This window comes from Fictibacillus sp. B-59209, assembly GCF_036216745.1.
GTDB classification, from domain to species: Bacteria; Bacillota; Bacilli; order Bacillales; family Fictibacillaceae; genus Fictibacillus_C; species Fictibacillus_C marinisediminis.
The window spans coordinates 1-49,280 of sequence record NZ_JARMMC010000033.1; the positions used below are offsets into that span (position 1 = coordinate 1).

Consider the following 49,280-nt stretch of genomic DNA (forward strand, 5'->3'; position numbering starts at 1 on the left):
AAACAAAGGGGCTGTCCAAGAAGTCTGGTAGCTGTTGATCTCCGCTCCAGGCTGCTCGCTTTCCGCGGGGCGTGCGGTGAGCCTCTTGGCGCAAGCGCCTGCGGGAGTCTCACCTGTCACGCTAGTCCCGCAGGAGTCTCGCACCTTGCACTCCAATCAACTTTTCATTGAAGATTTTTCACGTCAAAGGAGCTGCCTGAAGGTCAATTTTCGACTTTCAGGACAGCCCCTTTTTATTTCAATACTCTTATTACTATTTTTTCGCCAATAAATACATGAAATATGGGGCACCGATAATGGTTACGATAATTCCAGCTGGAATACCACTTGGATCCAGTATTACTCGGCCAATTGTGTCTGCCGTAAGAAGCAAGATTGATCCGATCAATGCCGCAACCGGAAGAAAGGCTTGATGGCGAGGCCCGACGAGTGATCTTGCAATATGAGGAGCCAAAAGCCCAACAAAGGCAATTCCCCCGCTGACAGCCACGGATGCCGAAGCAAGCGAAACAGCAATCAAGATTAGGACAATTCGTTCTCTGCCAGTATTCACTCCAACGCCAATTGAAACATTCTCATGAAAGTTCAGCATGTTCAGCACATTGGATTTATACATCGTGAGAGGAATGAGAATCAGAATCCACGGCAGTAATGACAGTACAAACGTCCAATCATCACCCCATATTCTGCCGGCCATCCAATTGGCCATGAACGAGTAGTCTTCCATATCCAATCGCGTCGACAGTGTCAACGTCGCACCATAAAGGGCCGCAGCCAAACCAACCCCCACTAATACTAGCCTTGTTGGTTCAACGCCCTCACCTTTTATGTAAGACATACTATAGATGACAGCTGCTGTTGCCATTCCACCCGCCAATGCAAAAAGAGGCAGTATGTACAGGGAACTCGATGTTTCCACCGTAAAGAACATGATATAGACAACGACCATCAGACCGGCACCAGCATTAATACCCAAGATACCAGGATCTGAAAGCGGGTTCTTTGTAATACTTTGCAGAATAGCACCAGACACCGCGAGTCCCATCCCCGCAAGGATAGCAACAAATATCCGCGGCAGCCTGAACTCAAACAAAATAAGGTTCTCCCTCGGTGTACCTTGTCCGATGATCGTCCGAAAGAGCTCTGCAGGAGTTAATGACGCAAATCCTGCAGCGACACTAATGATAAACATGGCTATTAATAAAACAATCGCTGCAATCGTCGTCATTCTTATCTTCTTGATCTGTCTCGCGTTCATCATGAAAGTTTTCTTCCTCCCCTTCTCGCAAGGTAAAGGAAGAACGGTACGCCGACCATAGCAACGATCGCCCCAACTGGCGTTTCATATGGAGCATTTACCGTTCGGCCCAATGTATCTGCCAAAACCATCAGCACACTTCCAAATATTGCTGAGCATGGTATGATCCAGCGATAATCCGTTCCAACCAAGAAGCGTACAATGTGTGGAACCATCAAACCGACAAATGCTATTGCTCCTACAAGCGATACTGCTGCACCAGCAAGGATCAGCACAACAGTCATCAGTACAGCCTTCGTTACCAGCGTACGCTGTCCAAGACCCCTCGCCACTTCTTCACCAAAGCTCAGAATGGTTAACTGCCTTGAAAACATAACAGCAACCACAATACCAATTATGACGACCGGTACGATGATTTTCAGCTGAGTCCAATTTGTTCCTGAAACCCCGCCTGCTGTCCAAAAAGCAAGATCTTGAGAAAGCTTAAAGTATAGAGCTATGCCTTCTCCTAACGAAGAAAGCAGTGCAGAAACAGCGGCACCTGCCAGCGTAATTCGGATTGGGGATAGCCCCCCTCTGCTCATGGAGCCTAATCCGAACACAAGTCCTGCACCAATTCCCGCACCGATAAAGGAAATAATCATCACTGTTACATAGTTTGCACCTGTGCCGAAAGCAAACACACAAGCAAGAGCTAAGCTTGCACCAGCGTTCAAACCCAATAAACCAGGATCTGCAAGGGGATTTCGTGTCATCCCCTGCATGATTGCCCCGCTGACAGCAAATGCCGCACCAACAACAGCTGCACCCAGCTCTCTTGGTAACCGGAGACTGACAATAATGCGATCAACTTCCCTGCCAGGATCATAGTTTAATATAGAATTCCATACGGTAAGAAAATTAATTTTAGCGGCACCAACTGAAATCGCAAGACCAATACTCACCATCAGAAGAGCGAATCCCATCAGTAAAATGGCTGTACCCACTGCCGGCCTCGAATACACTTTATTATCTTTTATCTGCTTGATTTTTGTTTTGAACATGGCGGATTTCCTTTTTTATAGAAGCTTTCTTATTTCTTTTTCGTTAACTCGTTAACAATAAAGTCCAGTTCTTTTTCAAGAGAAATCGGGTCATTGAAGTAGAATGATTCAGAATCGAACTTAATCGCATGACCGTTTTTAACCGCTGGAAGCTCTTTCCATACATTTGACTTCATGAATGAGTTGTCCGGGTTGCCTGCACCTGTTCCGACAAAAATATAGTCTCCAGCGTATGTTGGGATCACTTCAGTAGAGATCGCTTTCCAGCCAGGTCCGAAAACATCCTTTTCTAATTTCGCAGGCGCTTTTAGTTGAAGAGCCTGGTAGATGACTTCTGTTCCACGACCCCAGTTTTTGCCATAGACATACATATCTTTACCGTAAGCTTCCATAACCATAAACGTTTTGTCTTCTCCGATAGCGGATTTAACTTTTTCACGTGCATCTGCAGCTTTTTTCTTCCACTCTTCTACCCAAGCTTTTGCTTCTTTTTCTTTCCCAACCATTTTTCCGATTTCAACATGCTGTTCCAAGTAGTCGTACTTGTCGTACGTCATGGTAACAGTTGGAGCAATTTCTTTATATTTCTTAATGTTCTTATCATCCGAATACGTAATGATCAGGTCAGGATTTAGTTCTAGAAGCTTTTCATAAGAATCAGCCGTAACAACTTCTGCTTTGTCCAGTTTGTTGCCGTAAAATTTATTTTGTTTCGGATATTCATTTACTGCTATTGGTGTAATCCCTAAGTCCAGCAAGTTACCTGCATATGTAGCAGCCATCATTGCGACGCGTTTTGGCTCAGCCGGAACTTCAACGTCACCTTTTTCACCTTTATAAATCCTTGTTTCTTTTTTTGAATCTTTTTCACCAGAGCTCGCGGCTTCTTCTGATTTATTACCACATGCGGCAAGTGCAATTACTAAAAGCATTGTCATAAAGCTAACTAAAAGTTTCTTTGTATGTTGATTCAATTTTGTATCCCCCTATATTTGAAAATAAAAATCATTCTCATTTAACTGTAAAAAAGAAAGGCGATTGATTACGCCAAGCTCTCTACTAATTGAACACTTTTGATGAGATCATATGTTAGACATACGGGCTTCCTTGTTCTCGGATCCACACCAATCTCAGCATCGATATTGAAAACATTTCGAAGGACCTGACGTGTCATTACATCTTCAGCAGTTCCCTCTTTTAGGATAGCACCGTCTTTCATAGCAACCATATGGTGAGCAAACCGTGCAGCATGATTCAAATCATGAATGACCATCACAATGGTTCTCTTTTCATCACGATTCAGCTGCTCTAACAGCTCGAGTACCTCTAACTGATGTGACAGATCCAAATATGTAGTCGGCTCATCCAGCAAAATAATATCTGTTTCTTGGGCTAATGCCATTGCAATCCATACACGCTGGCGCTGGCCGCCTGAGAGTGCATCTACCGGGCGATCCTTAAACTTATAAATTCCTGTAACCTCAAGAGCCCAGTCGATCACCTCGAAATCTCTTTTCGTAAGTTTTCCAAGACCTTTTTGGTAAGGAAATCTTCCGTAAGAAACGAGCTCACCAACCGTAAGTCCTTCTGGTGAATCTGGAGACTGCGGCAAAATTGCCATCTTTTGAGCGATTTTCTTCGTTGATTCTTTACTGATGCCTTTACCATCAAGATAAACAACGCCGGATTTCGGATTCAATATACGCGACAACGTTTTCAAGACCGTTGATTTTCCGCAGCCGTTTGGACCGATAATCGTCGTAATTTTCCCATCCGGAATGGAGATGTTCAGATTTTTGACGATGTCTCGCTCACCATAAGCAATCTTCAAATTCTCAGCATACAGCCTGGACATCATTCACCCTCCTTTTAAACATTTAATCAATTTATATAAAGCTGTTATGCGACTTAATTGAAAATGATTATCAATATCGTTTTCATTTTATTGAATTATTGAGGGAGTGTCAATAGGTTTTTTCGAAAACATCGAGATCAGATCCACACTTCTGACAATAAAAAAAACATATTTTTGAAATATTTTATGTCTTTTTTCATAGAAAAAACAGGCTGCAAGGTGCAGCCTGTCTTTAGTGGTCTATTAATTATTAATATACTTCTCAAAAACATTGCCATAATCTTTTACATGATACTCTTTTCTGCTTTCCATGAGCCATGTGAAGGCAGCATCGTTCAACTGGTTGAAGTTATCCACGAGCTGGTCTTCCTTGCTTGTGATGCGGCTGAGTGTGGTCGAAGCAAGGTTGATGCTCTGCTGGGCATACTGCAGGGCGAATTCGTTCTCGTGAGCAATCTCAGCGATTTTGCTAAGAGACTTGTAGAGATCCTTCAGCTCCTCGATATGCTTTTTGTGAACATCGATGGAAAAAGGTACAGAGCCGATGACAAACTTGATTTCAACATCGAGATCCACGGTTCCTGCGGTTTCCAATGAAACGTTGGAAATGGTGTTCTCGCTGTAGCTGTATCGGTGGAGCAAGCGTTTTTTGCTGATCGCGCTCGTTCCATCCAAATGGATCAGCGCACGGTTCGTAAAGCAGTACTCATCGGTTTTAGATTTAATAAGAAAGTAGATTTTCTCGTTATCTTCATGGAACACGTAATCGTCGGCATCCACCTTGTCATAGTCTGCAGGCTTGATGACGCTCCCTACATCACTTAATCCGAGTGCATCTGAAGCTAAGCGTTTTAACATATCCTCTTACTCTCCTTATGTTTTCATTTACACTATATACGATAACACTTCGTAAAAAGTTTCGTTTTTAGTGGACGCCGTTCTCCACATTCCAGCTGCCTTGCTTTTTCCGTGCGTAAAGAATCTGGCCCGTATGATAGGCGGTATGGATCGTAAGGTTGGCGATGACGCTTCCCCACTCTTCATGCCTGTCTTCATAAGCACCTTCATCAAAGCGTTCTTCTTCACTTTCTTCAATCGCTGTACGCCACTGGGCCATGACCTCTTTTAAACGGTCGACCGTCTTCTTCCAGTCCCATTCTCCGTTCATGTCTTCAAACGTTTGATCGTTTTCTACTTTGGCCGTAGATGGACTTTCTCCGGTGAAACGGTCCAGGTAGCGCTGATTCCAATAGATCAGATGGTTGACGATCTCACGGATGGAGTTGCTTTCATGCGTTTCTTTCCAGGCAGCCTGTTCATCGGTCAATCCGACGAGTGAGTTTTCCAGTGAAACAAACCAGTGATTGTTTTGAAAAGCTTCAAACTGATTCAGCAAAAGTTCTTTTGCATTCATTGTGTTGCCTCCTTCATAAGCGATTGATTTGAGACTGAACTAAACGTTTGAAAACGCACATTGTCTTTATCTGAAAACTGATCGGTAAAATTGCCGTTGGTGTAATCATGGATGATGCTCGTCCAAAAGGCCTGCGCCGGTTTGTTCTGTGGAATCTGGGCAATGTCCCAGTCCCCCGGGAACTGATTAAATGCGGTAAATGCGGCCTCTTTACCGATTCCTTGTTTGCGGTACTTCTTCAGGATGAAGAATTCGGATATGTGGTAGATGCCCTGGTTTTTGCGGACCAGGATAAAACCTGCATAATGTTCACCCGCTTTAATAAAGAACGGATAACGGCCCTCTTCCTCCCAGTATGCATCCAGATAAGTGTATCCGTATCGGCCTTCCTTACTGAGGTCTGATCCATCAAATTCACTGAAGTCATAGCGATACAGCTCAAGCATCTGCCTGAGCACAGGCTTCTTCTCTAACGGAATTCTTTCGAGTGTAATGTTCATTGAACATCCCCCCTTTTTCTTGGTGGTGTCAGGCACCGTTGTTATTGCGGTGCCTGACACCACGTTATTCCCCCTTCTTACATTCTCCTCTTCTATGGAGATTCCTTTAACTTCAGGCAGAAAAAGACAAATTATGCTAAGCGAGGAGGGGAATTGATGTTCTTTTTTGGTGCCTGGCACCGACTTTTGACATCTGTGTAATGCTGGTGCCTGGCACCAAATAACCAAATAAAAAAAGCATGCAAGCTCTCCAGGCCCGCACGCCCTCAATAATCAAAGCACACTGTTCTTAACGGATGCTGCATCGATGACATCCTGATCAGCTACCCAGATGATCGGCAGGTTGACGACGGTAAGATCACCGTTGTCCTCCCCGAATCCCTGGTTAATTTTATTGGAGCTGAACAGGTCGAGCTGCTGGATCGGCCCAAAGCTCAGCGTAGCTGACCGGTCCATCGAGTTCACTTTAAATCCAAGCATGTTTACGACCATAGGTGAAAAGAGCATCGTGAACCTCCTGCTGCCGTTTTATATCTTCTCAATTAGCGAAGGAATCTCCCGGCCATAGGAAGACTGTGTGACCGGCGAATCGACCGCATCTCTGTCATCAACCGAATTTTCATTTCCACAGAACCGCGCATCATCCCCAAAACTTTGGCCAAATCCCTGATTTTTTTTGTCGGAGTTATGCCAGTCAGACAAGTAATTCTCCCCGATATTCACCGCCGACGCATTTTCAAAGGAATTAATTTTAAAAAGAAAAATATTTATAACTATAGAAGGTGAACCCACTAATTTCTCCCTCCTTTTCCCCTAAATATATGTTTGTTCCCTGTAATTATGTTTGCTTGAATCCCGGAGGTGGCAATGCATGGACGTCGATAAATTGAAACAGTGGCTGGAGCTTGCGCAAAAGGTACAGGGAAATGATTTTTGGAACAGTATTTTCGATGGTTCACCGGGACAGCAGATGGCAGGCCAGGTGAATGGACAGCCAGAATCACGTACGCGTTACAATCATTTTCAGCCTAACCAGAACGCACCATCCCCTCAAGAGGATTTCCCCAAGGTTGATATCTACACAAACAACCGGGAATGGATGGTGGTCATTGATCTTCCAGGTATCCGTAAAGAAGATGTCAGCCTTTCGATGGCAGCCAATAAACTGACAATCAAGGGTGTGCTTCACTCTCCGTATAAGGATGCCACCGTCATACGGGCAGAACGGGCGAACGGCCATTTTGAGCGGACCATCCAGCTTCCTGAACTAATTAATGAAACTCGCACTGCCGCCCGTTTTTTTAACGGTGTGCTGGAGGTTCGGATCATGCGAAATCTCACACCTGAACGAAACATCCGGATCGATTAGCACCTCTTGTTTTCCGTTGGCCCATCCACGAAATCATTATCATTCACCCTGCATCTTTCGCAGTTATGCTGGCCAAAATCACCGTTGCTTTCGCCAAAGGACTGCGTTTTTTTCGTCGTATTGTACACCCTGCTTCGCACCGTCTGGCCGAACGAAAGCTTGCATTGGTTGCCCATCTTGTTAACGTCAAGAAATCCAAGATTCAGTTCAGATGATGAAAAATTCATCAAGGTTCATTCCTTTCTGTGCATGGAGTAGGAGAAAACAGACATGTTCTCCTTTTTTATTCATAAAATAAAGTACAAGCCGGTACGTATAATGCTGAATGGAAGCGTGGGGTAGCTTATGCCTTTTTTTAAAACCATACTCAACGCCCTTACAAATCATGATAAGAATATGGAAGAAATCCACCTGCATTTAAAACAACTCCAGAATGAGCTCGCCGAAATGAAAAAAGACAACAATGGACCCCCTGTTGTCATTGAACATATCAACATCGAAACTCTAAGAATTGATAAATACGAACTGAGCAACAACTTCGCCAACCTGGGCATCAAGGATCTCAAAGGCAAGCTGAACATCGGCGCCAACTATGGCCGCGGCATGACCTTGCAGGAGGAAGCCGACCAGGCCAAAATGACGGAGAACGCCATGATGAAGATGGGGCAGAAAAAAGAAAAAGTCCACCAAAAGAAACAGAACGTGCCGAGCTATTCCATCAAGGGCAGAAAGCCGTAAAAAGGACTGGATAGATGATCTATTCCGTCCTTTGCCTGCTGTACGCTGCCTTTTACTCTCCTCTATTTATCTTGCTTTTTATCCGTTCAAAAACGTTTACATAGTATGAATCCAATCCAACAAAGCTTGCTTTATTTACTATTTTGCTATTTTGTTTGCTTATTTCCGTTGCAGTTATTTCAGTTACTGTGCCTTCAAACAGATTCATTACATCATCTAATCTAATTTTATAAAGGCTATCTACTTCATCTTCTTGAAGTTTAAATTCAGGTAATAGCCTGCATTCATACAAAAACACATGACATATTTCCCGATCCCATATTTGTTCTAGTTTTATCTCACCTTTGATAATTCCAAGCGGAATCAGGTCCTTAAATTTAATAGATACCCCTAATTCTTCCTCTACTTCCCTTGTTCCTTCCCTTACATCCTCTTCTGCCAATAAATGTCCAGCCGAAGTGATATCCAGAAGACCAGGGTAATCTTTCTTTACTTCAGCTCTTTTTTGGAAGAGTACATAACACTCATTCTTTTCTACTATCGTAAACCAGCAATGAAAGGTTTCATGCCAATCTCCAGATATATGTACTTCTCCTCTTGTTTTCTTTCCGATACATTTCATATTCTCATCAAATATCCTTACTATTTCACTGTCCATTTTTATTACTCCTTCAAAAATATTAGTCGTTCCATCTTTCAATGTTTCAAGATTGTTTTCCTGCAAATAAGGAGAAAAAAAGAGAGTCACCATCACTCGAAAAGGATAGTGTCTCTCTTTTTTTAAACAAATTAGTTCTCATTAAGATTGTTTGTTTCATAAACCAGCAAGGAGCCGTTGTCATCATCAGGAACAGCATATAGGCGAAGCTCTTGACCGGCATTTTCCATGAATACAGGATTCCGAGTAATCACATGTCCTTGTGGAGAAAATTCAGTGATTGGTGCTTCGTGGATGGTATCTAGAGTTTTCATGTCCACCAAAGCGACTCCGCCTAATTCATAAGGCTTGGTATTACTATTTGCTGGATCAGGCAGCTCAGCTATTCCGCTTAAGATCATTTTTCCGTTTCCTGCATAATGACCGTCCTGGTAATCAATAAAATGACTGGTATTTTCCTTCTTAGCCAGCTGCTTTCCTTGTTCATTCCACTCATAGAACTTGCGGGAACCCCAGCTATTTCCTATAATTTTTCCACTTTGACCGTCTCGTACCATTCCTCCGATATGATCCTGAACACGGAAGGCTTCTTTGGCATCCTTTGTTTTAGGATCCACTTTGTAGACGATGGAATGGCTGTTGGGGCGGTATTCAGCAACAGATACCCAGATATTTTTCCCATCAAAATCGATACCGCCAGGATGATACATGTTCCCTTCACCCAGTTTGATGTCTTTTACAAGCTTTCCTTCTTTCGTAAACACAAAAAGGTGGCCTATCCCTTTACCTGGAGAACGGTCATAACCGTCCACGATCTTGCCATATTTAACAGGCTTTTCGATAATCTGAACGGCAGACATATAAAAAAGGTCCCCAACCTTAACCATACCTTGTGAATGATAGTTATTAAATTGCAGATCAATCTTTTCTTTTTGTTGCCATTTTGTGTCTCTGCTGATTTTCTCAAACTGGTCAGATATATTTTGCTTTCCATTATCATTTGCAGAAGAAGTGGTGGCTGCTTTGGCACTGCTAGAGACCGCAAAAGCCTCAGTATCTTTAGAATTGAAAGGATGAAAAGCCATTAAACCTGACGAAATAAGCAATACGGATGCAGCCGTAATTATTTTTTTGTTCATAATAAGCCTCCTATTAAGCTTGATGATGCCATTGATTATGAAAATTAATGTAACTAGCTTTCTTGACCAACAATAACGTAAATAAAAAAGGAATTATAGGTGTTTCCTTTAAGTTTTACCTAAACTTCATAGAGGATTTACATAGTTAAAAATACCTTTATAAAAACATAAGACTGACTCAATTTGAGTCAGTCTCATTATAATTGTGATTTCACTCTTCTCGATTAAATTTACCTTTTAATGATTTGAAAGAATAGAAGACGACAGCTGCCCCAGCCACTAGTACCACAAAATTGATCCACTGATTTGCTGCTATTTGTTCCATAACATTTGCTGCTTTGTCTGTATTGTACTTATGGTCTCTAACAGCTTTTCTGTATTTTCCATCCGGTTCTTGAACGGCTATCGCCTTATCGGTGCTGATGCCGTGGATGGCGAAATATTTTGTGCCCTTTTTATACTCATTGGAAAAGTTGCCGGAATAGGTTCCTTCCTGATCTGAGTACTTTGTTACCTGTCCGATCTCTTTGTCCACCTGATCCACGTATTCGTCACTGATGACATAAGCGTAGTGATCCCAGACGACGAAAGAGGTTGCCCAGCTGGCAGAAGCAGGACTCGTCAAGAAAAACTGGAAGGCCATCAGACAGGCGATGAATAATGGAACGCTTTTAAACACCTTCATAGGCTGTACTCCTTTTAATTCATCGAATTTGCGATCCTCAACAGCTCTTTTTTGACCTGTTTCTCACTGTATTCATTGGCAAACATGTGCCGGAGATCGTATTCTTCCTCATCTGCCAGCCAAAATAGTTCGGCGTAATTTCCAAAGTAAGCGAAATAGGCTTCTGTCCCGTCTTCAAGCTCGAGGGTATCTTCGTATTTTTTATTTTTAATGAGTTCACTCACCAGATTTTTATGGTTAAAAATTTTAAGGGCGATGAATCCCTTCTCGGTTTTCTGATCTTTTCGTGCGTACTCCGTTTCAAGCTGCAGCTTCTTTTTCTTTCCCCAATCCGTAATGACGATTTTCGGTTTCTCGTACTTATACGGAATGAACTCTGGCAGATGTGCTTTAAAAGGAATAACATCTTCCGTTTTTTCAATAGAAACCGGCTTGTACGACCGTGGGTAATGCCCTTTCGAATGCATGTCCAGCTTCAGCTCACCATCAACCAGCATGGACCCCTGGCAAGACGTCAAAACAGTCAAAAGCAATCCAGCCGCAAGAACACCGGCTCTTCTCATGAACTCCACCCCCGATTCTGTTACTCAAATCATACCATTATTTCACAGTCAGCCGGACAAGCTTCGGACGCAAGTTTCGACGTTTTTTGTATACAACAAAAGTTAATTATCGAGGTAGAAAAGTCTGAATAACGAGAATGGATCAATTAATTAAGAGTTTGGCTCAATTATATTTAATTAGGCTCAATTAATCTCCGTTCCGCTCAATTATCTTCATTTACGCTCAATTCCACACCCCAGTACACAAAAAAACTGCCGGACACAACGTCCGACAGCCTTTCAATTAACGATTCTTCAATTCTTCTGCGATCAATTTGTTAACCAATGGCGGATTTGCTTTTCCTTTGGTCTCTTTCATGACCTGGCCGACTAAGAAGCCGATGGCCTTGTCTTTTCCGTTCTTAAAGTCCTCGATGGACTGCGGATTGCGGTCAAGGACAGCCACAACAAACTCACGGATGGCGCCTTCATCGGAAATCTGCACGAGGCCTTTTTCCTTAACAATCGTTTGGGGATCGCCGCCATTCTCGATCATCTCTTTAAAGACTTTCTTCGCGATCTTAGATGAGATCGTGCCGTCTTCAATGAGCTTGATCATTTTAGCGAGGTTGCTCGGTGTTAATGGTGTTTCGCCGATTTCTTTGGACTCTGTGTTCAAGAAGGCACTCACTTCGCCCATGAGCCAGTTGGAAAGCAATTTCGGATCCGCTTTCTCCCTCATTCCTTCTTCAAAGAAATCAGCCATTTTGATCGATGCTGTCAGAACGCCTGCGTCATAAGCAGGAAGACCGAACTCTGATACATAGCGCGCTTTACGAGCATCCGGAAGCTCAGGAATCTCAGCGCGGACATGCTCGATCCATTCTTCAGAAACACTCAGACTCACAAGATCCGGATCTGGGAAGTAACGATAGTCATCCGATCCTTCCTTTACACGCATGAGGATTGTTTTATTAGATTTTTCATCAAAACGACGGGTCTCCTGAAGGATTTCGCCGCCACCCAGAATTTCTTCCTCCTGGCGCTTCTCTTCATACTCGAGCCCTTTTTGCACGAAAGCGAAGGAATTCAGGTTTTTAAGCTCGGTTTTCGTGCCGAATTCCTCTTGCCCCACAGGACGGATCGAGATGTTGGCGTCACAGCGCAATGATCCCTCTTCCATCTTACAGTCGGAAACGCCCGTGTATTGGATGATCGCTTTCAGCTTTTCCAAGTACGCATACGCTTCTTCCGGTGTACGGATATCCGGCTCGGACACGATCTCCATCAGCGGCGTGCCCTGGCGGTTCAAGTCCACAAGAGACGATCCGTCAGCAGCATGCGTTAGTTTCCCTGCATCCTCTTCCAAGTGAAGACGTGTGATACCAATTTTTTTCTTTTCGCCGTTCACTTCGATCTCAATCCAGCCGTGCTCGCCGATCGGCTTATCAAGCTGGGAAATCTGATATGCTTTCGGATTGTCCGGATAAAAATAGTTTTTTCGGTCAAAATGCTGCTCCCGGTTAATTTGGCAGTTCAATGCCATCGCCGCACGCATTGAAAAATCGACCGCCTGTTTATTCAGGACCGGCAGAACGCCTGGATGTCCAAGGCAGATCGGGCATGTATGGCTGTTGGACGGCGCTCCGAAATCGGTGGAGCAGCCGCAGAATATTTTAGAGTTCGTTTTAAGTTCAACGTGGACTTCTAATCCAATGACTGTTTCAAATTTGCTCATCCCTGCACCTCCTACAATTGCGGTTTCGCTTTATGATGTTCCGTCGCCTGTTCAAAGACTGAAGCTACGCGGTAAATCGTGCTTTCGTCAAAGTGTTTTCCGATGATCTGCAATCCGACCGGCAATCCGTTTGAGAATCCGCACGGCACAGAAATGGCTGGCACACCCGCAAGGTTTACAGGAATGGTTAAAATATCGTTGGCATACATCGTTAACGGATCGTTCGTTTTCTCTCCGATTTTAAACGCAGTCGTCGGAGTCGTTGGCCCGATGATGACATCAAAGTTATTAAACACTTGTTCAAAATCATTTTTGATCAGCGTACGGACTTTTTGCGCTTTTTTATAGTAAGCATCATAGTATCCGGAGCTGAGGGCGAACGTTCCGAGCATGATCCGGCGCTTCACTTCGTCCCCAAAGCCTTCGCTTCTGGAGTTTTTATAAAGCTCCAAGAGGTTCTCGGTGTTATCCGAACGCACCCCGTATCGTACGCCGTCAAAACGGGACAAGTTGGCGGATGCTTCTGATGAAGACAGAAGATAGTAGGTCGCAAGCGCGTATTTGGAATGCGGAAGCGATACTTCCTCCCACGCAGCACCTTGTCCTTCTAATACTTTTAGCGCTTTAAGCACTTTTTCTTTTACTGCTGGATCAACGCCTTCTGCCAGGTATTCTTTTGGAACGGCAATACGAAGTCCTTTAACGTCTCCAGTAATGGCTGACAAGTAGTCCGGTACATCGACGTTTGCTGACGTGGAGTCCATGTGATCATGTCCGGCAATCGCCTGTAAAAGGTATGCGTTATCTTCCACCGTACGCGTGATCGGTCCGATCTGGTCAAGGGAAGATGCAAACGCAATTAGGCCGAAGCGGGAAACAAGTCCGTATGTCGGCTTCAATCCTACAACGCCGCAATATGCCGCTGGCTGGCGGATCGATCCGCCGGTATCGGAACCGAGGGAAAATAATACTTCGCTCGCTGCAACAGTTGCTGCTGATCCTCCGCTGGAACCGCCTGGCACGTAGTCTGTGTTCCATGGGTTCTTCGTCACATGGTAGCCGGAGTTTTCGTTGGAAGATCCCATCGCAAACTCATCCATGTTCAGCTTGCCAATCGTGATAGCGCCTGCCTCATAAAGACGACTGGCCACTGTTGCATCATAAATTGGATTAAAGTTGGAAAGGATTTTGCTTCCGCTTGTAGTACGGAGTCCTTTTGTAGAGATATTGTCTTTCAAGGCAATCGGAAGGCCTGCAAGGATTCGTTCTCCTGGAGAACCAGCTAGAACATCATCCAGCTCCTTCGCCTGTATGCGGGCGTGTTCTTCATTCAGCGTAAGAAACGCTTTTACCTTGTCCTCCACTTGGCCGATTCGGGCATATGAAGCATCAACAAGATCCGTCACGCTTACTTCTCTTTTATGTAACAGGTTGTGCAGTTCTGAGACTTTCTTCTCTAATAATGACATGTGCTGCCTCCTACTCTAAAACGTCTTCGGTACTTTAAACTGTCCATCCCTTTGATCAGGGGCGTTCTTCAACGCTTCTTCTCGCGTTACCGATTCTTTCACAGTATCTTCGCGCAGCACGTTTTTCAGCTCAAGCACGTGGGTTGTTGGTTCAATGTTTTCTGTATCAAGTTCATTCAGTTCTTCGGCAAAACTGATAATTGCATCCAGCTGCTCCGTAAACATGTCCACTTCTTCTTCGCTGACAGAAAGACGGGCCAGATGGGCAACGTGTTTTACCTGGTCTTTTGAAATTCGAGACAAGCTTGCCACCTCCAAAACAGTACGTTCACAATATATAGATGATAACAAAAATCGCAGTTACTAAGCAACCGGTGCCAGGCACCACGTTTTGACATATATGTAAGAGGGGTGCCTGGCACCTTAAAATTACGCTTCTTCCCAACATAAGCATTATTACATACTAGCGTCTGGAGCGGGTCAGGACGGAGTGCTGCTGTTAACACAGGATATTGAAAGATGGGGTTCGACACAATGAGGAAACGTTCTTTAGAAATAATTATTTATACACAGTAAGATTTAATGAGAAAACTTCAAATCAATACTCCATTGAGACATAAAATTTAAAGAGTAGGAAAAGGTAAAAGAAAATCTATTTATTCTTATGATTTCAAAATGCTGAAGTAATTTCTATAAAGAGGCCTTTTTTTATATAGTGCCAGGCACCGCGATTAGACACTTGTGTAATGGAGGTGCCAGGCACCATTTTAATCCTTCCGGAAGCTGGTGTCTTTTGTAGGATGCGTAAATGGGGCTTCTTTGGGTTTAACATTCTTCTCGATGAGATCACGGTTTTCTGCCGTGTTCCAGCCGATATCGTTTGTCGGATGAACCCACTGATCGCCTGCCATGATTTCCGGATCCGTATCTTCGCTCCAGTGATTGAGCGGTGAGTTTTCGGAATTGTATTTACTGTCACCGATGACTACACCGTAATCATTCACAAAGGGAGGCTGCATTTTCATTCCTGTTCCTTTGAATGACGGCGAACTCGCTTGATGAGGCATTGTTTCTTCAATATAAGGCTTTTCCAGGTTGTTTTCTTCTTTATTGTTTTTATGATCAGCCACGTTATTTTCTCCTTCAACTTAAGATATAGTCATAATTTTTCCTTAAGCCACTATTCTATGTAGTAAGGCACCAAAATCGGGTGCAGAAAATTTTTTTGATAAATACTTTACAAAAGTAAGCATATATTATATTATACTTACATAAAGTAAGTTATTAAATCTCAACAAGGAGTTGTTCTTATATGTTAAGTTTAGGATTATTAATCATTCGTCTCGTGATCGGGTTATCGTTCGCGGCACATGGTACACAAAAATTGTTTGGCTGGTTCGGAGGCCACGGTCTGAAAGGAACAGGCGGCTGGCTGGAATCCATCGGTATTAAGCCAGGCTACACGATGGCACTTTTTGCAGGGCTCGCTGAGTTTGGCGGCGGTCTATTGTTCGCAGCAGGATTGGTCACTTGGCTCGGTGCAGCTGCCATTATCGTGACTATGCTCATGGCCATCGTAAAAGTGCACGGACCCAACGGCTTCTGGGCAACATCAGGCGGCTATGAGTACAACTTGATCCTCATCGCAGTAGCATTAGGTGTAGCTCTTACTGGAGCAGGCGCTTACTCTTTAGACGCACTTTGGTTCTAATTTATTAAGAAAAACTGGCGGAAACTGCTTCCGCCAGTTTTTTTGTGGTTTAAAGTTACTTGTTGTTTTCCAGGAGCTCAATCGTGTGATACAGAAGCCCGGTTCCACCTATGTTTCCATGGCCTGGAACAACAGTCCTCGCCTGAGAATATCGGTCAATCACGTTTTGCACGGACACTGGCCACGCTTGAACATCCGCATCCTCTACATTCCCAAGATCTTTTGCTTCCTGCGACTTGATCAGGCAGCCACCGACCAGGAGCTTGTACTGCGGAAAGTAAACCGTAATGTTATCTTCGGTATGCCCCTTGCCAGGATAGTACGCTTCCGCCTTCACGTTCCCAAACTTTAAGTGAGTCAGTACCGGATTCAGCAAACGATCTGGAGCTTCATAGCCATTTTCAACACCAAGCTTTGCGGTTTGAGGAGTCGTATACACATGAACCCCCCGCTCCTTCAGCGTTTTAATGCCTCCTATGCGGTCTTGATGGGAATGAGTGATGATCGCGTTTTTCACCGGTTTTTTAAAATGCTGAGAAATCATATCCATCAGTTCTCCGGTAAGGGAATCGTCCCATGAAGAATCAACAAGCAGAAGGCCTTTGGAAGTTTCCATCAGCAGTCCATTCGAAGGAACCGGCACCCCGTTAAATTCGCCGATCGTCGTATGTACCCAAACGTGCGGCTGGATTTCGGTAAGAGTGACTGTTCCTGATTTGTTTGAATATGTTTTTAGAACATGAGCAGCTTGGGTATATGGCTTCTGAGCTTGAGCGTTCACGATTAATGGTGCAGTGATTACACCTAATCCAATAATTCCGGTGAGAGCAGCATTTAATACGATTCTTTTTTTCATGACCATCCTACCTTCCTAAATTTTAATTTTCTTGCTATGTTATTGATGGTATTCCTTATCTTTCCTCCATTCAATGAAGCAGGAATGACAAATCCCTAACAAAAGTAAGAATATTTGAATAATTAGAAGGTGAACCTATGGACGTTTTGGAAAAATTCCACTTATTGATTGAGCGCGGACAGCCTTATGAAAATGAATTTGTGCCGTTAAATAGAAAGATTTCCATCGGAAGATTCGGCTCCGAACCTGCCCCCGGCATCGCATTTCATATCCCGCTCGTATCCAGGCAGCATTGTGTGATCGATTGTGAAAAACCTTTACCCATGCTGATTGATCTTGGCAGCAAACATGGCACCTGGCTAAATGGCATGCGACTTCTTCCACAAAAGGAATATGGTTTGAGCAACGGTGACCAGATCACCCTCGTCAATGGCATGATCTCCATGAAATACATAACCGTAAACGATCAGGAGACCATGGACTGGGATCCCGTAAAACCATTTCGTCTACCAACTGAAGATTTCATTGACATTCATGAGCTTTTGCAAAAAGTACGGGTGCATCAAAAAGATATTCACTTTTCACATAAGGAGTTTCAGTGTTTTAAACTGCTGTATTCTTCCCTCGGACAGTTTGTTTCGAAAGAAGAAATTAAGCGGCATGCCTGGAGTGAAAGAGGTCTTCTGGACGGCAGGGTACCCGATGTTGGCTCTGAAGAGTTAAACTCCCTGATCTACCGTGTTCGTAAAAAACTCACTCCTTACTTGCAGATTGAATCTGTTTTACGCAAAGGATTCGTAATGGCAGTGACTAAAGAAATATAGTAAAAACCCCTTCAAGCCAAAGCTGAAAGGGGTTTTTGTTTTATTAAAGCAACTCTGAAGTTGTTTTTGCTTGCATGTGAAGAAGAAGGTAGTCTGGGCCACCAGCTTTGGAGTCCGTACCAGACATGTTGAATCCGCCAAACGGCTGGTATCCAACGATCGCGCCTGTACATCCGCGGTTGAAGTAAAGGTTACCCACGTGGAATTCTTCTTTCGCGCGCTCGATGTGCTCACGGTTATTGGAAACTAGAGCTCCAGTCAAACCGTAATCTGTGTTGTTTGCAATTTCCATCATGTGATCGAAGTCGCGAGCTTTACAGAACGCCACAACCGGTCCGAAGATTTCTTCTTGCATAAGACGTGCTTTTTCTTCCACGTCTGCTACGATTGTCGGTTGGATGAAATAACCTTTAGAGTCGTCGCCTTCTCCTCCAGCTGCGATTTTCCCTTCCGTTCTTCCAATTTCGATGTAGCTCATGATCTTGTTGTAAGCCGCTTGGTCGATAACAGGACCCATGTAGTTTCCTAGATCTTCAGGATTTCCTACACGAAGAGATTTTGTTAACTCCACTGCTTTTTCAAGAACTTCATCATACACATCCTGGTGAATGACCGCACGGGATCCTGCAGAACATTTTTGTCCAGAGAAACCGAATGCAGAGTAAACAATCGCAGAAGCAGCCATATCTGTATCTACGTTGTTGTCGATAACCATTGTGTCTTTTCCGCCCATTTCAGCGATAACACGCTTAAGCCAGATTTGGCCAGGGTGCACTTTTGCTGCGCGTTCGTAGATACGGCAGCCGACTTCACGGGAACCAGTGAAGGATACGAAACGTGTTTTCGGGTGGTCTACCAGGTAGTCGCCCACTTCTGCTCCGCTTCCTGGGATGAAGTTCAATACGCCTGCTGGAAGACCAGCCTGTTCCATCACTTCAGCAAACTTAGCTGCAACAACCGGTGTGTTGTTTGCTGGTTTAAGAAGAACTGTGTTACCGGAAACGATCGCAGCTACAGTTGTTCCTGCCATGATCGCAAGCGGGAAGTTAAATGGAGAAATCACGATACCTACTCCCAAAGGGATGTAGTTGAATTGGTTGATTTCACCTTCACGGCTTTTTACCGGTACTCCGTTTTTCATAAGTTCCATTTGACGAGCATAGAACTCTAGGAAGTCGATTGCTTCAGCTGTATCAGCATCTGCTTCTTTCCATGGTTTACCGCCTTCTTTTACAAGGTAAGCAGAGAATTCATGCTTGCGGCGGCGTAGAATTGCAGAAGCTCTGTAAAGGATATTTGCACGAGCTTCAGGCGCCCATTTTTTCCAAGTTTCAAACGTAGAAACCGCAACTTGCATTGCTTTTTCTGCTAGATCTTTATTTGCTTTAGAAACCGTTCCAATGACTTCTTCTTTATTGGCCGGATTAATAGAAACGATTTTTTCATCAGTGGTGATGCGTTCTCCGCCAATGACCAGAGGATACTCTTTGCCTAGCTGTGAATTAACAAGGTCTAAAGCTTCCTCAAAAGCTTTCTTGTTTTCTTTAACTGAAAAATCCGTAAATGGTTCGTGTTTATATTCTCGAATCATTTTGTCCCCTCCTATGCCCTTAAGCGTTTTCATTTGTTCAACATGTCTATTCTACCCTAAACTCGTGCCACAGTTCAAACAATGAAAAATAGTCAGAATAATAAGAAATAAACAATAAACCCTTTTATTTCAAGGGATTTCATAACTATGCACATAAAACAAGACAGACCCTTGTATGTTCATGGGTCTGTCTTTGGCACTATCTATAAATATGCACGAACGGTTCGCTGCTTCCGTCATCCCGGACGATGAGCGCTTCCGGTTTATTGACGGCAGATTGGATGTTGATTGTAACCGGCACGCTTGGAAGCTCCTTCATCACCGACGAGGTAACATACTGTGTGAACGAGATGACTTCAGCTTTGCCTTGGAACTGCATCGGGATATCGATGTCCAGACGGTTCAGGTTGCCGTCCCGGTATTGAGCCTTTCCGATTACTCCTACATAGTTCGGGAAGTAGTCCTGAATTTTGGTCTTGAAGTTATTAAATTTCTCAGCATCATCCCTTTTTGCTGCGGTCGCATCTTTTGAAGGGAATAAATAGTAACGGTCGTCAATCTTATCCCAGCTTCCGAGTTGCGAACTACCCGCTCCGGCTGATGCCGATGCAAAAAAGTGCCCTGGTGTGACCGATTCTTTTTCCGCTTCCTGATAGAGAGCGATGGTGATCGGAACATTTTTCAGTGCATGGTTTTGGCGAATACGCTGGATGACCTGCTGCCCCATTTTTCTTGCTTCACGGGAAACATCACTTGAGTCCAGCTTCTTTGAGCCGTTATAAATCAAGCCAGCCTTGTCTGTCGCCTTGTAATAGTACGTAGAGTTAAACGATAAACCGACAACGACACCGCCGAGTTTAACTTTATCATTTCCGCTCTGTACAAGGTAATTCTGCTCCAGCACATAAGATAAGTATTTCGGATGTTTATCTTCTGCTGCCATTACTTGCTTGTAAGGAGCATCCTTCTTAACCCCCAAAGCAGGGTTAAGACCTTTTTGGGCCATGTCTGTTTTATTATCCTTCTCAGTCTTCTCGTCCGCACGCTTCAGCCAGTTATTGACGGTCGTGGAAGACAGATATTGACCCTCCTGGTAGTAATACTTGTCCGTGCTGAAATTATCCTGAGCAATCCGCATGAGGCCGAGTTCAAACTCGTTGATATCCAAGCGGTTATCTACACCGTACTTGATTAAGCCGCGGGCACCGCCTGGCTCAAACGGTACAATGCTTCGGTAATATTTTTCCCCGGTTTTGATCTCCCCGGTAATGATGGCTTTTTCTTCGGTTTTCCCTTGTTTCTTTACAACTTCCTCTTCCTTCTGCAGCTTGTCTCTGTTCATACAGCCGCTCAGGATCAAAAGGGAGCTTAACAGGATCAGGCTGATCCGCTTTATCATGGTAACACTCCTCCATAAAACTTGATGGAACAGAGCTATTCTTTATTTTTCAAGCTCCTCGATAAATCGCTGTTCAGACCATACTTCCACTCCGAGGGACTGTGCTTTGTCCAGTTTGGATCCCGCATCCTCCCCTGCGATCAGCAGGTCGGTATTCTTGCTCACGCTTCCGGTCACTTTACCGCCAAGCGTTTCCAGTTTTTCTTTCGCTTCGTTCCTGTTCAGCACCGAGAGTTTACCCGTCAGCACAATGGTTTTTCCTGCAAAATAGGAATCCACATCTTCTGCCCGGACGACACGCGGCCCTTTGTATTCCATGTTCACACCGGATTCTTTCAGGTCAGTGATGAGCTCTGCCACTTCCGGCTTATCGAAATACAGCTCAACCGAATCGGCCATTTTCTCACCGACTTCATCGATGGCGATCAGTTCTTCTTTCGCAGCAGAACTTAGCCGGTCCATTGTTTCAAATACCTGGGCGATCGTTTTTGCAGCCTTCGCACCGACATGCCTGATTCCGAGGCCGAACAATAGACGTTCCAGAGAATTCTCTTTCGATTTTTCTATAGCATCCAGCAGGTTGTCAACCGACTTTTCACCCATTCTCTCCAGTTTCAGCAGCTCTTCCTTCTTTAGTTTATAAAGGTCTGCCACATCCTGTATGAGGTTTTCCCGGAATAGCTGAGCGATGACTTTCTCTCCCAGGCCGTCAATGTTCATGGCATTTCTGGAAACAAAGTGGATGAGCCCTTCACGGATCTGGGCAGGGCATTGCGGATTCAGACAGCGCAAAGCTACTTCTCCATCCAGCCGGTCCAGTTCACTTTCGCATTCCGGGCAGTGTTTCGGCATATGGAAGTCCTCTTCCTCGCCAGTTCGCCGGTCAACGATCACGTTTACCACTTCGGGGATGATGTCTCCCGCTTTTTTCACGATCACATAATCGCCGATCTTAATGTCCTTTTCCCGGATCAAGTCTTCATTATGTAATGAAGCACGTTTAACCGTCGTTCCGGCAACCACTACCGGAGACAAAAGGGCAGTAGGCGTTACAACACCTGTTCTGCCCACATTGAGTTCAATTCCTTCAAGGCGTGTGACGACCTCTTCTGCCGGGAACTTATACGCGATGGCCCACCGCGGGCTCTTCGCTGTAAAACCAAGCTCTTCCTGCTGATAAAGGGAATCCACTTTTATGACGATGCCGTCAATCTCGTAGTCTAGATCCGGTCGGCGTTCCCCCCAGCCTCTGACAAAATCCACGACTTCATCGATATTTTTGCAATGCTTCCATTCCGGGTTCGTTTTAAAACCGAGGTCCTTCAGGAAGTTCAGGCTTTCGCTGTGCGAATCGACTGAATGCCCGGAAAGCTGTCCAATTCCATATACGAATATGGAAAGGTTTCGCTTGCCGGCGATGTTCGGATCGAGCTGGCGCAGGGAACCGGCCGCTGCATTCCGCGGATTCGCAAAAAGCTCCTGGCCTTCTTCCTGGCGAGCTTCATTCAGCTTTTGAAATGAACGCTTCGGCATGTATGCCTCACCGCGCACTTCAAGAGAAACGTCCTTATCCTTGATGCGAAGGGGAATCGCACGAATCGTCTTTAAATTGTTCGTGATGTCTTCACCGGTCGTTCCGTCACCGCGGGTAGCCCCAAGAACAAAGCGGCCTTCTTCATAAGTTAATGACACAGCAAGACCATCAATTTTTAATTCTGCCACGTACGAAACGTTGTCACCGACTCCGTTTCGTACCCGACGGTCAAAATCACGCAGATCTTCCTCGTTAAACGCATTGCCAAGGCTGAGCATTGGAACCTTGTGCTGCACTTTTCTGAAATAGTCGAGGACTTGTCCTCCCACCCTCACTGTCGGGGAATGCTCATCCCGCAGCTCCGGATGGTTGTTTTCAAGCTCGATCAGCTCCTGGAGCAGTTTGTCATACTCTGAATCGGGAACTGTAGGCTTATCGAGAACATAATATTCATAGCTGTATTTTTCAAGGAGTTCACGCAATTCATGTACCCTTTTACTCGCATGCTCTTCGTTCAAACTTTCCAACTCCTTTATCGATCTTAAATGTACAGCTTTTTAATGGAATAAGGGGCTGTCCTGAAAGTCGAAAATTGACCTTCAGCAGCTCCTTTTTGTCTTGAAAATCTTCAATGAAAAGTTGATTGAAGTGGAAGGTGCGAGACTCCTGCGGGACTAGCGTGACAGGTGAGACTCCCGTAGGCGCTAGCGCCAAGAGGCTCACCGCACGCCCCGCGGAAAGCGAGCACCCTGGAACGGAAATCAACAGCTTACAGACTTCTTGGACAGCCCCTTTAAACGCACGTTTAAAAACTACATTTTTTCAATCGGAGCAAACTTCGCAAGCAGCCGTTTCAGTCCTACTGGCTGCGGGAACGCAATGTCCAATTCCAGTGAGTCGCCTTCACCCTTCATGCTGACGACCACGCCTGTCTCCCATTTGCGGTGTTTTACTTTGTCCCCGACTTTCCAATCCGGCTTTTCGCCTCCATTAGTCGTATAAACAGGAGATGTTTTCTTAGCAGCAGCCGGCTGTTTCATGAAGGAAGGAGCAGCATTGGAACGTGACGATCTTCCCCAGCTCGGAGTTTCCTTTTCCTTTTGAACGGATTCAAGCAACTCCTCTGGGATCTCGCCGATAAACCGGGATACCGGGTTCATGTTCGTACGTCCGAACAATGTTCTCATCCGAGCGTTCGTTAAATAAAGTTCCTGTTCGGCACGGGTAATTCCAACGTAAGCCAGTCGTCGTTCTTCTTCCATTTCGCTTTCTTCAAAGAGAGCACGGCTGTGCGGGAATACACCCTCCTCCAAACCAATCAGGAAGACAACCGGGAACTCCAGGCCTTTAGCGGAGTGCAAGGTCATCAGAACAACCGATTCTTTCGGCTTATCGCCTTCATCATCATCCAGGCGGTCAATGTCTGCTACAAGGGCCAAGTCGGTCAAGAATGCCACAAGGCTCTTATCTTCCTGCTGTTTTTCAAAGTCTTGCGTTACAGAAAGGAACTCGTCAATGTTCTCCAGACGGCTTTCCGATTCAAGCGACTTATCTGCCTTCAGCATGTCGCGGTAACCCGTCTTATCAATCACTTCTTCCACAAGCTCGGTCACGGAAAGGAACTCCTGCATTCGGGTCCAGTTCGTGATCAGCTCGGAAAAATCGCGCAATACGCCTGTAATCCGGGATGTTAATCCGATCTGCTCTACTTCCTGAAGCGCTTGGTACATGGAAAGATCATTATCCGCTCCATATTGGAGAATCTTATCGACAGTCGAAGCACCGATTCCGCGCTTCGGTACATTAATGATCCGCATCATGCTGATGTCATCATCCGGGTTCGCAATGAGGCGAAGGTAGGCAAGAATGTCCTTGATCTCTTTGCGGTCGTAGAACTTGGTGCCGCCGACGATGTTATACGGGATGTTCGACTTCATCAAAACTTCCTCAATTACACGGGACTGGGCATTCGTACGATACAGGATGGCGATCTCTGAGCATTTGCGGCTTCCGCCGGTGGTCATCTCACGGATCTTTCCTGCTACATAATGGCCCTCATCGTGCTCACTGTCGCCTTGGTAATAAATAATATTCTGTCCTTCGTTTTTGTCTGTCCACAGGTTTTTCGCCTTGCGGTTGAAGTTGTTCTCGATCACCTTGTTGGCTGCGTCCAAAATGGTTTTCGTAGAACGGTAGTTTTGCTCAAGCAAAATCACCCTTGCGTCATTGTAATCTTTTTCAAAAGAAAGGATGTTTGCGATGTCCGCTCCGCGCCAGCCGTAGATCGACTGATCCGAATCACCGACAACACAAAGGTTGCGGAAACGGTCAGCAAGCATTTGTACGAGCATATACTGCGCACGGTTTGTATCCTGATACTCATCCACGTGAATGTATTGGAACTTGCGCTGATAGAATTCCAGCACTTCCGGCACACGCTTGAAGAGATGGATGGTTGTCATAATTAAATCATCAAAATCGAGCGCAGAGTTCTTTTTCAAACGTTTTTCATATTCTTGGTATACCTCATGGACGACACTGTCATACGGCCCGTTCATCGTTTTCGCAAAATCAGCACTCGTTTTCAGTTCATTTTTCAATGACGAAATAGAGCCCAAGATGCTCCGCGGCTCAAATTTTTTCGAATCCATGTTCTTGTCTTTTAAGATATTTTTGATTACCGAGAGCTGATCCGTAGAATCGAGGATCGAGAAGTTGCGGCTGATGCCGATCCGGTCGATATCACGCCGCAAAATTCTTACGCACATGGAGTGGAATGTGGAAATCCAGATGTCTTCCGCTACAGGTCCAGTAATGCTGGCTACCCTTTCCTTCATCTCGCGTGCTGCTTTGTTCGTAAACGTAATCGCGAGGATGTTCCATGGCGCGACTTCTTTCTCCATCAATAAATAAGCGATGCGGTGGGTCAGCACCCTCGTCTTACCGCTTCCCGCTCCCGCCATAATTAAAAGCGGTCCCTGTGTATGTTTAACGGCTGCTCTCTGTTCAGGATTGAGTCCTGTCAGCAGCTTTTCAATCAATTGGTGCATACTCATTTATCCGTCACCTGCCCAAACGTTTGTTCTTATTTCTATTGTAAATGATTTGCTGTCTTACTTCAATTATCCTTTTACAGCTTTTACTGTCTCAAGTGCACTCTTCAAATCGTCGTAAATAATGTTGCCGATGATGACCGTGTCAGCGAAGACTGCCATCTCTCTCGCCTGTTCTGCATTTGAAATACCGCCGCCATAATAAAACTTCGTACGGTCCATCACTTTCCTAACTTCCTTCACGACCTCAATGTCGCCATACATTCCGCTGTATTCAAGATAAAACACGGGAAGCCTGAACATTTTTTCCGCCATGCGCGCATATGCTACAACATCTTCTAATGAAAGACTGGCATTCGCGCTGGAGTATTCTGCGGCTTTGCAATCCGGATTCACGATGCAATAGCCTTCCGTCACAATCTCCTCCCAGTTCATGAGATCGCCGTATTCCTTCACCGCCTCATGCTGCAAGCCGACAATAAAGCTGGCATCCCTGCTGTTAAGAACGATCGGAATATAGTAAAAATCAAAGCCGGGAGTCAATGATTCAATGTTGGAAACCTCCAGGACACAGGGAACCGCAAACTTGCGGATCCGCGACATCAAATCAAGAGTATTATCAAGTGTTACTCCGTCACTCCCGCCAACGATGACCGCATCCGTGCCTGACTCGCAGACAGCCTCCAAATCGGCATCCGATATTTCCTTATTGGGATCCAGCTTAAAAATATGCTTCCAAACCCGATAATCAAAATTCATAAGATCCTCCCAGTAAATGCTGAAACGCCTGTTTAAAAACGGCCGAGCTGGGATGAAAATTGTAACTTTTTTCATCCTCTTTGGGCGTTGAAGCTGGATAATTCAATCTATACTTTCTAAACCGGGATCATCCCGGCCGGTTATTCTCTTTATACCTTTTGCCATTATATCAAAAATTATAGGGCTACTCATCTTTGACACTGTGAAACAACGCTTACATTACGATTAATTTTTGGTAACCTTACAAAAAGCGATGAACAGGAGAATGTGTATGTTTTTTTTACAAGTTGATGAGGAAATTTCCTTGAAGATGCTCGAAAAAAGAGATGCCCAGCTCCTCTTCCAGCTGACCGATTATTCAAGAGACCACCTGAGGAATTGGCTTGGCTGGGTCGATTATTCTCGTACCTTAAAAGATACAAAAACATTCATTAAACTGGCGCAGCAGAAGTATGCCGACTATACGGACCTCGTCACCCTCATCTGGTACCGGGGCATTCCGGCCGGCTCTCTGGCACTGTATGACATCAAGTGGAATAACTTTTCGGCGAACATTGGATATTGGCTGGGCAAGGACTTTGAAGGCCAGGGCATCATGACCCGGTCGTGCGAAGCGATGGTGGACTATGCGTTTGGAACGCTCGGCCTGAACCGGCTGGAACTGAAGGCCGCACTGGACAATAAAAGAAGCCGCTCTGTTGCAGAACGGCTTGGATTTCATCAAGAAGGAGAACTCCGCCAGGCGGAATGGCTGTACGACCACTTTGTAGATGTTGCGGTCTATGGCATGCTGGCGAGGGATCGGTCTCAAAAATAACTCAGATTTTTGGTTCCGTTTGAATCGGGCTGTCCGAACCCTCAGGCCCTTTGTTCTTCTCATGATAGTTATAGATTTTTAAAGATATAAATACAAAGCCTGCTGTGATCAGGCCTCCAAAAATCCAGCCTGAAATCTTCATTGAGAATAAAATAAAATCATACTTCTTCGCGCCGTATTCCATCAGGAGATACGATTTCAATCCGGCCTGGAACAAACTGCGGAATGCAAACAGTCCGGTAAGCCAAACAAAATACTTATAAAATTCAGGCTGACGGTACAGAGACTGCGTCTTGTCCCTCGGTTCACCCTGGAGATAAGCAATATCCACCGCAAAGTGCATGCCAAGCGGCTGTTTGATCAGAATGGTCGTGAATATCAGCAGCGCCATAAAAATACCGAAGAACACCTGGTTCCAAAGCATTCGGCCGGCCCCCCCTGACAGGAGGTCGATCGTTGTTCCGGCAAACAGGGAGAACAGAATAAACATCCCTGTAACATTGAATTGCTTTTCTTTCACAAACCGGTATATGGTATAGATGAAACCTGGAGCGGAAGACAGCAGGATGGCGTAATAATCGCCCAAAATGTCTCTTCCCTGGTTCCAGATCAGATATGGCAGTATTAAATAAAACAGCAAATCAAAAACTACGATGCTTTTCTTCAAGTTCTTCACTTCCCGTTTTGGAATGTTTCGTTACTCTTGCTGGATTGTGCAAAATGCTCGAGACTCTTGTCCATAGTGTTCGGCCGACTCTGATTCTTTTGACCTTACTCCTTATGGAAGAGGTGATTTTATGATTAGACAAGCCACCTTAGAGGACATATCCGCCTTGGCTTCCCTGTCGTTACAGCTCGGCTGCACAGGTGATACTACTGAAATCATAACACGGTTGGAAAAAATTATCATCCAGAAAAATGCTGCTCTTTTTGTACAAGAAGTGAACGGTACGATCGCCGGCTGGGTTCATGTCTATGGAAAAACATTGCTGCAAATGGAATATTGCGAGATTGGCGGTTTGGTAGTCGATGAGTCACAACGCCGGTTAGGTATGGGAAAAGAATTAATGAAAAGATGTGAAACGTGGGCGCTGGAAAACGGCTATGATCAAATCCGGCTCCGTTCGGGCGCTGAACGAAAAGAAGCGCACCGATTTTACGAAAACATCGGCTACGATCGTGTGAAAAAGCAAGAAGTGTTTACTCGTAAGCTTTAAATGTGGAGGCCGCCAAGTGATCTGATTCCAGGTGGCCTTTTTGTCGGCCTCAAATGGATTGTCTGGGGTCTTTACTTGCGGTTCGACATGTTTTACTTGCGGAAATAGTGAGTTTACTTGCGGTTCAACACCATTTACTTGTGAAAATGCGGACTTTACTTGCGATAATGGACCACTTACTTGCAAAACACATCATTTTCATAAAATCGTCACGCCGTATAACTCCACAAAACAAAAAACCTGCACCGCCCAAAGGCGTTACAGGTTTTACTTCGTTTCTTCTTTATTTCCGTGTACTCGATCGAGTGCCATTTGATAGGCATCGTTTCCGAAGTTCAGGCATCGCTTCACACGGGAGATCGTTGCTGTGCTGGCACCGGTTTCTGATTCAATTTTATGATAGGTCTTTCCTTCACGAAGCATGCGGGCTACTTCAAGGCGCTGTGCCAGTGACTGGATCTCGTTCATCGTGCACAGATCATCGAAGAACATATAGCATTCTTCCAGATCTTTTAGTGAAAGGACGGCTTCAAACAGCTGATCAAGCGCCTTCCCTCTTAATTTATCAATTTGCATGTACTTTGCACTCCTTCTGCTCTATTCAATAGAAACGCTCTTACTGATTCCTGGCTGCGCCGGGATGATGTTGATCCAGGTTTTTCCCGGAACGAAACCTGTGCCAGACGGGATGATTCTGCCGTCTTTGTTTTCCCAGCTAACTTCCCTGGCTTTTCCGCGCTGAAGCAAAATGGCTTTGCCTCCGGATGTAAGGTCAATTTCTCTTCGTCCGTAACTATCAATGATTTTATGGCTTGCTTCCACAATCAGCACGTTATCGAGTTCGATCGGTGTTTTGGTTTCGCGGTCAGTGGTCGGCTTCTCGTTGCTGAAGCGGGCATACCGTTTCGTTGACGAGACGTACGTATAGCCGACAGTCTCACCGTGATTGTATGTTATCAGAACTTTATCGGCTTTGTCACCAGTAAGCGCTTTGACCTCCGATTGTTTTAAGAAAGGAAGAGGCTTTATTTTATCTTTATTGTCATAGCCTTTCTTCTTTAAACCTTTCATGATGTCTTTGTACTTAATATACGAGTTATGAGGCGCCTGCCGGAACGATGCCCGGTGAAAAAGCGTTCCGTCATAATACAGGCCGTTCAGCGAATCCACCTTGCTGTTGCTGCCGGAAAGGATTTTCTTCGCTTCCGGACTCCAGCCATGATGAACGTAAAAAGCATGAAAACCCTGGCTCAGCTCGATAAAGTAATCGCGTGCGCTGCGGACAGGCCCGACCACCTCTGGCTTCTCGCTCTGAAATACGGCAAGAAAGCGTGTAATATCCCCTTCCGCCAAAACTTCGTAAACGAGATCCGCCTTATGAAGCCCGGACTGCGGACGAGCCTTCCAGTGATTGTTGATCATTACGGCAAACACCCTTGCATCGGTGTCCTTGTTCGTTTTGATTCCTGTCAGCGGATACGTGTTTTTCAGCTCTGTCTTCTTTTCTTTCTTTTCAGGAGCTTTCGTATGTTCCGCAGGCTTTTTGTTACTTGCCGTTTCTTCCTTCTGGCAGCCTGCACCGACTAGGATCAATAGAGCCGCACAAAAGCTAAGCAGCCATTTTTTCATCAGGCACCCCTGCCCCCCTGGCCCCCGGCCGAATTCTTTCCAGACGCTTTACTTCTTTAGTTTAACGCATAATCGAAGGAAAGAGTATGACTTTCTTCTTCACATCGTAGATTCCTAGCTGTGTAATGCGGATATATGGCAAATGAGTTGAAGAAAAGAAAAGCAGACTGTAGATCGGATCTTCGAAGTGATATCCTCTTTTTCGCAGTTCTGACGTTAATGCCTTTTCTTCCTGTATGAGTTCTTCGACTGATGAAGAAGACATTCCTCCTCCAAGCGGCAGCTTGACCTCGCTGATGATTTCTCCGTCCTCTACCAGCACGATGCCGCCTTTCATCTCTTTTACACGGTTAAACGCCGCGAGCATATCCCGCTTGCTTTTTCCGATTAAAAGCAGATCGCCCGTGCTCGAATAGGAGCTCGCAAACCCGGAAACTCCTTTGGCAAAGCCTTTGACCAGGGTGTTTACCCGCCACTTGCCTTTTTTGTCGACGAGCATGAAGAAGCATTCATCGTGTTCCATATTCAATTTTTCCTCAGTAGGATTGAGCTGAATCTGATACGGCTTCGTAATGACGGAGTTCACCATCTCAATGCCTGCCAGTGAACTAAACTGAAAGTCTTTCCGCGACAGATCCCAGTTCAATTCGAGCGGCCCCATTCCATAATCGCTCCAAGGAAACGGTGCACCAGCTTCCATAACCTCACCGTCACGCTTGATCCATTGCCCTTTGGCGAGCACAGACTCCGGATTCGGGTGCTGCACACTATCCAGGATATTGAGATGTGCTACTCTTCCCGGTGCGACCATTCCGAGTATATGCTCTTTGCCGTAATATCTTGCTATGTTATAAGAAGCCATTTTATAAGCATCGATCGGATCAATTCCTTCTTCAAGCGCGATAGAAATCATTTTATCAGTGACACCTTCTTCATAAAATGCCGGTGTTGATCCGTCCGTTGTAAAGATGACACGGTCAAAATGAGCCGCTCCAATCTCTTTCATCTCTTTTAAAATCTGTGAAAGATCGGGACGAATGGATGAATAGCGGAGAGAGGTGGTAAGTCCGAGGTTCAGCCTCATCATCGCTTCCTCTCCGGTCATCGCCTCATGATCGCAATCCACACCGAGCAGCGCCATCTGCGTCAAGGTTTTTTCAGAGGCACCAGGCAGATGCCCTTCGATCCGCTTTCCGGCCTTGCGTGTTTCCCGCATGAGATGAAGAATATGATCATCTCCCTGAAGGACTTTCGGCCAGCTTGTCAGCTCTCCGCCCTGTATGACATAAGGAGATGCTAGCATTTTTTTAATGTTGCTCAATGAGAACAAAGAGTCTTCATTCAAGAGCTCTGACTGGGAATCATAACGGCACCACCAATAGTACGTAAAAGGCAGCCGGTTCAGGTCTTCCATAATAGTAAGCGCTTTCGTAACTGGCAATGATAAAAAAAGCATAAGATTATCGCACATAAATGTCGTTGTGCCCCTTGCCGATGCATAATGGCCCAGAGTCTGGGGATTATATAGTTGAAATGGATGGGCATGCGGCTCAATGTAACCAGGGACGACATATTTACCGTCAATATCCAAAATCTCTGTCCCGTTCGTATGGCTGGGCATTTTATCCCCAACATAAACGATGCGGTTATCGTAAATCCATATGTTAGCTTTTGTCCAGCAGTGCCGGGCAGCATTTAAGTAGGTTGCATTCTGCAGTACGATCGACGGCGCTAATTCGCCCAGGATCACTGCTTGATGGCGGCGAAGGTCCGCCTTCGACCAAAACAAGAACTGGTTAGACATAGGTTTCACCTTTTTCTCTGTAAATTACATTTTCTCAAGGATACCATACAATTTTGGTTCGTGGGTGTCTTTACGCAAAACACAAAAAATCATCACAAAAAGGAGCATTCCCGTTATGAAACAGAACATTGGCATCTTAAACTCCATGATTCGGATCGTGTGCGGATTGACCATGCTGGCGATGCTGACCGCCAAGTACACACGCAGGCCGTACCGCGGATCTTACGTCTTCATGATGATACTCGCCTCCATGAAAGTGGCAGAAGGCATCCTGCGATACTGCCCTGTTACGGATATGATAAAACAAGGATCTGAGCTCAAAGACATGGATTTAGACGATATCTCCAAAGAAGGCTCAGCGATTAATCCGAGCTGATTAAGAAGAAGGCTCTTTTCTAAAAAATTGTTGCTTTGGGAACATTTTTGTAAAGAACCTTCATTGCTAAGTTGATTGCGAGACTGAGGCTAGGATTAACGGGACGGGTGAGACACGCGGAAAGCGAGCATCCTGGAACGGAAATCAGCCACTCCCAAGGAGCAACAAAGGTTACGAAATCAGCCACTCTCAAGAGCAACAAAGGTTACGAAAACAGCCAAGAAGAAAAAAACTCCCCTGCAACGGGGAGTTTTCTATAAGGAGGCTTATAGCAATGAAAGAATATTTAATGGATACCATTTTTATCTATGCGACGCTCATCGGCGGCATTATTGCGATTTTGTTCGCTTTCGTTAAAAAGCGGCGCGTGAAATAGCCTTTGAACCAATGTCCGTACGGTAAAATGACGCGTCACACTGTATCTTCGCCATCTCCTCATACACCGCTTCCTGCGCTTTGGAGAGGTCTGCCCCTTTAACCGCAGCCAGAAGAATTCGCCCGCCGTCCGTAACAAGCCCCTCTTCTGCTTGCTTTGTTCCAGCGTGGAAAAGCAGTGTATCTTCATTCAGCTTGTTCAGTCCTGTGATCTTGATTCCCTTTTTATATGCTTCTGGATAACCGCCGGAAGCAAGAACCACACCAAGTACAGCCTCGTTTGACCAAGACAGTTCAATCTCTTTCTTATCTAAAATAGCCAGCAGGATTTCCGCAAAATCACCTTGAAGCCTTGGCAGGACAACCTGTGTTTCCGGGTCACCGAAACGTGCATTGAACTCGATAACCTTTGGGCCTTGAGCGGTCAGCATGAGACCGGCATACAGAATTCCCGTAAACGGTCTGCCTTCCTTCATCATCGACTGTGCAGCTGGTTTCAGGACTGTTTCCAGTGCCTCATCCACGACAGGCTGCGGAATCTGCGGAACCGGTGAGTATGCACCCATTCCTCCTGTATTCGGCCCTTTATCCCCGGTGTAGGCACGTTTATGATCCTGTGCGATGACCATCGGGTAGACCTTTTCTTCATTAACAAAAGCCATGAATGAAAACTCTTCGCCTTCCAGGTACTCTTCCATCACAACCGAAGCACTTGCTTCTCCAAACCGCGCGTTGTTCAGCATGTCATCAAGGCCCTGTTCCGCTTCTTCAAGCGTCATGGCGACGATGACACCTTTTCCTGCAGCCAGTCCATCTGCCTTCAAAACGATCGGAGCTCCCTGCTCATAAAGATAGTCCTTTGCTTCACGGAAAGAAGTAAAGGTTTTAGACGCTGCTGTAGGTATGCCATGCTTGTCCATCAGGTCTTTCGCAAACGATTTGCTGCCCTCAATCAATGCTGCTTCCTTAGACGGCCCGAATATGGTGAGGCCTTCATTTTTAAAATCATTCACAATCCCGTTTAACAAGGGGACTTCAGCTCCGACAAAGGTAAGAGCGATTTGATTTTCTTTTGCGAACGCGATTAGCCCCTCGTGGTCGGTTTCCTCGATGTTGACACACTCTGCCATTTCAGCCATGCCAGGATTACCAGGCGCGGCAAACACTTTCGTTACACTCGGACTGTTCGCAAACCGCCACACGATGGCATGCTCGCGGCCGCCTTTTCCTATCACCAGAACATTCATGCTGAATCCTCCTTATTCACAGGTTTAATGTTTAAAATGGCGCACGCCGGTAAAGACCATCGCGATGCCGTATTCGTCCGCTTTCTTGATGGAATCTTCGTCTTTTACAGATCCGCCTGGCTGGATAATCGCCGTAACACCGGCTTTCGCTGCCGCTTCTACGGTATCGTCCATCGGGAAAAACGCATCAGAACCAAGGGCGCTTCCTTCCGCTTTTTCTCCTGCTTGCTCGATCGCAATTTTAGCAGCACCAACACGGTTCATCTGCCCTGCTCCTACCCCGATCGTCATCTGATCTTTCGCTAAAACGATCGCATTGGATTTCACATGCTTGACGACTTTCCACGCGAGCTTCAAATCCTCCCACTCTTTTTCGTTGGGTTCACGTTTTGTCGGGATCGAGATATTGGCTTGCTCCAAACCGTACGCATCTTCGTCTTGAATAAGAAGTCCGCCGCGAACGGTTGTTGATCTTTTCTCTTGCTTTTTATCTTCACCGAGCTCAAGTGTAAGCAATCGGATATTTTTCTTTTTCGTTAAAATCTCTTTCGCTTCCGGACTAAATGATGGTGCAATAATGATCTCCAGGAAGATCTCGCTCATCTTTTGTGCAGCCGCTTCGCTAATCTCCACATTAGATGCGATAATGCCTCCGAAAATGGAGATCGGATCTGCTGCGAATGCTTTCGCGAAAGCATCTTCCACACTATTTCCCGTTCCAACACCGCATGGATTCATGTGCTTGACCGCAACAACAGCCGGATCTTGAAACTCGCGGACGATCTGAAGAGCCGCATCCGCATCGTTAATGTTATTGTAAGAAAGCTCTTTGCCGTGAAGCTGTTCAGCTTGAGCGATGGATGTTTTTGTTCCTAGCGTTGCTTTATAGAAAGCCGCTTTTTGGTGGGGATTTTCCCCATAGCGAAGATCCTGTTTCTTTTCATACGTAACTGTATAAAATTCAGGGTTTTCTTCTTCTACCATGTTTGTTAAGTATTCAGCGATCAGCGCATCATATGCCGCTGTATGGCGAAATGTTTTCGCCGCCAGCTTACGGCGGGTTTCTACAGAGACTTCATTGTTTTTCTCTACTTCTTCAAGCACCTTGCTGTAATCGGATGGGTCGACGACAACCGTGACATACGCATGGTTTTTCGCTGCGGAACGTAGCATGCTCGGCCCGCCGATATCGATGTTTTCGATTGCATCTGCAAAAGCCACATCCTCTTTTGAGATGGTTTCTTTGAACGGATAAAGGTTAACGACTACAAGATCAATAGGAGAAATGCCGTTTTCCTCCATCTGGCGAACATGGCTTTCGTTCTCCCTTACTGCCAGAAGGCCTCCGTGAATCATCGGATGCAAGGTTTTAACGCGTCCGTCCATGATTTCAGGAAAACCGGTCACTTCTGAAATGCCGGTCACGTTCACTCCGGCTTCCTGCAATGCTTTGCTCGTTCCGCCGGTTGAGATGATTTCCACGCCTTTATCGGCCAGCGCTTTTACAAAAGGAACAAGTCCTGCTTTATTCGATACTGATACTAATGCTCGTTTAATGGTCAAGATTGAACTCCTCCCACTTTTTCTTGATTGAATAGATCCTGTAAAACACGAGGAAACAACTCATGCTCAACCTTCTGAATCCGCTGCTGCAAGGTCTCTCTCGTATCTTCTTTTTTGATCATTACTGCTTTTTGGGCGATAATCGGCCCTGTATCCATCCCGCTGTCCACGTAATGTACAGTAACTCCTGATACTCCCGCTTGTGCTTCTAACGCTTGGCCGATCGCATCCTTGCCGGGAAAAGCCGGAAGCAGGGACGGGTGGATATTAACGATCCGGCCTTCATACTCCGCCAGCAGCGTGCAGCCGATCAGCCGCATGTATCCAGCCAGGACGATGAACTCAATGTCTCTCGCCTTCAGCTGCTTTAAAATCTCCGTTTCAAATTCCACTTTTGTTTCGTACTGCTTCGGAAAAAACGTAAAGTACTCCACTCCCGCTTCTTCTGCCCGCTCGATGACATAAGCCCCTGGCTTGTCACAGACAAGCAGTGAAATTTCGGCGTCGAGGCTCTTTTCGTTTATTGCATCGTTAATCGCTTGAAAGTTTGAGCCGCTCCCTGATGCAAATACTGCGATCTTTTTCATTTCAGTTCACCGCCGCCGAACACAACGCCCTCGCCTTTTTTCACACGGCCGATCACAAATGCTTTCTCTCCATCCTGTTCAAGGGATTGGATAATATCGAACGCTTCGTCATAATCCACAGCAAGAACCATTCCGATTCCCATGTTGAACGTCGTGAACATCTCTTTTCTGCCGATGTTTCCGGTCTCTTCTATGACATCAAAAATCTCTGGAATCGGCCATGAACCATAATCAACTTCTGCCGCAAGTCCTTCAGGCAGCATACGGGGAATGTTTTCATTGAAACCTCCGCCGGTAATATGCGCCGCTCCATGAACATGATAGTTTTTATAAACGTTAAGCAGTGGTTTCACATAGATTCGGGTCGGCACGAGCAGCTCTTCGCCAAGAGTCCGGCCTTCACTTCCAAACTCTCCATTCAGATCAAGCTGGCCTGTTTCAAGCAGCACTTTGCGGACCAAAGAATAGCCATTGCTGTGAATGCCGTTGGAAGAAAGTCCAATTAGTACATCGCCTTCTTTTACAAGATCGGGATGGATCAGCTTGGACTTTTCAGCACCGCCGACTGAAAAACCGGCGAGGTCATAGTCTCCGTTGCTGTACATGCCTGGCATTTCTGCTGTTTCTCCCCCGATAAGGGCACAGCCAGCTTGTTCGCAGCCGTCAGCGATCCCTTTTACGATGTCTTCGACTTTAGCAGGCTCCAGCCTGCCGCATGCAATGTAATCCAGGAAGTACAGCGGCTCGGCTCCTTGAGCCACGATATCGTTCACACACATCGCGACAGCGTCAACTCCAATGGTATCATGTTTGTCCATCATGATCGCCACCATAAGCTTCGTTCCCACTCCGTCTGTTCCTGAAATAAGAACAGGCTCTTTATAAGACAGATTCGACAGATCGAACATTGCCCCGAATCCGCCAAGGCCTGCCATGACTTCCGGACGGCGTGTACGCAATGCGTGTTTCTTAATTCTGTCTACCGCTTCATAGCCCGCTTCAATATCTACTCCGGCCTGTCTGTATGCCTCTGCCATTGTATTTCCTCCCTTTTTTAAACCATTACACCATTTCTTTTTCGTAAGGCAGCACCGTATCCGGGTAGATTTCCGTCGGATACTTTCCAGTAAAGCAAGCGAGGCACTGTCCGTTGTTCGGATCGCTGTCCGGGCGTCCGATACCTCTTAACAATCCTTGCGGAGATAGGAACGCCAGTGAATCCGCACCGATAATTTCCCTGATTTCTTCTACAGAATGATTCGATGCAATCAGTTCTGCACGCTCAGAGGTATCAATTCCGTAATAACACGGGTGGGCGATCGGCGGTGCGGTAATCCGCACATGCACTTCAGTCGCTCCTGCCGCGCGCAGCATTTTAACGATACGCCGGCTTGTTGTTCCGCGAACGATCGAGTCATCCACCATGACAACACGTTTGCCTTCTACAATCCCTCGAACCGGAGAAAGCTTCATTTTCACCCCTAGTTCACGCAATTCCTGAGAAGGCTGGATGAATGTACGGCCGACATAACGATTTTTGATCAAACCGATCTCATACGGTATGCCAGACTCTTCCGCATATCCGATCGCTGCTGAAATACTGGAATCAGGAACCCCTGTTACGACATCAGCCTCTACCGGAAACTCCTTATAAAGCTCTTTACCAAGGTTTTTTCGTGCGCTGTGGATGTTAATCTGATCGATGTTGCTGTCCGGTCTTGAAAAATAAATATATTCCATAGAACAGATGGAGCGGTTCATCGGTGAAGAGAACGTGTCCGCTGTCATGCCGTCATTATCAATAATTAATAGTTCACCAGGTTTCACATCGCGTAAATACTCGGCTCCAACCACGTCAAATGCACATGTTTCGGACGCGACAACATACGCATCCCCAAGAATTCCGATAGATAGTGGACGAAGGCCGTGCGGGTCAAGCGCCACCATTAGTTTGTCCTCGGTCATGATGACAAAAGCGTACGCTCCCTTAAGCATGGTCAGCGCATTTTTCACTTGATCTTTTAATCCGATATAGCCGCTTCGTTTAATTAAATGAGCGAGTACTTCCGTGTCAGAAGTCGTTTGAAAAATACTTCCCTGCGCTTCAAGCTGATGCTTAAGCGCGTTGGCATTTACGAGATTTCCGTTATGCGCAAGGGCAAGACTTGACGTCTGTGAACGGAAAAGCAGGGGCTGAACATTTGCATATTCGTTCCCGCCTGCTGTGGAGTAACGGACATGGCCGATGGCCGCATGTCCTGTTAATCCTTCCAATTCTCCGCGGCTGAATACCTCGTTCACAAGACCGTGTCCTTTGTGCATTTTCAGCTTGGCACCGTCTGTAACCACAATGCCTGCACCTTCCTGTCCTCTATGCTGAAGACTGTGAAGGCCATAATATGTTAACTGGGCCGCATCCTGGTGGCCCCAGATCCCAAATACCCCGCATTCTTCGTTTAAGCCTTTGATGTCAGCAAGCATGGTATTGCTCCTTTCCAGGCAGAATGAAGTTCTTCATGAGTCGCTGCAAGTACTTCTCCTGCTGTTTCATGGTCGATGCGAAGAACAGGTGTGTCGGTCACAAAACCGATTTGTTTCGCGTCTTGTACCATGGCTTCAAACGCCTTTGCGTTTTCCGGTTTGACTGAAACGAGGAAACGTGACTGTGTTTCACTGTATAGCGCAGAAACGATATCGCCATTTACTTCAACAGAAGCACCGATGCCGCCGTTCATCATGCTCTCGGCAAGTGCTACCGACAAACCGCCCTCTGCCACATCATGTGCGGATTCAACCAACCCGTTCTGAATCGCTTCGAGCAATTGTTTTTGGCGTTTAGCTTCTATTTCAAGATGAAGCTCAGGTGCTTTTCCGGAAATCTTGCCAAGCTGCATTTTTTGCAGCTCACTTCCGCCAAATTCCTGCTGTGTCTCACCGATCACATAGACTAGATCTCCAGGTGTTTTAAAATATTGCGTCGTAATATGGTCAAGGTGAGAAATTAGTCCGACCATACCGATGACCGGCGTCGGATATACGGCCACACCCTTTGTTTCGTTGTATAAAGAAACGTTGCCGCCGATGACTGGTGTGCTCAGCGTTCGGCACGCCTCGCTCATTCCGTCAACGGACTTTTCAAGCTGCCAGAAGATCTCAGGCTTTTCAGGATTTCCGTAGTTCAGGCAGTCTGTGATGGCAAGCGGCTCTGCTCCTGAACATACAAGGTTTCTTGCTGCTTCTGCTACTGCGATCTTTCCGCCTGTTTCCGGATCAAGATAGATGTAGCGCGAGTTGCAGTCTGTTGTCATCGCGAGTGCTTTATCCGTTTCACGGATACGGATGACCGCTGCATCTGATCCCGGAGGCACGACCGTGTTCGTGCGAACCATGTAATCATACTGGTCAAATACCCATGACTTGCTCGCGATCGTTGGCTGGGATAAAAGCTGCAGCAACGTGTCTTTCTTGTTTTCTACGTTTGGAACGAAAACCTCTTCATTCTGGAACTGTGAAAAATACGCAGGTTCTTTGGATGGCTTATTATAGACCGGCGCTTCTTCTGCAAGCGCATCAACCGGAACATCTGCAACCACTTCTCCGTGATGAACAAGGCGAAGCTGCTTTTCTTCAATTACTTTTCCTACAACAACTGCCTCTAGGCCCCATTTTTCAAAAATCTCAACGGCCTCTTGCTCTCTGCCTTTTTCCATAACGATCAGCATGCGTTCCTGAGATTCAGAAAGCATCATTTCGTATGCACTCATGTGGAGCTCGCGCTGCGGTACAAGATCCAGGTTCATCTCTATACCCATACCCGCTTTGCTCGCCATTTCAGCAGATGAGCTCGTTAGCCCTGCTGCTCCCATATCCTGGATGCCGACTAATGCATCACAGTTCTGGATGAGCTCCAAACACGCTTCAAGCAAAAGTTTTTCCATAAACGGATCACCGACCTGGACCGCCGGGCGCTTCTCTTCAGATGCTTCGGTCAGTTCTTCTGATGCAAAGGTTGCACCGTGAATGCCGTCGCGTCCGGTTCTTGCTCCAACATACATCACAGAGTTGCCGGCGCCTTTTGCCAGTCCCTTTTGGATGTCTTTGTGGTCGATCAAGCCGACACACATCGCATTCACGAGCGGATTGCCGTCATAAGAAGCGTCGAACTGTACTTCTCCCCCAACTGTTGGGATACCAATACAGTTTCCATAGCCTGCGATACCCGCTACAACTTCTTCAAATAAATATTTTACACGGGAAGAGGTTAACTCCCCGAAACGAAGTGAGTTTAATAGTGCGACAGGACGCGCACCCATGGAAAAGATGTCGCGAATGATGCCGCCAACCCCGGTTGCAGCGCCTTGGTACGGTTCAATGGCAGAAGGATGGTTGTGGCTTTCGATTTTAAAAACAACCGCCTGGCCGTCACCAATGTCTACAACCCCGGCTCCTTCTCCTGGTCCTTGAAGAACGCGTTCTCCTTCTACCGGGAACTTGCGGAGTACAGGCTTGGAATTTTTATACGAACAATGCTCACTCCACATGACCGAGAACAATCCGGTTTCCGTCCAGTTCGGAAGACGGCCGATGATGGATTGTACGAGTGAAAACTCATCATCGTTCAAGCCCATATCACGGTATAATTTTTGCTCCTGAATTTGTTCTGCAGTAGGTTCATGAAGATAAGACATGGTTTTCCCTCCAGCTTTTTACGATTGATTGAAACAATTTCAGACCGTCGGCACTGCCCAATAGACTGCTGACCGCACGCTCCGGATGAGGCATCATTCCCAATACATTTCCTCTTTCATTCATGATCCCTGCAATATCAGAAATCGATCCGTTCGGGTTATTTTTATAGCGGAAGACGATTCGGTTCTCTTCTTCCAGCTGCTTTAGCGTCTCTTCGTCACAATAGTAGTTTCCTTCGCCATGTGCGATCGGAATCGTAATTTCTTCCCCTTGCTCATAGGATGAGCTGAACATCGTTTCCGCGTTCACAACTTGAAGCGTTTCCGGCTTGCAGATGAATTTCAATGATTCGTTGCGTCGCATTGCTCCAGGCAGAAGGCCTGTTTCAAGGAGAATCTGAAACCCGTTGCATACGCCAAGAACGGGCTTGCCGGCTTGAGCGGCTTTCTTCACTTCATCCATCACGTTTGAAAACTGGGCGATGGCACCTGTGCGCAAGTAGTCTCCGTATGAGAATCCGCCTGGAAGCAGGATTCCGTCAAAGCGATCGAGATTGCTTTCATCGTGCCAGACATACTCTGCTTCAGCACCAAGCTCGTCTTTTACTGCGTGAAACATGTCAATGTCACAGTTGGATCCTGGAAAAACGATAACCGCAAATCTCACTGTGCGACGACCTCCTCCACCTCATAGCGATAATCTTCAATGACCGGGTTGGAGAGCAATTTTTCACACATTTCCGCAACGCGCTTGTCCAGGTTTTCAACGTTTTCATCAATCGTAAGCTCCAGGTACTTGCCGATGCGCACATCTTGAACTTCGTTGTACTCCATGCGGTGAAGCGAGCCTTTTACAGCTGTTCCTTGAGGATCCAATACGCTTTCCTTCAACGTGACGAATACTTTTACTTTATACATGCAAATTTCCCCCTAAGCGCTCTAAAATTTTTTCATAGGCTTCTGTTAAACTGCCAAGATCACGGCGAAAGACATCTTTATCAAGCTTTTCGTCCGTTTCGCTGTCCCACAAACGGCAAGTGTCCGGTGAGATCTCATCCGCCACAAGCAATTCTCCCTTGGCGTTGTTCCCGAATTCCAGCTTAAAGTCGATTAATCTAACCTTTTTCTCTGTAAAAAATGCAGTGAGTATCGTATTGACCTGAAGCGCAAGCTCTCTCATGTCTTCCAACTGCTTAGGAGCTGCCAGTTCAAGAGCCTCGATATGATCATGATTAAAAAGAGGATCGCCAAGGTCGTCATTTTTGAAATAGAATTCGACGATCGGCTTATGAAGAACATGTCCCTCCGGCAGCCCTGTGCGTTTAGCCAGTGTACCAGCCACCACGTTGCGGACCACCACTTCCAAAGGAATGATCGTTACGTGCTGGACAATCTGTTCTGTTGGAGATTGCTTGGAGATAAAGTGGGTTGGAATATTGTTTTGCTGTAGCATTGAAAACATCAAACTCGTAATTTCGTTATTCAAACGGCCTTTTCCATCGATGTTCGCTTTCTTCTCACCATTAAATGCCGTAGCTGAATCCTTGTACTCCACCCAAACGGTTTGTTGATCTTCTGTGCTGTAAATCTTCTTCGCCTTTCCTTCATAAAGCAAGGTTTGCTTTTCCATACAAAGTCCCCCTGTCATAAGCTTCCGAATTATACTGCAAAAATCACGAATATTGGCAATTTTGAAAGTAGTGAGGCTTGTAAGACGGAATAGTGATATGTTTCCGTCTCAAATCCTCATCAGTGTTATTTAAAGACCGAGTCTTTTAAAAATCGTATCTACATGCTGAAGATGGTAAGAATAATCGAAGCAATCCTCGATGTCTTCAGGAGTTAGTTTTTCTGTAATGCGCGGCTCTTCCTGAACAAGCTGCTTGAACTGAATGCCTTCTTCCCACGCCTGCATGGCTTTTGGCTGAACGATGTCATAAGCAGCTTCACGGCTCATGCCTTTATCGATCAGTTTCAACAGCACACGCTGAGAGTAGATCAATCCGTACGTTCTTGTCATGTTGCGTTTCATGTTTTCCGGGAATACCGTTAAGTTCTTCACGATATTGCCAAAGCGGTTCAGCATGTAGTTCAACGCAATCGTTGCATCCGGCAGAATAATACGTTCTGCCGATGAGTGAGAGATGTCGCGTTCATGCCATAGCGGCACGTTTTCATACGCAGTCATCATGTACCCTCGAACCACACGAGCTAATCCTGTCATGTTCTCGGAGCCAATCGGATTGCGTTTGTGAGGCATTGCTGACGACCCTTTTTGCCCCTTCGCAAAGAACTCTTCCACTTCACGCGTTTCACTCTTTTGCAATCCGCGAATTTCAACCGCGAATTTTTCAATGCTTGTTGCGATCAATGCTAGTGCTGATAAGTAGTGCGCATGGCGGTCACGCTGAAGGGTTTGTGTAGAAATCGGTGAAGCTTCAAGCCCCAGGTTCTCACAAACAAACTTCTCAACAAATGGATTGATGTTGGCATACGTTCCAACCGCTCCGCTTAGCTTACCGACGCGAACAGAATCTGCTGCTTGTTTGAAACGCTCCAGGTTGCGCTTCATTTCTTCGTGCCAAAGAGCAAGCTTGAGGCCAAACGTTGTAGGCTCTGCGTGTACTCCGTGCGTACGTCCCATCATAACGGTGTACTTATGTTCTTTCGCTTTGTTGCCGATGATCTCGATGAAGTTCTCGATGTCTTTGACTAAGATGTCATTCGCTTGCAGCAAGAGGTACGATAGCGCCGTATCGACCACGTCTGTAGACGTTAGCCCGTAATGCACCCATTTTCGCTCTTCTCCCAATGTTTCTGAAACGGCACGTGTGAATGCTACTACATCGTGTCTTGTCTCCTGCTCGATCTCTAGGATGCGGTTGATATCGAAAGAAGCATTTTCACGGAGCTTCTTCACGTCCTCTTTCGGGATCTCACCAAGCTCAGCCCAAGCTTCACAAGCTAAAATCTCCACTTCAAGCCATGCATTAAAGCGGTTCTCATCTGTCCAAATCGCTCCCATTTCTGGGCGTGTATAACGTTCAATCATGTCGTTACCTCCAGCTTCTCGATCTTAAGTATTGCTGCTATTATAAACTCTGCTTTATTCAGGGCTTCACTCACGGTGTTTCCTAAAACCGTGATGTGGCCCATTTTGCGTTTTACTTTTGCTTCGTCTTTTCCATACAGGTGAAGCTTGGCGTCTTTCAACAATTCAAGATTGGCAAGCAATGGCGCTACATGCTCTCCGAGGACGTTGATCATCACTACCGGGCTGACCAGGTCCGTCTTTCCAAGCGGCAGTCCGCAAACCGCACGAACATGCTGCTGAAACTGTGACGTCTCACACGCTTCAATCGTATAGTGCCCAGAGTTGTGCGGCCTTGGCGCAAGCTCGTTCACGTAGATCTTACCATCTCTTCCGAGGAACATTTCTACCGCAAGTGTTCCATACAGATTCAGCTCCATCGCGATCTTTTTTGCAATTTCGTAGGCGTTCTCTGCTGTGCCTTCACTAATTCTTGCCGGAACGATCGATTGGTGAAGAATGTTTTCCACGTGAATGTTTTCAGCAACAGGAAAGGTTGTTATATCACCGTTCGTGCCTCTAGTTACGATCACGGATAACTCCTTTTCAAAAGAAACCCAGCTCTCGAGCACGCATTCTCGGTTCCCTGTTGTCAGTTTCACCGCTTGTTCAAAGTCAGCTTCACTGCGGATCACAGCCTGCCCCTTCCCATCATAGCCTCCTTGGCATGTTTTCAAAACTGCCGGAAGACCGAGCTGGGCGCAAGCTTTTCGCAAATCATCACCGTTGCTGACAGGAAGGTAAGGGGCCACCTCCACTCCCGCTTTTTCGATCGCTTCCTTTTCTCTGAGCCGATGCTGCGTCAAGTAGAGAAGCTGGCTGCCCTGTGGCATGTAAGCATGCTTCTCGAGCCACTGTGCTCGCTCACTGTCGACATTTTCAAACTCGTACGTAATGACATCACTCTTTTGCGCAAGCTCAGCGATTCCAGCTTCATCATCATAGGAAGCCGTGATCTGTTCGTCACTGACTTGTCCGCATGGAGAATTGGCTCCTGGATCGAGAACGACGACACCATAGCCCATCTCGCGGGCACTGATCGCCATCATCCGTCCAAGCTGTCCTCCGCCTAAAATACCGATTGTACTTCCAGGTAAGATCGTTTTAGCCAAGAGAATCACTGCTTTCTAATACGGTTTCCTGAATCCGTTCGCGCCTTGCTGTTAAACGAGCGTTTAAACCTTCGTCTGTCACCGCCAAGATCTGAGCTGCCAGCAGCCCCGCATTGGTCGCACCCGCTTTGCCGATAGCCACTGTCGCAACAGGTACTCCACCCGGCATCTGAACGATGGAAAGAAGAGAATCAAGACCGTTCAGCGCTTTGGATTGTACCGGCACACCGATGACCGGAAGCAAGGTTTTCGCGGCTACCATTCCCGGCAGATGGGCAGCGCCGCCCGCACCGGCAATTATTACTCCTATACCCCGATTGCGCGCTTCCTCTGCATATTGAAACATCAAATCAGGTGTCCGGTGTGCGGAAACTACACGTTTCTCGTAAGGTACGTCCAGTTCGTCCAGCACCTCGCATGCATGTTTCATTGTTTCCCAGTCTGAAGTACTTCCCATAATAACGCCAACTTGTTTTTGCATCGTTTCCTCCCCGCATCGTAACTAAACGCTATGTGAATGATTTTTCTGCAATAAAAAAGTCCAGTGTACTCACTTTCTCTGTTGTATGAGAGAAAGCTACTACGCTGGACATACTTCACCTGCGGATATGCCGAAAACAGCAGTGGTGCTTCCCCTCATAGTCTGATGAATAACGGTCATCAGGTAGAGACTTACGGGCCATAATCCCGTGATTATATGAGGTACTATGCTTTTGTCACCCTTATTGTAACGAAGGGCATTTAGTTGTGTCAACCAAAAATCGAACAATAATATATTCTGACAATTTAATGTTCGGTTTTTACTGTGATTTTCCTTCAAAAACTATGCGTTGTTCGTGATACTCCTGCTCGATTTTCCCATTTTTCTTTACTTCTTTAAAAACCGGCTCCTCCATGCGGCGTACAGGCGAATACCCTTCTATCGCCATTCGGTCTAAACAATCAGAGATCGTTTCACCGGGCTGAACCTCAAATTTTTTCTTGTTTGGCTTTTTATCCATTGCTACCTCCGTATGCTTTTCACCCAAAATCCGCCATGAAAGGCTTTCGGTTCATGAGAGATGATGAACGCCTTCGGATCAAGTGAATGGACCGCTTCATATAAGTTGGACTCTGATTTGCGCGATGTCAGGATCTCCATCATCAGCCGCTGCCCTTCCCGGCCGGAAGCCATCCAATCCGTGACGCCAAACCCTTTCGAGCGAATCGCATTCGGCAGTCCGGCTTCCGTTTCAGTCGTAATCACATTAACTGTAATATACCCAAGTGCGAGCTTTTCTTCAATCTTCATACCAACCAGAACGCCGAGACCATACCCTAGCGCATATGCGATCAGGTTCTGAATTTTATCCAGGTTGTCCAATACAAGCCCAAGGCCAATGACATAAATTATAACCTCAAACACGCTGATTAATGCTGCGAGATACCGCTGATTTTTTAACGTTAATATCATTCTTATCGTAAAAAACGAAACATACACCACGTTGATAAGAAGAATGGTTCCAATCATCGCCAAACCGTTTTCCAACATCGTCTACACTCCTTCTGCCTGTCCAAAATGATGCTATAAAGGTAAGATATCACTTTTTTGACTGGATGGAAAATGAAGATTTATCCAGTTATTTCTATGGAATACTGCTCTTTTGGATAGGCACATTTTTCATGAATCCTCATACGCTATAAAAGCATTCGGGAAAGGAATTGATGTCATGTATCCATATCAGGCACCATTCGAAGAAACCCATTATTATTATGATCCCTATAATCCCTACGATCCATATGTTGAGAGACAGCAGCAGGCCCAGAGCCAGCAGCAGCAACAGCACGAAACGTATCAGCAGCTGATAAATACACTTATGTCGAGCATTATTGGCGAAGCGACCGCTGTCGACTTCTACACCCGGCTTGCGAATGAAGCACCGAACGAGTACAGCAAAAATGTACTGCTTAATGCTGCCAAGGATGAAAAGACGCATCTACAGTTGTTTACCCGACTTTATACTTCTTTAACAGGCAAGCAGCCTAACTATAAAATTCGTCCTGTAAAGATTACGAACTTCCGTCAGAGCCTGTTTGAAGCCTATGAAGACGAATTGTCCGATTATGAAAAATACCGCAATGCTTACCTTATGACCCAGGACACGACCATCCGGGACACCTTCTTTCGTCCTTATACCGATGAAATCAAACATGCTACACGCTTTAGCTTCTTATTGAACGCAAGATAAAATAAAAGAGCTGTGCTGTTCTGGGGTGAATTCCATGGAAAAGATTCAAGGAGTGTTGATACAGCCATAATCAGCACTCTCTTTTTATTCCGAAAAAAAAGCTTAAGGCAGTATGGCTCCTCAAGCTTTTACACTTATTCCTGGTCATCCTGATGATGCTGCTGATGGGCGCCCTCCTGCTGAATCTCGTCAATAATCGTCTCCATATCCTCAAGATGGGCTTCCCCGGTAAGTCCGATATTCAACGTTCCTTTTAACTCTTTAACATGCAGCTCCTGGATCTTATAATTGATGTTCTCTATATTGATCGGCTTTATATTGTTCAAAGCCTCTCTCAGCGTTTGATTTTCATGCTGCAGTTCAATAATTTGCTGCTGAAGCTGCTGTAAAATATGGTAAAGGTCTTGGTCCATCTCATTGAACCTCCTTCATCCGTCCTCTGTTTCACCTGCTGGGCAGTGGATGCATATAATGGGTCTGCAAGGGAGTGAGTGAACATGAATCCTTCATGGGGCAAGGGCAACGAATGGAAAAAATATGCCGATCAGGTGCTCGGCAAAGACTTCTTTGATGATTTTAAGGAGTTTGGCTTAACCAACCAAGGGCCTCTAGTTAATGTATATGAGAATTCAGAGGAAATTTACTGCTTAATTAACCTCCCTGGTGTAAAAAATATCGAGGACGTCAATTTATATGTACATTACCGCACGTTAAAGGTGACAGGCACCATTGATTTTTCGATAAAAAAATTCAATTGCGTGACCGAAGAAATTGCCTCGGGACCCATCGAACGGGAGATCCCGCTTCCGTATCCCGTTGAAGACAGACCTCTGGATGCCGGTTATTACCGCGGTCTTTTGTATGTCCGTCTCCAGCGCCTCAAGCAAGATAAAGACCAGCAAAAAGTAAAAATATATGATTACTTCGAATAGATCCAGAGGCTGGGTATGTCGCCCTCTGGGTCATTTTTTGTAATCCTAGGACTGCGGGTTTGCCAAAAGGGTGATCAAAATAAAATAAAGTAAGGATGCGTTAGCCAATAGTTGTTCCTCAGCTTTTTCTTCCTTAGTCTTTTTGATGTTATTTTCGATGATGTGGATGCCAGATGGTGTGGTGGTTTTGGTGGTTTTATTGGTTTCGGTGGTGGAGTTATTGCTGGCTGGTTCATCAGGCGTTTTGTTGTCGCCTGTTTGGGCTGATTTTTCTTTTGCATACCTTTTGATGATTAAGGTTTTTCCGATATTCAATGAACCTTTCATTGTGATGGAATCCACATTGACATTCTTTATCGATATTTTCATAAGATATCCCTCTTTGTTGGTCAGATCGGGTTCAAAAATATATCACCATTACACCATATTATGAGGATGGTAGTGTATTTATCTCCGTTGAGGGGATTTTGGGATTGATTTGAGGTTATTGGGAGAGCGGCGAAGAAGTCTGATTATTAGTTAGAATCAATTATTTTGATTTGGACTCAATTAATTGTGAATTTGGCTCAATTAATGTTCAGTTTGGCTCAATTATCTGTTTTCAGGCCCTTATTCTTTAATTTGAAATGACAGACACATATGACAGTTTGCGACTGTCAAAATTCAATGTGTAGCAATTACTAAAATAACAAAAGATGGTAAATAAGGAAGTTGGATTAATGCGAACAAATGTTTTATAATGTGTTTTCAGAAACAAAAAATCATTGAAATGTGTGATTATGGAGGTATTGTATATGTATGTAAAGATTGCAGACTTTATTAGAGAATGGAATCGGGAGGCAACGCTAACTCAAAAGGTTTTGGAAGGTTTAACTGACGATTCATTGAATCAAAAAGTTTACCCAGAAGGGCGTACTTTGGGAAGAATTGTTTGGCATTTCACAACAAATATTCCAGAGTATTTAGCTCATTTCGGGCTAAAAATAGATGAAGTAGAAAATGCAAAAAATGTCCCTGCCTCAGCTAAAGAAATTGCTGATACCTTTAAAAATATAAGTTCTTATGCAATCAAAGTCATTGAACAGCAATGGACAGACGAATCTTTGAAGGAAGTACAAACTGCATTTGGCAGAGAAGAAACAAATGCTCAAATTTTAATGGGACTAATTAAGCACATTGTTCATCATCGTGGACAAGTTACAATTCTTATGCGTCAAGCTGGAATCAAACCTTTTGGGGTTTATGGACCACCAAAAGAAGATTGGATTCACTTAGGTGTGGAAAATCCACCACTTTAATATTATTACGAACAAGTTCGTTAGTAATAGGAATGGGGCTGTCCAAGAAGTCTGTAAGCTGTTGATTTCCGTTCCAGGCTGCTCGCTTTCCGCGGGGCGTGCGGTGAGCCTTACCGGCGTGAACGCCTACTTTTTGGTGCAAGCGCCTGCGGGAGTCTCACCTGTCACGCTAGTCCCGCAG

At 45.6% G+C, this 49,280-nt stretch carries 55 protein-coding genes and 1 riboswitch; of the genes, 11 read left to right on the forward strand and 44 right to left on the reverse strand.

From position 1 onward, the window contains the following. Positions 1 to 253 precede the first annotated feature (253 nt). The 9 genes from P4361_RS20720 to P4361_RS20760 all read right to left on the reverse strand — a co-directional run bounded on the left by P4361_RS20720 (position 254) and on the right by P4361_RS20760 (position 6,862). On the reverse strand, positions 254 to 1,261 hold the full coding sequence (locus P4361_RS20720) for a FecCD family ABC transporter permease (protein ID WP_053355970.1): 1,008 nt from the start codon (positions 1,259 to 1,261) through the stop codon (positions 254 to 256). Further along, a complete protein-coding gene (locus tag P4361_RS20725) occupies positions 1,258 to 2,301 on the reverse strand; it encodes an iron ABC transporter permease (RefSeq protein ID WP_328090814.1) in 1,044 nt (347 codons plus the stop codon). Before P4361_RS20725 ends, P4361_RS20720 begins: the two co-directional genes overlap by 4 nt. 29 nt (positions 2,302 to 2,330) lie before the next feature. Beyond that, positions 2,331 to 3,275 carry an iron-hydroxamate ABC transporter substrate-binding protein gene (locus P4361_RS20730; RefSeq protein WP_328090815.1) on the reverse strand — a complete coding sequence of 315 codons (945 nt, stop codon included), beginning with the start codon at positions 3,273 to 3,275 and terminating at the stop codon, positions 2,331 to 2,333. A gap of 68 nt (positions 3,276 to 3,343) precedes the next feature. Further along, a complete protein-coding gene (locus tag P4361_RS20735; RefSeq protein WP_328090847.1) occupies positions 3,344 to 4,156 on the reverse strand; it encodes an ABC transporter ATP-binding protein in 813 nt (270 codons plus the stop codon). Positions 4,157 to 4,399: 243 nt separating this feature from the next. Next, positions 4,400 to 5,014, reverse strand: a complete 615-nt coding sequence (locus P4361_RS20740) for a PH domain-containing protein (protein ID WP_053355973.1) — start codon at positions 5,012 to 5,014, stop codon at positions 4,400 to 4,402. 67 nt (positions 5,015 to 5,081) lie between these two features. Next, positions 5,082 to 5,570, reverse strand: a complete 489-nt coding sequence (locus P4361_RS20745) for a DinB family protein (RefSeq protein WP_328090816.1) — start codon at positions 5,568 to 5,570, stop codon at positions 5,082 to 5,084. Then, complete coding sequence (locus P4361_RS20750) at positions 5,567 to 6,070, reverse strand: GNAT family N-acetyltransferase (RefSeq protein ID WP_328090817.1); 504 nt, start codon at positions 6,068 to 6,070, stop codon at positions 5,567 to 5,569. The genes P4361_RS20745 and P4361_RS20750 overlap by 4 nt, the downstream gene beginning before the upstream one ends. Positions 6,071 to 6,343: 273 nt before the next feature. Then, positions 6,344 to 6,577, reverse strand: coding sequence for a hypothetical protein (locus tag P4361_RS20755; protein WP_328090818.1), 234 nt, complete (start codon positions 6,575 to 6,577; stop codon positions 6,344 to 6,346). 21 nt (positions 6,578 to 6,598) lie between these two features. Beyond that, a complete protein-coding gene (locus P4361_RS20760) occupies positions 6,599 to 6,862 on the reverse strand; it encodes a hypothetical protein (protein ID WP_328090820.1) in 264 nt (87 codons plus the stop codon). A 79-nt stretch (positions 6,863 to 6,941) separates the two neighbouring features. Here P4361_RS20760 and P4361_RS20765 point away from each other — a divergent pair, with 79 nt between their 5' ends. Beyond that, the gene (locus P4361_RS20765; protein ID WP_248251230.1) at positions 6,942 to 7,439 is read left to right on the forward strand and encodes an Hsp20/alpha crystallin family protein; all 498 of its coding nucleotides are present in this window, start codon (positions 6,942 to 6,944) and stop codon (positions 7,437 to 7,439) included. Here the strand turns inward: P4361_RS20765 and P4361_RS20770 are convergent. Further along, entirely contained in the window at positions 7,436 to 7,666 is a 231-nt protein-coding gene (locus tag P4361_RS20770; protein ID WP_256227881.1) for a hypothetical protein, read from the reverse strand. The two genes, P4361_RS20765 and P4361_RS20770, sit on opposite strands and share 4 nt — an antisense overlap. Before the next feature lie 118 nt (positions 7,667 to 7,784). On the opposite strand from P4361_RS20770, the gene P4361_RS20775 reads away from it, so the two are divergent. Further along, positions 7,785 to 8,177, forward strand: coding sequence for a hypothetical protein (locus P4361_RS20775; protein WP_053355980.1), 393 nt, complete (start codon positions 7,785 to 7,787; stop codon positions 8,175 to 8,177). A gap of 52 nt (positions 8,178 to 8,229) precedes the next feature. Here P4361_RS20775 and P4361_RS20780 read toward each other — a convergent pair whose 3' ends face one another. The 8 genes from P4361_RS20780 to P4361_RS20815 all read right to left on the reverse strand — a co-directional run bounded on the left by P4361_RS20780 (position 8,230) and on the right by P4361_RS20815 (position 15,538). Then, on the reverse strand, positions 8,230 to 8,835 hold the full coding sequence (locus tag P4361_RS20780) for an NUDIX hydrolase (protein ID WP_328090821.1): 606 nt from the start codon (positions 8,833 to 8,835) through the stop codon (positions 8,230 to 8,232). Positions 8,836 to 8,966: 131 nt separating this feature from the next. Then, positions 8,967 to 9,974: a DUF6454 family protein gene (locus P4361_RS20785; protein ID WP_328090822.1), complete on the reverse strand. Its 1,008-nt coding sequence runs from the start codon at positions 9,972 to 9,974 to the stop codon at positions 8,967 to 8,969. A 211-nt stretch (positions 9,975 to 10,185) separates the two neighbouring features. Then, positions 10,186 to 10,659: a hypothetical protein gene (locus P4361_RS20790; RefSeq protein ID WP_328090823.1), complete on the reverse strand. Its 474-nt coding sequence runs from the start codon at positions 10,657 to 10,659 to the stop codon at positions 10,186 to 10,188. 14 nt (positions 10,660 to 10,673) lie between these two features. Further along, positions 10,674 to 11,222 (reverse strand): hypothetical protein, encoded by a 549-nt coding sequence (locus P4361_RS20795; RefSeq protein ID WP_091008145.1) that lies wholly within the window; start codon positions 11,220 to 11,222, stop codon positions 10,674 to 10,676. Between the two features lie 283 nt (positions 11,223 to 11,505). Next, on the reverse strand, positions 11,506 to 12,939 hold the full coding sequence (gene gatB, locus P4361_RS20800; protein WP_328090824.1) for an Asp-tRNA(Asn)/Glu-tRNA(Gln) amidotransferase subunit GatB: 1,434 nt from the start codon (positions 12,937 to 12,939) through the stop codon (positions 11,506 to 11,508). Between the two features lie 11 nt (positions 12,940 to 12,950). Continuing rightward, positions 12,951 to 14,408: an Asp-tRNA(Asn)/Glu-tRNA(Gln) amidotransferase subunit GatA gene (gene gatA, locus P4361_RS20805; RefSeq protein ID WP_328090825.1), complete on the reverse strand. Its 1,458-nt coding sequence runs from the start codon at positions 14,406 to 14,408 to the stop codon at positions 12,951 to 12,953. Positions 14,409 to 14,423: 15 nt separating this feature from the next. Beyond that, positions 14,424 to 14,711, reverse strand: a complete 288-nt coding sequence (gatC, locus tag P4361_RS20810) for an Asp-tRNA(Asn)/Glu-tRNA(Gln) amidotransferase subunit GatC (RefSeq protein ID WP_328090826.1) — start codon at positions 14,709 to 14,711, stop codon at positions 14,424 to 14,426. A 464-nt stretch (positions 14,712 to 15,175) separates the two neighbouring features. Then, entirely contained in the window at positions 15,176 to 15,538 is a 363-nt protein-coding gene (locus tag P4361_RS20815) for a DUF3905 domain-containing protein (protein WP_328090827.1), read from the reverse strand. A gap of 182 nt (positions 15,539 to 15,720) precedes the next feature. Here P4361_RS20815 and P4361_RS20820 point away from each other — a divergent pair, with 182 nt between their 5' ends. Then, entirely contained in the window at positions 15,721 to 16,119 is a 399-nt protein-coding gene (locus P4361_RS20820) for a DoxX family protein (protein ID WP_062239161.1), read from the forward strand. Positions 16,120 to 16,174: 55 nt separating this feature from the next. On the opposite strand, the gene bla is transcribed toward P4361_RS20820, so the two are convergent. Beyond that, positions 16,175 to 16,975, reverse strand: coding sequence for a subclass B1 metallo-beta-lactamase (gene bla, locus P4361_RS20825; RefSeq protein WP_328090828.1), 801 nt, complete (start codon positions 16,973 to 16,975; stop codon positions 16,175 to 16,177). Between the two features lie 137 nt (positions 16,976 to 17,112). On the opposite strand from bla, the gene P4361_RS20830 reads away from it, so the two are divergent. Further along, the gene (locus tag P4361_RS20830) at positions 17,113 to 17,799 is read left to right on the forward strand and encodes an FHA domain-containing protein (protein ID WP_328090829.1); all 687 of its coding nucleotides are present in this window, start codon (positions 17,113 to 17,115) and stop codon (positions 17,797 to 17,799) included. A gap of 43 nt (positions 17,800 to 17,842) precedes the next feature. Here P4361_RS20830 and pruA read toward each other — a convergent pair whose 3' ends face one another. From pruA to P4361_RS20855, 5 genes are all read right to left on the reverse strand, one after another. After that, entirely contained in the window at positions 17,843 to 19,390 is a 1,548-nt protein-coding gene (gene pruA, locus P4361_RS20835; protein WP_053355989.1) for an L-glutamate gamma-semialdehyde dehydrogenase, read from the reverse strand. A 199-nt stretch (positions 19,391 to 19,589) separates the two neighbouring features. Then, a complete protein-coding gene (locus P4361_RS20840; protein ID WP_062239167.1) occupies positions 19,590 to 20,789 on the reverse strand; it encodes a CamS family sex pheromone protein in 1,200 nt (399 codons plus the stop codon). Positions 20,790 to 20,831: 42 nt separating this feature from the next. Next, complete coding sequence (gene ligA, locus P4361_RS20845; protein ID WP_328090830.1) at positions 20,832 to 22,841, reverse strand: NAD-dependent DNA ligase LigA; 2,010 nt, start codon at positions 22,839 to 22,841, stop codon at positions 20,832 to 20,834. 294 nt (positions 22,842 to 23,135) lie between these two features. Next, positions 23,136 to 25,373: a DNA helicase PcrA gene (gene pcrA, locus P4361_RS20850; protein WP_328090848.1), complete on the reverse strand. Its 2,238-nt coding sequence runs from the start codon at positions 25,371 to 25,373 to the stop codon at positions 23,136 to 23,138. Between the two features lie 72 nt (positions 25,374 to 25,445). After that, positions 25,446 to 26,135, reverse strand: a complete 690-nt coding sequence (locus P4361_RS20855; protein ID WP_328090831.1) for a heptaprenylglyceryl phosphate synthase — start codon at positions 26,133 to 26,135, stop codon at positions 25,446 to 25,448. A gap of 271 nt (positions 26,136 to 26,406) precedes the next feature. On the opposite strand from P4361_RS20855, the gene P4361_RS20860 reads away from it, so the two are divergent. After that, positions 26,407 to 26,952 (forward strand): GNAT family N-acetyltransferase, encoded by a 546-nt coding sequence (locus P4361_RS20860; protein ID WP_091008122.1) that lies wholly within the window; start codon positions 26,407 to 26,409, stop codon positions 26,950 to 26,952. Between the two features lies 1 nt (position 26,953). On the opposite strand, the gene P4361_RS20865 is transcribed toward P4361_RS20860, so the two are convergent. Then, a complete protein-coding gene (locus P4361_RS20865) occupies positions 26,954 to 27,628 on the reverse strand; it encodes a VC0807 family protein (protein WP_082316060.1) in 675 nt (224 codons plus the stop codon). A 121-nt stretch (positions 27,629 to 27,749) separates the two neighbouring features. Between P4361_RS20865 and P4361_RS20870 the strand changes: the two genes are divergently transcribed. Beyond that, on the forward strand, positions 27,750 to 28,169 hold the full coding sequence (locus tag P4361_RS20870; protein WP_328090832.1) for a GNAT family N-acetyltransferase: 420 nt from the start codon (positions 27,750 to 27,752) through the stop codon (positions 28,167 to 28,169). Positions 28,170 to 28,436: 267 nt separating this feature from the next. Here the strand turns inward: P4361_RS20870 and P4361_RS20875 are convergent, their stop codons facing one another. Genes P4361_RS20875 through P4361_RS20885 form a run of 3 tightly spaced genes read right to left on the reverse strand, consistent with a single transcriptional unit; the run spans position 28,437 to position 31,602 of the window. Further along, positions 28,437 to 28,745: a YerC/YecD family TrpR-related protein gene (locus P4361_RS20875; RefSeq protein ID WP_053355996.1), complete on the reverse strand. Its 309-nt coding sequence runs from the start codon at positions 28,743 to 28,745 to the stop codon at positions 28,437 to 28,439. 21 nt (positions 28,746 to 28,766) lie between these two features. Continuing rightward, positions 28,767 to 29,801 (reverse strand): DUF3048 domain-containing protein, encoded by a 1,035-nt coding sequence (locus P4361_RS20880; RefSeq protein ID WP_425590299.1) that lies wholly within the window; start codon positions 29,799 to 29,801, stop codon positions 28,767 to 28,769. A gap of 58 nt (positions 29,802 to 29,859) precedes the next feature. After that, on the reverse strand, positions 29,860 to 31,602 hold the full coding sequence (locus P4361_RS20885; RefSeq protein WP_053355998.1) for an adenine deaminase C-terminal domain-containing protein: 1,743 nt from the start codon (positions 31,600 to 31,602) through the stop codon (positions 29,860 to 29,862). Between the two features lie 115 nt (positions 31,603 to 31,717). Between P4361_RS20885 and P4361_RS20890 the strand changes: the two genes are divergently transcribed. Both P4361_RS20890 and P4361_RS20895 read left to right on the forward strand, forming a co-directional pair. After that, complete coding sequence (locus P4361_RS20890) at positions 31,718 to 31,978, forward strand: YgaP family membrane protein (RefSeq protein WP_091008113.1); 261 nt, start codon at positions 31,718 to 31,720, stop codon at positions 31,976 to 31,978. A gap of 274 nt (positions 31,979 to 32,252) precedes the next feature. Next, entirely contained in the window at positions 32,253 to 32,354 is a 102-nt protein-coding gene (locus P4361_RS20895) for an EYxxD motif small membrane protein (RefSeq protein WP_328090834.1), read from the forward strand. On the opposite strand, the gene purD is transcribed toward P4361_RS20895, so the two are convergent. From purD to P4361_RS20965, 14 genes are all read right to left on the reverse strand, one after another. Further along, positions 32,332 to 33,600: a phosphoribosylamine--glycine ligase gene (purD, locus tag P4361_RS20900; protein ID WP_328090835.1), complete on the reverse strand. Its 1,269-nt coding sequence runs from the start codon at positions 33,598 to 33,600 to the stop codon at positions 32,332 to 32,334. The two genes, P4361_RS20895 and purD, sit on opposite strands and share 23 nt — an antisense overlap. A gap of 24 nt (positions 33,601 to 33,624) precedes the next feature. Beyond that, entirely contained in the window at positions 33,625 to 35,163 is a 1,539-nt protein-coding gene (purH, locus tag P4361_RS20905) for a bifunctional phosphoribosylaminoimidazolecarboxamide formyltransferase/IMP cyclohydrolase (protein ID WP_328090836.1), read from the reverse strand. Continuing rightward, a complete protein-coding gene (purN, locus tag P4361_RS20910) occupies positions 35,160 to 35,750 on the reverse strand; it encodes a phosphoribosylglycinamide formyltransferase (RefSeq protein WP_256227904.1) in 591 nt (196 codons plus the stop codon). Before purN ends, purH begins: the two co-directional genes overlap by 4 nt. After that, positions 35,747 to 36,787 (reverse strand): phosphoribosylformylglycinamidine cyclo-ligase, encoded by a 1,041-nt coding sequence (gene purM, locus P4361_RS20915; RefSeq protein WP_062239316.1) that lies wholly within the window; start codon positions 36,785 to 36,787, stop codon positions 35,747 to 35,749. The genes purN and purM overlap by 4 nt, the downstream gene beginning before the upstream one ends. A gap of 25 nt (positions 36,788 to 36,812) precedes the next feature. After that, a complete protein-coding gene (gene purF / locus P4361_RS20920) occupies positions 36,813 to 38,231 on the reverse strand; it encodes an amidophosphoribosyltransferase (protein ID WP_328090837.1) in 1,419 nt (472 codons plus the stop codon). After that, positions 38,207 to 40,438, reverse strand: coding sequence for a phosphoribosylformylglycinamidine synthase subunit PurL (gene purL, locus P4361_RS20925; protein WP_328090838.1), 2,232 nt, complete (start codon positions 40,436 to 40,438; stop codon positions 38,207 to 38,209). The genes purF and purL overlap by 25 nt, the downstream gene beginning before the upstream one ends. Next, positions 40,422 to 41,105, reverse strand: coding sequence for a phosphoribosylformylglycinamidine synthase subunit PurQ (gene purQ / locus P4361_RS20930; protein ID WP_091008095.1), 684 nt, complete (start codon positions 41,103 to 41,105; stop codon positions 40,422 to 40,424). The genes purL and purQ overlap by 17 nt, the downstream gene beginning before the upstream one ends. Continuing rightward, positions 41,102 to 41,356, reverse strand: coding sequence for a phosphoribosylformylglycinamidine synthase subunit PurS (purS, locus tag P4361_RS20935; protein WP_091008092.1), 255 nt, complete (start codon positions 41,354 to 41,356; stop codon positions 41,102 to 41,104). Before purS ends, purQ begins: the two co-directional genes overlap by 4 nt. Continuing rightward, on the reverse strand, positions 41,349 to 42,068 hold the full coding sequence (purC, locus tag P4361_RS20940) for a phosphoribosylaminoimidazolesuccinocarboxamide synthase (protein ID WP_328090839.1): 720 nt from the start codon (positions 42,066 to 42,068) through the stop codon (positions 41,349 to 41,351). Before purC ends, purS begins: the two co-directional genes overlap by 8 nt. Before the next feature lie 129 nt (positions 42,069 to 42,197). Next, positions 42,198 to 43,490 (reverse strand): adenylosuccinate lyase, encoded by a 1,293-nt coding sequence (gene purB / locus P4361_RS20945; protein ID WP_328090840.1) that lies wholly within the window; start codon positions 43,488 to 43,490, stop codon positions 42,198 to 42,200. Beyond that, entirely contained in the window at positions 43,487 to 44,641 is a 1,155-nt protein-coding gene (gene purK, locus P4361_RS20950; protein WP_328090842.1) for a 5-(carboxyamino)imidazole ribonucleotide synthase, read from the reverse strand. The genes purB and purK overlap by 4 nt, the downstream gene beginning before the upstream one ends. Further along, positions 44,634 to 45,122 carry a 5-(carboxyamino)imidazole ribonucleotide mutase gene (gene purE / locus P4361_RS20955; RefSeq protein ID WP_062239226.1) on the reverse strand — a complete coding sequence of 163 codons (489 nt, stop codon included), beginning with the start codon at positions 45,120 to 45,122 and terminating at the stop codon, positions 44,634 to 44,636. Before purE ends, purK begins: the two co-directional genes overlap by 8 nt. Before the next feature lie 138 nt (positions 45,123 to 45,260). Next, positions 45,261 to 45,362, reverse strand: a riboswitch (purine riboswitch). 79 nt (positions 45,363 to 45,441) lie between these two features. Continuing rightward, positions 45,442 to 45,642: an NETI motif-containing protein gene (locus P4361_RS20960; protein ID WP_328090843.1), complete on the reverse strand. Its 201-nt coding sequence runs from the start codon at positions 45,640 to 45,642 to the stop codon at positions 45,442 to 45,444. A gap of 2 nt (positions 45,643 to 45,644) precedes the next feature. Continuing rightward, entirely contained in the window at positions 45,645 to 46,172 is a 528-nt protein-coding gene (locus P4361_RS20965) for a DUF2179 domain-containing protein (protein WP_062239233.1), read from the reverse strand. Between the two features lie 178 nt (positions 46,173 to 46,350). On the opposite strand from P4361_RS20965, the gene P4361_RS20970 reads away from it, so the two are divergent. Then, positions 46,351 to 46,869 (forward strand): ferritin family protein, encoded by a 519-nt coding sequence (locus tag P4361_RS20970; protein ID WP_053356014.1) that lies wholly within the window; start codon positions 46,351 to 46,353, stop codon positions 46,867 to 46,869. Between the two features lie 134 nt (positions 46,870 to 47,003). Here P4361_RS20970 and gerPC read toward each other — a convergent pair whose 3' ends face one another. Then, positions 47,004 to 47,282 (reverse strand): spore germination protein GerPC, encoded by a 279-nt coding sequence (gene gerPC, locus P4361_RS20975; protein ID WP_091008074.1) that lies wholly within the window; start codon positions 47,280 to 47,282, stop codon positions 47,004 to 47,006. A gap of 84 nt (positions 47,283 to 47,366) precedes the next feature. On the opposite strand from gerPC, the gene P4361_RS20980 reads away from it, so the two are divergent. After that, the gene (locus P4361_RS20980; protein WP_053356016.1) at positions 47,367 to 47,801 is read left to right on the forward strand and encodes an Hsp20/alpha crystallin family protein; all 435 of its coding nucleotides are present in this window, start codon (positions 47,367 to 47,369) and stop codon (positions 47,799 to 47,801) included. A 45-nt stretch (positions 47,802 to 47,846) separates the two neighbouring features. On the opposite strand, the gene P4361_RS20985 is transcribed toward P4361_RS20980, so the two are convergent. After that, complete coding sequence (locus P4361_RS20985) at positions 47,847 to 48,170, reverse strand: hypothetical protein (RefSeq protein WP_328090845.1); 324 nt, start codon at positions 48,168 to 48,170, stop codon at positions 47,847 to 47,849. A 425-nt stretch (positions 48,171 to 48,595) separates the two neighbouring features. Here P4361_RS20985 and P4361_RS20990 point away from each other — a divergent pair, with 425 nt between their 5' ends. Continuing rightward, on the forward strand, positions 48,596 to 49,099 hold the full coding sequence (locus P4361_RS20990) for a DinB family protein (RefSeq protein WP_328090846.1): 504 nt from the start codon (positions 48,596 to 48,598) through the stop codon (positions 49,097 to 49,099). The last annotated feature ends 181 nt before the right edge of the window (positions 49,100 to 49,280 follow it).

Bases quoted from the DNA above. Each gene is read 5' to 3' on its own strand.
- P4361_RS20720 (WP_053355970.1), bottom strand. From the start codon at position 1,261: ATGATGAACGCGAGACAGATCAAGAAGATAAGAATGACGACGATTGCA.
- P4361_RS20725 (WP_328090814.1), bottom strand. From the start codon at position 2,301: ATGTTCAAAACAAAAATCAAGCAGATAAAAGATAATAAAGTGTATTCG.
- P4361_RS20735 (WP_328090847.1), bottom strand. From the start codon at position 4,156: ATGTCCAGGCTGTATGCTGAGAATTTGAAGATTGCTTATGGTGAGCGA.
- P4361_RS20740 (WP_053355973.1), bottom strand. From the start codon at position 5,014: ATGTTAAAACGCTTAGCTTCAGATGCACTCGGATTAAGTGATGTAGGG.
- P4361_RS20745 (WP_328090816.1), bottom strand. From the start codon at position 5,570: ATGAATGCAAAAGAACTTTTGCTGAATCAGTTTGAAGCTTTTCAAAAC.
- P4361_RS20750 (WP_328090817.1), bottom strand. From the start codon at position 6,070: ATGAACATTACACTCGAAAGAATTCCGTTAGAGAAGAAGCCTGTGCTC.
- P4361_RS20755 (WP_328090818.1), bottom strand. From the start codon at position 6,577: ATGCTCTTTTCACCTATGGTCGTAAACATGCTTGGATTTAAAGTGAAC.
- P4361_RS20765 (WP_248251230.1), top strand. From the start codon at position 6,942: ATGGACGTCGATAAATTGAAACAGTGGCTGGAGCTTGCGCAAAAGGTA.
- P4361_RS20770 (WP_256227881.1), bottom strand. From the start codon at position 7,666: ATGAATTTTTCATCATCTGAACTGAATCTTGGATTTCTTGACGTTAAC.
- P4361_RS20775 (WP_053355980.1), top strand. From the start codon at position 7,785: ATGCCTTTTTTTAAAACCATACTCAACGCCCTTACAAATCATGATAAG.
- P4361_RS20780 (WP_328090821.1), bottom strand. From the start codon at position 8,835: ATGGACAGTGAAATAGTAAGGATATTTGATGAGAATATGAAATGTATC.
- P4361_RS20785 (WP_328090822.1), bottom strand. From the start codon at position 9,974: ATGAACAAAAAAATAATTACGGCTGCATCCGTATTGCTTATTTCGTCA.
- P4361_RS20790 (WP_328090823.1), bottom strand. From the start codon at position 10,659: ATGAAGGTGTTTAAAAGCGTTCCATTATTCATCGCCTGTCTGATGGCC.
- P4361_RS20795 (WP_091008145.1), bottom strand. From the start codon at position 11,222: ATGAGAAGAGCCGGTGTTCTTGCGGCTGGATTGCTTTTGACTGTTTTG.
- gatB (WP_328090824.1), bottom strand. From the start codon at position 12,939: ATGAGCAAATTTGAAACAGTCATTGGATTAGAAGTCCACGTTGAACTT.
- gatA (WP_328090825.1), bottom strand. From the start codon at position 14,408: ATGTCATTATTAGAGAAGAAAGTCTCAGAACTGCACAACCTGTTACAT.
- P4361_RS20820 (WP_062239161.1), top strand. From the start codon at position 15,721: ATGTTAAGTTTAGGATTATTAATCATTCGTCTCGTGATCGGGTTATCG.
- bla (WP_328090828.1), bottom strand. From the start codon at position 16,975: ATGAAAAAAAGAATCGTATTAAATGCTGCTCTCACCGGAATTATTGGA.
- P4361_RS20830 (WP_328090829.1), top strand. From the start codon at position 17,113: ATGGACGTTTTGGAAAAATTCCACTTATTGATTGAGCGCGGACAGCCT.
- pruA (WP_053355989.1), bottom strand. From the start codon at position 19,390: ATGATTCGAGAATATAAACACGAACCATTTACGGATTTTTCAGTTAAA.
- P4361_RS20840 (WP_062239167.1), bottom strand. From the start codon at position 20,789: ATGATAAAGCGGATCAGCCTGATCCTGTTAAGCTCCCTTTTGATCCTG.
- pcrA (WP_328090848.1), bottom strand. From the start codon at position 25,373: ATGCACCAATTGATTGAAAAGCTGCTGACAGGACTCAATCCTGAACAG.
- P4361_RS20855 (WP_328090831.1), bottom strand. From the start codon at position 26,135: ATGAATTTTGATTATCGGGTTTGGAAGCATATTTTTAAGCTGGATCCC.
- P4361_RS20860 (WP_091008122.1), top strand. From the start codon at position 26,407: ATGTTTTTTTTACAAGTTGATGAGGAAATTTCCTTGAAGATGCTCGAA.
- P4361_RS20870 (WP_328090832.1), top strand. From the start codon at position 27,750: ATGATTAGACAAGCCACCTTAGAGGACATATCCGCCTTGGCTTCCCTG.
- P4361_RS20875 (WP_053355996.1), bottom strand. From the start codon at position 28,745: ATGCAAATTGATAAATTAAGAGGGAAGGCGCTTGATCAGCTGTTTGAA.
- P4361_RS20885 (WP_053355998.1), bottom strand. From the start codon at position 31,602: ATGTCTAACCAGTTCTTGTTTTGGTCGAAGGCGGACCTTCGCCGCCAT.
- P4361_RS20890 (WP_091008113.1), top strand. From the start codon at position 31,718: ATGAAACAGAACATTGGCATCTTAAACTCCATGATTCGGATCGTGTGC.
- P4361_RS20895 (WP_328090834.1), top strand. From the start codon at position 32,253: ATGAAAGAATATTTAATGGATACCATTTTTATCTATGCGACGCTCATC.
- purD (WP_328090835.1), bottom strand. From the start codon at position 33,600: ATGAATGTTCTGGTGATAGGAAAAGGCGGCCGCGAGCATGCCATCGTG.
- purN (WP_256227904.1), bottom strand. From the start codon at position 35,750: ATGAAAAAGATCGCAGTATTTGCATCAGGGAGCGGCTCAAACTTTCAA.
- purM (WP_062239316.1), bottom strand. From the start codon at position 36,787: ATGGCAGAGGCATACAGACAGGCCGGAGTAGATATTGAAGCGGGCTAT.
- purF (WP_328090837.1), bottom strand. From the start codon at position 38,231: ATGCTTGCTGACATCAAAGGCTTAAACGAAGAATGCGGGGTATTTGGG.
- purL (WP_328090838.1), bottom strand. From the start codon at position 40,438: ATGTCTTATCTTCATGAACCTACTGCAGAACAAATTCAGGAGCAAAAA.
- purS (WP_091008092.1), bottom strand. From the start codon at position 41,356: ATGTATAAAGTAAAAGTATTCGTCACGTTGAAGGAAAGCGTATTGGAT.
- purC (WP_328090839.1), bottom strand. From the start codon at position 42,068: ATGGAAAAGCAAACCTTGCTTTATGAAGGAAAGGCGAAGAAGATTTAC.
- purB (WP_328090840.1), bottom strand. From the start codon at position 43,490: ATGATTGAACGTTATACACGCCCAGAAATGGGAGCGATTTGGACAGAT.
- purE (WP_062239226.1), bottom strand. From the start codon at position 45,122: ATGCAAAAACAAGTTGGCGTTATTATGGGAAGTACTTCAGACTGGGAA.
- P4361_RS20960 (WP_328090843.1), bottom strand. From the start codon at position 45,642: ATGGATAAAAAGCCAAACAAGAAAAAATTTGAGGTTCAGCCCGGTGAA.
- P4361_RS20965 (WP_062239233.1), bottom strand. From the start codon at position 46,172: ATGTTGGAAAACGGTTTGGCGATGATTGGAACCATTCTTCTTATCAAC.
- P4361_RS20970 (WP_053356014.1), top strand. From the start codon at position 46,351: ATGTATCCATATCAGGCACCATTCGAAGAAACCCATTATTATTATGAT.
- gerPC (WP_091008074.1), bottom strand. From the start codon at position 47,282: ATGGACCAAGACCTTTACCATATTTTACAGCAGCTTCAGCAGCAAATT.
- P4361_RS20980 (WP_053356016.1), top strand. From the start codon at position 47,367: ATGAATCCTTCATGGGGCAAGGGCAACGAATGGAAAAAATATGCCGAT.
- P4361_RS20985 (WP_328090845.1), bottom strand. From the start codon at position 48,170: ATGAAAATATCGATAAAGAATGTCAATGTGGATTCCATCACAATGAAA.
- P4361_RS20990 (WP_328090846.1), top strand. From the start codon at position 48,596: ATGTATGTAAAGATTGCAGACTTTATTAGAGAATGGAATCGGGAGGCA.